The sequence below is a fragment of the Pseudoalteromonas sp. BSi20311 genome, assembly GCF_000239875.1.
In the GTDB taxonomy this organism is placed as follows: Bacteria; Pseudomonadota; Gammaproteobacteria; order Enterobacterales; family Alteromonadaceae; genus Pseudoalteromonas.
This window is the reverse complement of record NZ_BADU01000058.1, coordinates 1-51376: the sequence shown is the minus strand read 5'-3', so window position 1 is coordinate 51376 and position 51376 is coordinate 1. Positions and strand designations below refer to the sequence as shown.

Below are 51376 nucleotides of genomic sequence, written 5' to 3'. Positions count from 1 at the left end.
GTAGCTTACTACTTTTCCATATTCACTTTATTTCAGGCATAAAAAAACCGACTTTCGTCGGTTTCTTTTCTATTAACTTTTGTAGTAATAGAAAGTGGTGGGCGCAGGAGGATTCGAACCTCCGACCGCCTGGTTCGTAGCCAGGTACTCTATCCAGCTGAGCTATGCGCCCACTTTCATTTTTGCTTGTTTTAACTCTAAGCAGAGTGTGTAAAGAGTGGTGGGCGCAGGAGGATTCGAACCTCCGACCGCCTGGTTCGTAGCCAGGTACTCTATCCAGCTGAGCTATGCGCCCATCTTTACGTTTACAAGATTTCGCCATTTAAAAAATGGTGGAGAGGGAGGGATTCGAACCCTCGATAGAGCTACAAACTCTATACTCCCTTAGCAGGGGAGCTCCTTCGGCCACTCGGACACCTCTCCGTCTTGTGGGGCGTATAATAAAGATTTCAGAAAATATGTCAAACACTTTTCTGACAAAAGTGACTATATGGCTATAGATTGCACATATGTCTGGTTTTAAAGTGTAATTAGTTTGAAAATTAATCAGGTTAGGTATTTGGAGTGCTTGAGTTTACGCCCATCACTGGCACTAGTTCGTCAGTAAGTTCAGCAAGATATTGCTCTTGGTAGCCTAACTTCTGAAACTCAGCAATACACGCGCGGTAATAAGCTTGTCGCTCTTGCTCTGTGGTGCTCTCATCGGGTAAAGATTCTACTCGTTTAACTTTCATATTATTTCTCTAAGTCCTTTAGAAATTTTTATTTTTTACGACTAAGAATGACCGTGTACAAATTCCGGCCATATTTTAGCTAAAAAATTCACATAAATACAACATAATGTTTAAAAAACAATCATACCAAAAAGTTATAGTACTGCTTTTATGTTACTAAGCAGTCGGCCAACTTTATGATAATGAAACTGAATTAAGGGTTAACACCCCTTTATACTTACACTTCATTATCAGTGTAGTACTTATTAATTAAAAGCCCTAATGGAAAGTTTAAGCAATGTCTCACAAACAATAGGGCAAAAAAAACGCCACTAATTAGCGGCGTTAATAATTTTTTAGTTTATTCCTTCAAACTTAGTCAGCTTGTGGGCGCATGTGCGGGAATAAAATAACATCTTTGATAGTTGATGAGTCAGTAAATAGCATCACTAAACGGTCAATACCAATGCCCTCACCTGCCGTTGGTGGTAAACCATACTCAAGTGCGCGAATGTAATCTTCATCGTAATGCATTGCTTCATCATCACCGGCGTCTTTCTCTTCAACTTGGCGAGTAAAGCGCTCAGCTTGATCTTGTGCATCGTTAAGCTCTGAGAAACCATTTGCAAGCTCACGTCCGCCAACAAAAAACTCAAAACGGTCAGTTACAAATGGGTTTTCGTCGTTACGACGTGCCAATGGCGATACTTCCCACGGGTAACCAGTAATAAATGTCGGTTGGATAAGCATATGCTCAGCCGTTTCTTCAAATATTTCACATAAGAACTTACCTGGGCCCCATACGCAGTTTTCAGGAATTTTAACGTGTACTTGTTTAGCGTACGCTTTTAATTCTTCAAAGTGGTTTTCTGGGTCGTTAAATACCGCAGCATCAAACTCAGGGTTATATTTTAAGATAGCATCTGCCATGCTTAAACGTGTGAACGGTTGACCAAAGTCATACTCTACTGAATCAACAACGTCGCCGTTTTCATCTTTAGTGGTGTTAACCACAATTGGGCTACCTAATACGTTAGTTGCTACTGTACGTAACATATCTTCGGTGATGTTCATTAAATCAATGTAGTCAGCGTACGCTTGGTAGAACTCAATCATAGTGAATTCTGGGTTGTGACGCGTTGATAACCCTTCGTTACGGAAGTTACGGTTAATTTCGAATACACGGTCAAAACCACCAACGACTAAACGCTTTAAGTAAAGCTCAGGCGCGATACGTAAGTACATGTCGATATCAAGCGCATTATGATGAGTTACAAACGGACGTGCCGATGCGCCACCAGGGATAACCTGTAGCATTGGCGTTTCTACTTCCATAAAGTCGCGGTCTGCTAAAAAGCGACGAATACCTTCAACCACTTGTGAGCGAATACGGAATGTTTCACGCGTTGCTTCGTTAGTAATTAAATCAACATAACGTTGACGGTATTTAGTTTCTTGATCTGATAAGCCATGGAATTTTTCAGGAAGTGGACGAAGTGACTTAGTCAGTAGTTCGTACTCAGCCATATCTACGTATAAATCGCCTTTACCCGATTTATTAAGCGGACCTTTAACACCAATAATATCGCCAATATCGAGTTGGCCATATTTTGCTTTTAAATCTTTTTGTACGTCTTTTGATGCGTAAACTTGTACACGGCCTTTCATATCTTGAATAGACATAAATGGACCACGCTTAGCAAGAATACGACCCGCAATCGATACTACATGCTGTAATTCGATTAACTCTTCTTTACTCTTATCACCAAACTCAGCCTGCAAATCTGCCGTGTAATGCTCACGACGGAATTGGTTTGGATGACCGTTGGCTGGGCAATTTTCGCGAATAGCGTCTAATTTGCCGCGACGCTCAGCGATTAACTTATTTTCGTCTTGGATTTGATCAGTCATTTTTTAGCTCTTTTTTAGCTTGGTGGTTATAAACCAGATTTTAAGCTGGCTTCAATAAATTTATCTAGGTCGCCATCGAGTACCGCTTGAGTGTTACGGTTTTCAACGCCGGTACGTAAATCTTTAATACGTGAGTCATCAAGTACGTATGAACGAATTTGACTTCCCCAGCCAATATCAGACTTGTTGTCTTCTTGGCTTTGCTTTTCAGCATTTTGCTGCTGTAGCTCAAGCTCAAATAATTTCGCTTTTAATTGCTTCATTGCTTGGGCTTTATTTTTATGTTGTGAACGCTCGTTTTGACATTGCACCACGGTGTTGGTTGGTACGTGAGTAATACGTACCGCCGATTCAGTGGTATTTACGTGCTGACCACCCGCGCCTGATGCACGGTAAACGTCTATACGTAAGTCAGACGGATTAATATCAATCTCAATGTTGTCATCAACTTCTGGGTAAACAAACGCAGAAGCAAACGAGGTATGACGGCGGCCACTTGAATCAAATGGGCTTTTACGAACTAGGCGGTGTACGCCTGTTTCAGTGCGTAACCAGCCATAAGCGTATTCGCCAGAAAAACGTACCGTTGCGCCTTTAATACCAGCAACATCACCATCGGTCGCTTCAACTAGCTCCACTTTAAAGCCTTTTGCTTCACCCCAGCGTAAGTACATACGCAGTAAAATATTACACCAGTCTTGCGCTTCAGTACCGCCAGAACCTGACTGTAAATCAAGGTAGGCATCGTTTGAATCGTGAGAACCTGAAAACATACGACGAAACTCAAGCCCTTCAAGCTGCTGATTTAAATCAGCCAGTTCGCTTTGTGCTTCATCAAAGGTGTCTTGATCTTCAGCTTCCACAGCAAGCTCTACTAAACCTTCAACGTCGTCAGTACCGGCTACTAATGTGTCTATGGTTTCAACCACGGCTTCTAGTGCAGACTTTTCACGACCAAGGGCTTGTGCGCGCTCAGGCTCATTCCATACGGCTGAATCTTCAAGTTCGGCGTTAACTTCTTCTAAACGTTCTTGTTTAAGAGCGTAGTCAAAGGTACCCCCGAAGCAGTTCAGTACGTTCGCGAATTTCCTTGATTTGATTAATCACAGGATTCACTTCAAACATGTACATTACTCCAAAATGGCTAGGTTATTGCGCACTTAAAAAAGAGACCGAGCGCAATTAAAAATCATCAAATAATAAAAACGCCCGATTTTAACAAAAAACCGCGCGTTTTATTAGCCTTTTATGCATGGTTTGAAGATATTTTTTAAGCCACTTTTTCAAGCTCTCTAACTATAAGTTGTAAGCTACACTTACCTCTAAACTCGTTAATATCGAGTTGGTACGCTACTTTAACAAACTGCGCCTCGGTATCTGGCCACGCTTTAACATCAATGCCAAAGGCAATGGCATCCACTAAGCGTGCAGACTGATGCTTTAATACCAGCTTTAAGTGTTTTTCACCCACAATACGCTGCTGGATTACTTCAAAGGTGTGTTCAAATATCGGCTCAGGAAACTGCTGCCCCCACGGCCCCGATTGTTTTAAAAGCTGCGCAAAATCCATGCTAAAGCAATCATTAGGTAGCTCACCATCGGTAAACACAATGCAGCGTTTACTTTCTTCGCTGAGTTGCTCGCTAACCGCACTATCAAACGCGCGTTTAAACTCAGTAAATTGCTGCTCGTTAATACTTAAACCTGCAGCCATTGCGTGGCCGCCAAATTTATTAATTAAACCGGGTTGCGCAGTGTTTAATCCCTCTAGTAGGTCGCGCATATGCAAGCCTTCAATAGAGCGACATGAGCCTTTAATTTCACCATTTTCGCCACCGGCAAATATCACGGTTGGGCGGTGGTATTTTTCTTTTAAGCGCCCCGCTAAAATACCAATAACGCCTTGGTGCCAATCGTCTTGATATAAACAAATAGCATCAGGCACACTGTCTTCTTTAAATGCCAGCCTATCAAGCACAGCTTGCGCCTCTACTTGCATACCTTGCTCTATTTCACGTCTGGCAAAGTTTAAACTATCAAGCTCGCCAGCTATGCGCCTAGCTTGATTTATGTCGGTACTGAGTAAGCAGGCTATACCTAAACTCATGTCATCTAAACGCCCTGCGGCATTTAAACGTGGTGCCAATGAAAAGCCAAAATCGCTGGCACTTAAACGAGCTGCATTGCGATTAGCTACTTCAATCAGTGCGGTAATGCCTGGGCGAGTTTTTCCACTGCGAATACGTGCCAAGCCTTGATGTACTAACGTACGGTTATTTGCATCCAGTGCCACCACATCGGCCACCGTACCTAGCGCTACAATATCAAGCAAATCAGCAATATTCGGCATAGGATGTTGGTTAAAGTAGCCTTGTTCACGCAGCGCACTTCTCAGTGCGATAAGTAAATAAAACGCCACACCAACACCGGCTACCGACTTAGAGGGAAAATCACAGTCATGGCGGTTAGGATTAACAATAGCATCGGCATTAGGCAGTTGCTCGCCTTGTAAGTGGTGATCTGTAACCAGTACTTTTATACCTGCGGCTTTAACAATATCAATCCCTGCAACACACGAAATCCCGTTATCTACGGTGATCACTAAATCAGGCTGCATAGTCACTATTTGCTCAGCCAATGCTGGGCTTAAGCCATAACCTAAACTAAAGCGGTCTGGCACTAAGTAATCTAAATGGGTAAAGCCAAACATGGCTAGCCCTTGCATTAAGGTGGCAGTGCTGGTTGCGCCGTCGGCGTCAAAGTCGCCAACAATAAGTATTTTGCTTTGTGCATGCAGTGCATCAATTAACAGCTGGCTAGCTTTGTCTATATCTTTAAATAACTTAAAGTCGAGTAAAGTGGCCGCACTATTATTTAATTCATCAGCATGACAGACGTTACGCGTGGCATAAATTTGCTTAATAACAGGGTGTAGATGACTTGGTAGGTGAGAGTCGTCAACGGGTTCTCGCGCGATGATCATTTTTTTCATGCTGGTTTTTAACTTATGATGTTCATAACAAAAAGACAAAAAAAGGCCATAAAGGCCTTTTTAAACAGTTACTCAGGTTTTTAATTAACCTGCTTTGTTGGCCTCAAGCGCAGCGCTTAATGCGGCTGCTGGTTGGTAGCCTGGGATCATGGTGCCATCTTCTAAAATAATAGCCGGTGTACCACTAATACCAAAACTTTGGCCTAATTGGTAATGCTCTGCTACAGGGGCGCTACAGCCTTTTACAATTTGTGTATCTGCACCCGATTTAGCTTCAGTAAGTGCTCCTTGCTGATCTTTAGCACACCATACATTCATTAAATCAGCATAACCTGACCCTTGTAGGCCACCACGTGGAAACGCTAGGTATTTAACCGTAATGCCCGATTCAAGTAGGTCATCAAGCTCACGGTGTAATTTACGACAGTAACCACAGCTAATATCGGTAAACACGGTAATGCTGTGTTTTTCTTCTGGCGCTTTATACACGATCATTGAATCTTCGTATTCTTTTAACCCTGATTGGCGCACACCGTTAAGTGCTTGCTCGGTCAAATTACTACGGTTGTTTAAATCGATGAGTGTACCTTGCATTAAAAATTGACCGTCTGGGCTTGCATATAGTACCCCTTTATTAGTGATCAATTCTTTTAAGCCTGCAACTGGGCTTGGGTTAATTTGTTTAACAGTTACCCCTAGCGCGGCAAATTTTATCACGATAGGATCTGTAGCATCCGGAGTGACTGCAACGCTATTAGCAAAAGCGCTCAAACTAGTGCACAACATGGCACCTGCTAACATTAATTTTTTCATAACGGGTTCTCTATCCTAAAAATACTTATCTTATCGTGTCTATATGACCGGCTTAGTGACAAAAAAATTCGCTTAAGCACGAGGATGATGCTCAGCATGCACCGATTTTAATCGCTCATTCGCTACATGCGTATAAATTTGGGTAGTTGATAGGTCGCTGTGGCCAAGCATCATCTGCACCACACGCAAGTCAGCCCCATGATTTAATAAATGCGTTGCAAATGCATGTCGCAAGGTATGGGGTGATAACGGCGACTCAACGGATGCCAAAATAGCATAGTGTTTAATCCGATGCCAAAAAGTTTGTCGTGTCATGCCTACCCCTCGTTTAGAAGGAAATACAAAATCGGTGGCGTGTTTTATCATTTGTGCGCGCCCGAGCTTTAAAAACTGCTCGAGCCAATACATAGCTTCTTCACCTAAAGGCACTAGCCGCTCTTTGTTTCCCTTACCTTTTACAAACACCACAGCTTGGCGCAAATTTATTTGCTCCATTCTAAGCCCCACCAGCTCAGTTACCCGCAGGCCTGTTGCATACAGTAACTCCAGCATGGCTTTATCGCGCAGCCCCATTGGCTCTTCAATGTTGGGCGCACTTAATAGCGCCTCTACTTCAGCCTCAGATAGCGTTTTTGGTAACGACTGCCCTGCCTTTGGCTGAGCAATATTGACCATAGGTGAGTCGCTAATTATTTTTTCGCGTACAAAGTACTGATAAAAACGTTTTAATGCACTAATACTTCGCGCAGTACTGCGTGGTTTTAGCCCTAAATCAACGCGGTGTGCTAGGTAACTTTCAACATCTAAGCTGGTTACCGTCATTAAGTTTTCGCCTTTTAAAAATTGGCAAAACTTATCTAAGTCACTGCGATAAGCGCTCAGTGTGTTTTCACTTACGCCTTGCTCTAAATAGAGGCTATCTAAAAAGGTTTCTAAAAAGTCGCTATTGCTGCTTAGCTCAGTATTTTGTTCAGGTAAATCGTCAGATAGCGTTGTCACGTTGTGATCTCATGTTGGTAATACCACGGGAGAAGGTATCAATTAAAAAAGCCTTACGGTAAACTTGAGCCTATCATAACAGGCAATTACACAGTGATAAATACGATGCAGATTGGTTTATTTTTTGGTTCTACTACCTGCTATACCGAAATGGCGGCAGAAAAAATACGCGACATTATAGGCGCCGATATCGTCAGTTTACACAATATTAAAGACGAACCGCTTAAAAACGCTGAGCAATACGACTTTATCATTTTTGGTATCTCAACGTGGGACTTTGGCGAAATTCAAGAAGATTGGGAATCAAAGTGGGACGATATAAAAGATGTCGACTTAAATGGTAAAACCATTGCTTTATTTGGTATGGGCGATCAGCAAGGGTATGGCCAGTGGTTTCAAGACGCGTTAGGCATGCTTCACGATGAAATAAATGCCCAAGCCATTACTCAATTAGGCTTTTGGCCGAACGACAGCAATTACGAATTTGAAGCATCAAAAGCACTTACCGAAGACGGTAAACAGTTTGTAGGTTTAGCATTAGACGAAGACAGTCAGTACGAGCTAAGCGACGAGCGTATTGCCACGTGGGTAGAACAAGTGATGACAGAGTACGCTAAAACCCTATAACTCAGCGTGCAAAGAGCGCTGCTATGCAGCGCTTTTTAATCCTAAATTATTCTACTTTTAACCAATATTGATTACGGTAAAAAAAGCCTACATAACCGCGCACTTCAAGTTTTTCGCCATTTTGCTGCGGTGTTAAACGCACGCTGTAGGTTTTACCATTATTTGGGTCGAGTATTTCACCGTCTTCCCAACTACCGTCACCCGCATAGGTCACATCTTCAATAATGGTCATCCCCAACATAGGCTGATTCTTTTTATCACCGTTGCACTCGCTGCAAAGTGCATCTTGCTTATTTTTATTGAGTATTGTTTCAATTTTGCCAGTCAGTACGCCATCTTGTTCAGTAATGCGTACGTACGACTTTGCTTCTTTGGTGTCTTCATTAATGGTTTTCCAAAGCCCAACCGGTGTGGGGTTAGCTAATAACTTAAATGAGGCAAAAATACTGCCGACCAAAAATCCCATCAACAGCGAGTTAGCTCTTTTTTTATTCAATAAATTCATTGCGTTACTATATTAGCGATTAATTAAGCCATAGTAACAATAAACAACCAGATGCAAAACTGTTTAAACACCCAGAACGCGCTACATTTTTAAATAAAATTCGCGGCATAACGCCTGATACTGTGAGGTATAGCTATTATCATCGGCTCTTATACATAACTGAGTTGTGCTTACTTCGCTTTGCTCATAGCTAAAGGTCATTAAGCTGCGAGTAAAAGATTTATGCGCCGTTGCTTGTACTTGGCAATGCGCGTTTAAATACAGCCCTTGCTGCTGCGCCAGGGTTATGAATAACTGCGCCTCTTCACTAGGCAAAATTAAATTAAAACGTGCTTGTTTATGCGTTAAGCGTATAAACGCAGCAATGAGTTCTGCAAAGCTTAAACCATCAGTATGGCGAGCGGCATTTCGCGCTGCATTATCACTTTTTAAACTGTGATTAAAATAAGGCGGATTAGCTATAACGCAATCAAACTTAGTCTCAGGCGCAAACTGCTGAACGCACTGGTGATAAATATTAATGTCTGGCCAAGGGCTTTGCTGGCAGTTTTGTAAAGCTTGCTGGTAGGCGGCTTCATCAACCTCAACTGCGCTCACTTTTAAATGTGGCGCTCGTTGCTTACACATTAACGCCAGTAACCCCGTGCCTGTGCCAATATCTAATAACGAACTTGCACCGTTTAAATCAGCCCATGCCCCGAGTAAAATACCATCGGTAGAGACCTTCATGGCGCACTGGTCGTGCTCAACCTTAAATTGTTTAAATGCAAAACCAGACATTTTTTCACCTTTTCATTCACCAAGTAGGTTTAAGTGCGTATAATTAACGGCAATTGTCCCCTATTTTTGACACTCTATGCAATTTTCTGAATTTGATCTTGATGATAAGCTACTTAATGCTATTAATAAAATGGGTTTTGAAACCCCCACTAGCATTCAACAACAAGCCATTCCTGAGGCGTTGCAAGGGCGCGATATTTTAGCGTCTGCACCAACAGGTACGGGTAAAACGGCGGCATTTTTAATTCCAGCAATTCAATATTTAATGGATTTCCCGCGTCGTGATCCGGGCTTTGCACGGGTATTAATTATGACCCCAACTCGCGAGCTTGCTTATCAAATTCATGAACAATGTGAGTTACTTGCAAAGCAAACCCACTTAAAAATTGGGGTGGTTACCGGTGGTATAAACTACGGTACACATAAAGAAATTTTTGAAAATAATAACGACATTTTAATCGCCACACCTGGGCGTTTAATGGAGTATTTGGAAACTGAAAACTTCCACGCAGAAAACGTAGAAATGCTTATTCTTGATGAAGCCGACCGCATGCTCGACATGGGCTTTCGTAAAGAAATGCTGCGTATTTGTAATGAAGCTAAAAATCGTCGTCAGTGCTTTTTATTCTCAGCCACCCTTGAAGGTGACAGCGTAGAGTTGTTTGCAGAGCGTATTTTAAACGACCCTGCTCTACTTGAAGCCGAATCATCACGCAAAGAAAAAGCTAAAATACACCAATGGGTTCATTTAGCCGACGATTACCATCATAAACTTGAGCTGTTAGTTAACACCTTAAATGGCCCTGATGTTAGTAAAGCGATTGTGTTTGTAAAAACCCGTGAGCGTCTTGAAACCCTTATTGGTGAACTAACCAATAACGGCGTTAAAGCTGCGTGGCTGCGTGGTGAAATGCCACAAGATAAACGCATGAAAGCGATGGAAAATTTCCACAGTGGCAAAACTCGCATTTTGGTAGCAACCGATGTCGCTGCGCGCGGTATTGATGTAGCGGACATAAGCCATGTAATTAACTTTGATATGCCGCGCACTGCAGATGTTTACGTACACCGTATTGGCCGTACAGGTCGTGCAGGTAAAAAAGGCATAGCGATTTCACTAATTGAAGCGCACGACATTGGTATTCTTTACAAAGTAGAACGTTACATAGAGCAGAAGCTTAAACGCCGTGTATTTAAAGGATTAGAGCCGAAGCATAAAGAAGCTAAGCCACCGGTTAAAAAGCGTAAAGATCCAGTAAAAATGAAAGCAAAGAAAAAAGCCAAAGCTAAAAAGAAAAAATAGCTTTAACACATTTAATTGAGCCGACGTTTGTCGGCTTTTTTGTGACTTAAAAACAGTGAGTAAGCTATTCATAGTAATATGTAAAAAATACTTAGCTGAATAACCAATTAATAAAATAGTAAGTTATTTCATATAGTTAATCTTGGAATGAAACTTGTACCCTATTGAATATACGAGTATTAAAACGCCGAGTAATGGCGTTGTTTTTTAGTAACACACTAAGGATATAGTTATGAGTCGCATTAAATTTACTATCGGTTTTATTTCGTTTTGTTGTTTATTTTTATTAGTCTCTGCTTTTAAAGTCAGTGCAGCAACGCATTTAGCTGTAGTTAGCAGTGTGGCTACACAACCTAACTTACAACAATCTATTACTCATGAATTGCGCACTAACCCAAATTTAAAGTTAGAAAAACTAAACGTACACGTTAATGACGGTGACGTTGAACTTAAAGGCGAAGCCAATAACGGTTTTGAACGCGCTCTTGCACAAAAGTTTTTAGAAAATATGGATGGGGTTAAAATCATTCATAACAAAATTAGTGTCATTTAATACAACTTTTTCTTAACTAATACACTTAACTTATCCCTCAGCGCTGCTTGTTTCTCCAACACAAGCGGCGCTTTTTTATGGTTTGCACAATATAATTCACTGCAGAGCATATTCCCAAGCCAGTTTAAATACTTAATTAAATGCCTTTTAGTTTACGCACCAATCGCGACGCTCATTGCAGCTGCTTATACTTTTGAAACCTTTGTTTATAGACACTTATTATAAAGAGCTTACATCAAGCTTGGGCTCTAGTTCGGCTGATTAAATAATCTATTTTGAGATGAGAAACCTTATCGATATAGTTTTATAATTGAGGCGTTTTTAAGACAGTTAGCGCAAGGCTTTAATTACTTCAGATTATCAATTGGGTCTGTTGTTCTTTCAAGGTTGAATTTGCAGTAGTCTGTTTGGTATTTAGCCAAGGGTTTTGCCCAGGGACATTTACTCTTTGTTGGCTACATGGATGGTGGTAAGGAGCGTGAGCTGGACGCGGAAGCTTTGCTCGGTTTTTACTTATTATTACATGGATGTAAGCCAGTAGAATAACACAGGAGCAGTTATCGAGCCCACTAGGCAACAAACCTCGCGTCGCGATTAAATAGCTCTTAGTTTGAACTAATTTTAATCCGCAAAGGTCAACAGACCCTTATATTATTTATTATAAAAAGCGCGTTTTAATTTGTAAAAACGCGCTGATAGTCAGTAACTATTTCCCAATGCTTTTACCTTCGGGGTTTTAAATTATTTACTCACCTTGGCTTGCATCAGTATTATTGTCACCCTCTTTATTTGCTGACTGCTGATTTATTTTATCGCTTATCATGGCATCGAGTTTTTCACCGCCCTTAATACCAAAATCAAGGGTACGAATAGGAAACGGAATACTTATATCAGCGGCATCAAGTGCTTGCTTTACGGCCACAACTCCTTTGTGACGCACTGTCATAAAATCAGGCTCTCCGGGGTATTTGATCCAAAACCACACTAACAAGTTTATACTGCTATCACCAAAGCCTTCGGCATAAACAGCGGTTTCATTTTTGCGGATCACAAAGTCAAATTGGTTAATTTTGTCGACGATGACCTCACCGGCTTTTTCTATGTCGTCAGCGTAAGAAATACCCACCGGCACTTCTATTCGTCTTACCCCTAAGGTGCTGTAATTACGCAGTACATTTCTAAATAGTATTTTATTAGGTACCAGTATCAATTGCCCGTAAAAGCTCTCTATTAGTGTGTTGCGCAAGTTTATTGAATGCACTGAACCAAATACGTTATCGGTCTCGATAACATCACCCGCTTTGAACGGTTTACGAATACCCATAGCAATACCCGCAATTAGGTTTTCGGTCATATCTTGAAAAGCAAAACCAATGGCAAGACCAACAATACCTGCACCCGCAAGCAGTGACGTAACGGTACTTTTTAAGCCCATAAAATCAAGGGCAATAAAGACCCCCACACTCAGTACAATAACTTTAAAAATGGAGGCCATTAAGTCAGCAATTTGAGTAGAATCGAGCGAGCGACGCAATACTTTTTTCATTCCTTTGCCTGCAAGGCGGGCAATAAATGAAAATATAATCGCAATAATCACCGCGACTATAAAGTTAGGGATATGACTTATAACAACATCAAACCAACCGCCGAGCTTCTCTTCTATTAGTTTTTCGGCTTCTGTAATTGAGGGAATTGAGAGCATTTATTTTATACCTTAGTTAGGGTTAGTAATCTAAGGTTTGCAAAAATAGCGCCAGTATAAAAAAAGCCATGCAATGCATAGCTTTTTGGGTATGTGTTTAGCTGCAAATAGCGCTAAATTTAGCTTTGCTCTTCGCGCAAAAATACCGGTTCAAGTTCTTTAGTGGTTGCTTCTGAGCTAAAGTAATAGCCGGCCACAGTAAACTCTTTGAGTTGGCTTAATTGAGTCACTTGATTTTCAATGATGTAGCGTGCCATCATGCCGCGCGCTTTTTTAGCGTAAAAGCTAATCACTTTATATTGGCCGTTTTTACAGTCTTTAAAGTGTGGTGTAATAATGTGTGCGTTAAGCGTTTTTTTATCTACTGCTTTAAAGTATTCGTTAGAGGCTAGATTTACTAAGTATTGTGCATCTTGTGCCGCTAATACGTCGTTAAGTTTATTAGCAATAACACTGCCCCAAAACTCATATAAGTTTTTACCCCGACTATTTTCAAGTTTTGTACCCATTTCTAAGCGATAAGCCTGCATTAAATCAAGCGGCTTTAATACTCCGTATAATCCCGAAAGTATACGTAAATGGTCTTGAGCGTAATCAAGCTGCTTAGTAGTGAGGGTATTAGCATCTAACCCGCCGTATACATCGCCGTTAAAGGCAAGCACGGCCTGTTTAGCATTATCGGTAGTGAATGGTTGTGCCCACTCACTGAAACGCGCTGCGTTGAGGCCTGCGAGTTTATCGCTAATTTTCATTAAACTGCCAATTTGCGCAGGAGTTAGTTCACGGCATACTTTCATGAGCGCTTCGCTGTGCTCAAGTAATTCAGGTTGAGTGAACTTATCTGTTGCGGGTGGCGTGTCGTAATCAAGATTCTTTGCTGGTGAAATAACAGTGATCATAGTTAGCTATTGACTTGTAAATTATTTAATGTCAATTTCAACATTAAATGAAACGAAAAGCACGTTTTGTTTAAAATTATCCTACCTAAAACTCAACCGTTACCGTTTTTTTATTGATAAGGACATAAGACCTATCAAGCATTGTCACACTGTTGCAGTATAGCTATATTAAGGTAGTTTAGATTTTCTTTTAACTTGCTTGGAATGAGGAAAAGCAAATGACTAGCGCTCTACAAAGGCTTAAACAACACTCTTCTATCGTGGCCGACACGGGCGATATAGAAGCCATAAAAAAACATCAACCTGAAGATGCGACTACCAATCCATCGCTGCTTTTAAAAGCGAGCGAGATTGAAGCTTACAAACCTTATCTAGATAAAGCATGGCAATACGCTAAAGAAACCGAGCAACAGCCTGCAAAACAACTAGAGCTGGCTTGTGACTATTTTGCAGTATTACTCGGTAAAGAAATTAGCGAAATTGTTCCGGGTTATATTTCTACTGAAGTTGATGCACGTTTATCATTTGATACCCAAGCAACAATTAATAAAGCACATACTTTACTAAGCCTTTACGAGAAAGAAGGTGTAAGCAAAGACAAGATTTTAATTAAAGTTGCCTCTACTTGGGAAGGCATTAAAGCCGCAGAACAGTTAGAAAAAGAAGGCACTAAATGTAACTTAACGCTTTTATTTAGTGATGCTCAAGCCCGTGCCTGTGCTGATGCAAACGTATTTTTAATTTCGCCATTTGTTGGCAGAATTTTAGATTGGCACGTAGCAAACGGTATGGAAAAACCAACCGACCCGCTACAAGATCCTGGCGTACAATCGGTGCGTAGTATTTTTGAGTTTTACAAACGTCACGATTACAAAACGGTTGTTATGGGCGCAAGCTTTCGTAACACCGGTGAAATTATTGCCCTTACAGGCTGCGATAAGCTAACAATTAGTCCTAATCTTTTAGAAGAGCTAGGTAATTTAGAAGACGCACAAGAGTACTTACTAGAGAGCGACATTGCTAAAGAGCCAAAACCTGAGCCACTTAGCGAAGCACAGTTCCGTTGGTTACATAACCAAGACGCTATGGCCACTGAGAAACTAGCTGAAGGTATTCGCTCATTTGCAGATGCGCAAGAGCAACTAGAGGCACGCTTTAAAGCGATGTAACTAACAGCTGTTTAATGAGTTAAAAAACGTCGCTTTTAGCGGCGTTTTTTATGTCTGCGATTTACTTTAAATACTCGATTTGTCCCCATTTACGTTCTTTTTGTATTGATCTTCATCAAAATACCACCCATCAGTAACAGTTTCGTCACATTTATATTCTATTTTATTAATAGCTGTGGTATAGATACTGCCGAGGTTCAAAAAGTGGTCAATAGGAGATAATCAATGGATAGCCTAAACGAAATAATAGAGATATTAGAAGGTTCTGATACATCGAAAAAAACCTCTCAAAAAAATAAAAAAAGAAAATGGCGCGAAATAGAAGCAATAAAAGATAAGCAACGTTTGCGCAAAGAACTACAGGAGCTCGACTATTTTGCTGATAGTATTGCTATTGATGAATTAGAGTTTTAATCAACAACAGCATCTAAAAAGGCTTTCATTTATGAAAGCCTTTTTTAATACCAATTACCCTATACTTGCCAATTAATGGGCTGTGCTCCTTGCGCTATTAACAGTTCATTGGTTTTTGAAAAGTGCTGACAGCCAAAAAAGCCGCGATGCGCTGAAAGCGGTGAAGGGTGCGGCCCAGACAATACATGATGGCGCTGGCGATCAATGCTTTTACCTTTTTTTTGTGCATGTGCGCCCCACAAAATAAACACCACTCCTTGGCAATGCTCATTTATATGAGTAATTACGTTATCGGTAAATTGCTCCCAACCTAAATGTTTATGGGAATGGGCTTGCCCTTGCTCTACTGTTAGTACGGTATTAAGCAAAAACACACCTTGATCTGCCCAGCTTTGTAAATAGCCATGCTCCGGTGTAATAAAACCATTAATGTCAGTCACTAACTCTTTATAAATATTTTTAAGTGAAGGCGGGAGCTTTTTAACTTCAGGCAATACAGAAAAACACAAGCCATGCGCTTGCCCTTCTCCATGGTAAGGGTCTTGGCCTAATATAACCACTTTAATGTCGCTAAGTGGAGTTGCATCAAATGCGCTAAACACCTGTGGTTTTGGTGGATACACAGCAATACCGTTTGATCGTTTATTCGCAACATATTCAAGGGTTTGCTGCATATATACTTGACTAAGTTCGTGATTTAAAAAAGATGACCAGTTGCTCATAATTGACTCTTAATAAGTTCTCTAGATACCTCAATTTTGTCACACATTTGTGCTAACCCATCAAGCATTCTAGGGGAAAAACGATGTAATAAATCCGCGTTAACGCTAATAAATTGCTCATATTTAACCGCCGGAATTTCAGGCCATTGCTGCCAATTAACTGTAGGTATTACCCGTTTTGATTTTTCATCAGGAATAATAATAACTTGTGGCTTAGTCACTATCACGTTTTCAATGCTGATTTGTGGGTAATCTGTGTCGCTGTCAGCAAATACATTGGTTACTTGGCAGGTTTCGATTAACTGATTTATCCATGTATTTTTTGATACCGTCATCATAGGCTCTGGCCACAGCTGATAAAACCCAGAAAGCGTGGTTTTATTATGCTGCGCGGCTTTAATTGCGTTGAGCTTAGCTGTAAATGCCTCAGCTACTTTTTTACTTTGCTCAATATGACCGGTTAATTGACCTAATTTTAGTATTTCCTTAGCAACGCCTTCAATAGAGCGTGGATTACTTAAATGCAATTCAATCCCTAGTCGCTTAATTTGTGCCAAATCTTCTGCCTGATTACCGCTTTTCCACGCAATCACCATGTCAGGCTTGAGCATGAGTAACTTTTCGATAGAAATACCATTATAGCCGCCGATACGCTCAATTTTAGTCGCCTCTTGTGGGTAATCTGCGTAATCCAGCGTGCCCACTATTAGATCACCCGCCCCAATGGCATATAAATTTTCGACTATGTGTGGCGCTAGAGCCACAATACGAAGCGGCTTGTCGGCTAAGGCTTGGGGTGCACTAACTGCAAACAATAACAGCCCAACAACAATGCGTTTTAACATTAGTAATCAAAGCCCTTTAGTGCTTTTACGCCCGACTCAAATGCATGTTTTACATTTCGTACTTCACTTACCGTATCGGCCAGTTCAATTAAGGTGCGGTGCGCAGCACGACCAGTCACTATCACCGACTGCATTGCAGGTCGGTTGCTAATTGCAGCAACAACCTCATCGAGGTCGACATAGCCATAAGTAACCATATAGGTGAGCTCATCAAGTAATACCACGTCGATACTGCTGTCGCTTAGCATCCTCTTTGACTCTTGCCATGTTGCTTGCGCTGCCGCGGTATCAGCCTCTTTATTTTGCGTATCCCAAGTAAAACCAGTGTTCATAACAGCAAATTCGACCCCTGCACCTTGCAGTAAATTACGTTCACCACATTCCCACGTACCTTTAATAAACTGACACACGGCCGCCTTTTTACCGTGACCAACACAACGTGCAACCACACCAAAACCAGAGGTTGATTTACCTTTGCCATTACCGGTAATAACCTGAAAAATACCTTTTTCTTGCTGTGCTGCTGCTACACGAGCATCAACCTGTTCTTTTACTTTTTGCTGGCGCTGTTGGTGCTTGTCGTTTGTTGATTCAGTCATTGTTATGTCCTTGGTAAATTTTAATAATTTGTTCAATATTTAAATGTGTTTGGCACATATCAGCGAGCCGTTCTAACTGGCGTTCGCGATGCTCATTAATGCTGATGGCATTAATGTCTCTGTCTGGTTTTAGCCACTTTAATAGCAGCTCCGTAGTAGCTGCGTTGTCGAACAAGCCATGTAAATAAGTACCGGCAATGGCATTATCGTCACTAATAAAACCATCCGTAGTAAAGCCATTGGGGTGTTTATTAAAGTGAATAAGTGGTTTATTGAGCGCCTTACCTTTACTGATCCCAGCATGTATTTCATAACCCTGACAAGCAACCTGCTGCTGGTTTAAACTAATAGTGGCGTTTACTTGGCTTAGCACTTTTTGTTCACCTAATGTGGTATCAAAATCACTAAGTGCTAACCCAGCCATTTGCCCTAATGATGATTCCACCGCATTGGGGTCGCTAATAGTATTACCTAACATTTGCATACCGCCGCAAATACCCAGTACTTTGCCACCATAACGTAAGTGGCGTTTAATTTGCTGATCCCAGCCTTCATTTTTTAAAAATACCAAATCACTAAGTACATTTTTACTGCCAGGCATAATGATTAAGTCAACGGATGGAATCGCTTGAGTATGACGCACATAGTTTATATTTATATTTGGGTGCAATCGCAGTGCATCAAAATCAGTGTGGTTACTAATATGAGGCACCAGCAGTACCGCAATATTAATGCTGGCTTCGGTCACATTATTATCTATGGCAACGGCATCTTCGGCATCAAGAGCTAAATCGTGTAGGTAGGGTAACACCCCTAACACAGGTTTACCTGTGTACTCTTCAAGCCAATCTAACCCGCCTTGTAATAGGCTAATGTCACCACGAAAACGATTAATAACAAAGCCTTTTACCCGTGCTTGCTCTGACTCGCTTAATAGCGCCAAAGTTCCTACTAGGTGAGCAAACACGCCCCCTTTATCAATATCGGCAATAATAATAACCGGACAATCGACCTTTTCGGCGTAGCCCATATTGGCAATATCGTTTGCCCTTAGGTTAATTTCAGCTGGGCTACCAGCCCCTTCAACCAGCAATAAATCAAAGCGTTTAGCTAAACGATTATGTGAGGTTAATACCGCATCCATAGCCACTTTTTTATAGTCATGGTAAGAGTCGGCTTCCATATTGCTAATAACTTTGCCATGAATAATTACTTGTGCGCCGGTATCACTATTGGGTTTGAGTAATATGGGATTGAAGTCTATTTCAGGTGCTACTTTTGCTGCAACGGCTTGTAATGCTTGTGCTCTACCAATTTCACCGCCATCATGCGTTACGGCACTATTAAGCGCCATGTTTTGCGGTTTAAATGGCGCAACATTAACGCCTTGATTAGCAAACACTCTGCAAAGCGCTGCAACCAAGGTACTTTTACCCGCATCGGAAGTAGTGCCTTGTACCATTAATGTTTTCATTATTTACCCACCAGCTGGCGCTTACGAAAATACAATATACTTAAAAAGAATAGACTGCCAATAGCCGCCGTGATCACCCCGATTGGCAGCTCTTGGTTGCTTAATAGTGAACGAGCAAGCACATCGACCCATACCATAAATATGCCCCCGACTAATCCGGTCATTAATAACCCAACACGGCTACCTTGAGAGATAAAAAAGCGCACTATGTGCGGCACCATTAAGCCAACAAAGCCAATTCCGCCACAGTTAGCAACCAATACGGCCGTGATCAACGAGCTTAAAATAAGCATTAAAATTCTAAAGCGATGCACCCTAACACCAAGCGTTGTCGCGCTTTCATCGCCTAACAACATCGCATTAAGCTGGCGCCTAAAACCCAACATGATTATTGTACATGCCATAATGACTAAGGCAGGTAACAGCAGCGACTGCCACTGTGCTCTAGCAAAACTACCTAAAGTCCAAAATAAAATAGCCGCGACTGCTTGTGGATCGCTCCAATAAAGTAACAAACTAGTAAAAGCACTAAATAAAAATGATAAGGCCACCCCTGCCAATAACATCGACTCAACTTGAGCGTTGCGCTGGCTACCTGCAATTAAAATTAATAACCCCATCGCAACTAAACTGCCGGTTAATGCCGCCCCAGATAGTGCAATACCCGCCCCAGCTCCTACCAAGGACATTAATATAACCACCCCTAATGAAGCACCAGACGAAATACCAAATAAATAAGGATCAGCTAAGGGATTACGGGTGACTGTTTGTAGTATTAAACCTGCAATCGCTAAGCCACTACCGGCTAAAAAAGCCAGCAAAGTACGTGGCATTCTTAATTCAATAATAATACGGCTGGTAAATGAAGCCTCGTTTGAAAAGGTTAAGCTTTGATATACATCTGCTAGCGACGTAGGTACCGCACCAAAACTCAGTGCAATAAATAAACTTAATAGTGCGCATAGTAGCGCAACGATTAATGCAACGGCGTGGTTAGAAAAGGCCGTCATATTATTGGTATCCATAATAATAAGTAATATGAGGAATAGCCTCACCTTTGATTGTTGCTTGAGGGTGAGTGCTCACTTGAGCACAAACACCAAACACCTCATCCAGCATCTGCTCGGTGACCACTTTATTTGGCTTACCTGCATCAACAATCTCTCCATTTTTAATAACCACTAACTCATCACACATAGCAGCAGCTAAATTTAAGTCATGAAATGACGCAAATACCGTAATACCTAAAGATTTAGCCAGCTCCATCAGTTGAATTTGATATTTCACATCAAGGTGACTAGTTGGTTCATCCATAATAAGAAGTTGCGGTTGCTGCACAATAGCGCGGGCAATAAAGGCTCGTTGCTTTTCACCGCCAGATAGCGAATCAAATAATTGAGTACTATGAGATTCAAGCCCCACATGACTAATAGCCTGAGCTATTTTTTGTTTATCTGCTTGGGTGGTCGAGCTAAATAGCGTTTTATACGGGGTAAGCCCTAGAGCTACAACATCGAATAACGAGAGATTAAATTGCGACGGTGTTTCTTGTAGCACTACCGCAACTTGCTTGGCATAGTCTTCGCTTTTTAGCTGCCAAATATCGGTGTTATTAAATTTAACCTCTCCCGCTGACGGCTGATTAAATCGATACAAGCAACGCAGTAAACTCGATTTTCCCGCACCATTAGGACCAATTAAGCCAACAAACTTGCCACGCTCAATACTCAAATTAATATGCTCAAGGATTAAGGTGTTACCCACTCGCCAAGAGACATTATTAACGGTTAGAAGTGCAGTTTTTTTAGCGGTTTGAGTGTGCAAAAAATTATCCTAGGCAGGGAAAACCCACACTCAGTACCACAAGTACCAAAAAGAAAATGAGTTAACCCGCTCGTTATATGAAGTTTTAAGGCACTTGTATCTGACTTACAGTAAAACTGATTACAGTTACGGGTATAGTTGAGGAGTTTCACCTCATTCCAAATGCTTGGCTATTATGCGCAGATAAGTAAATAATTTAAAGCAAAAAAAACCGCACTCAACTGAGTGCGGTTAAAAGGGAGTGTTTTAACTAAGTATTAGTTAAAACTTATATTCCATACCTAAAGCTAGGTAATCTTGGTCAACGTTGTTGTCCATATCAAAACTTGAGTAAAAGCCAAACACTTTAAGGTTTTTGTTTAGCTTATGATCAACACCCACTGTTACAGCGCTTTTATCATCGCTGTCATCAAAGTCCATTGCTTGGTATTGAACTTTAAAAGTGTTACTACCCATTAGGTAAGCTGCATTCACTAAATAGCCATCAGCTTCTGCGCTGCCGTCTAATTTTTCTTGTGTTTGGTACATAGCGCCAAGTCTAAAATCTTCAATTTTACCTTGTACTGTTGCACGTACTACATCGTAGCCGTTCACTTCGCTATCAGCAGCAATGGCAGCATATACTGCGCTCTTTTTAAGGCCTGCATCACCGTAAGTTAACGCCACTGAGTAGCCATTTTTGGCATCTACATCGTCTTCGGCAATAAATGTAGCAAGTACTTTAAAGCCTTCGTAGCTTTTAGATGTATAAGTGATCGAATCACCTAAGCGGTTTTCACCTTTAAAAACATTTTTAATATCGCCTTCAAGGTCATTAAATAAATCTAACTTACCTTGTGATTGTTTAAGCGCTGTATCGTTACGACCCACAACAACTTGACCATAGGCACCTTTTAAACCTACGTACTGGTTACGTGCAGAAATATTGTCGTCATTATCACCTTTCGAGTCAGCATCAGATACATCAACTTGAAACTCAAACTTATAAACTGCTTCTAATCCATCAGTAATCTTTTCAGATCCTTTTAGGCCAAAGCGAGATGCATTACTTTTAATTTCAGTGAAAGACCCTTCACCATCATCAGATGATTGAACGGTTACATTTGCTTTACCGTAAATATCTACCTCTGCAAGTGCATTAAAAGATAAACCACTAAGTAGGGCTAAGCATAAGCTCGATTTTGCAAATTTCATGTTATTTCCTCGATAATCACAAGAGACTAATTTTTAAAACAGCGGCAGTGTGTCACTACTAAATGACAAAAATATTACAAAGGACACATTTTTGTCTTTTTAAGTTAATAAAACTGCATTAAATCTGAAATCAAAATAACATGTAAAATAAACTGCCTACCGACTACTTACTTTGTTTCAATAAACTCGGTGTCATTCGCGACAGCAAATTAACCAAGGTTTCTATCAAGTCTTTCTGTTCGTTATCTCTATGATAGGCAACAAATACATCTCTTGAAGTATTTTCTACCCCTTTAACATGAAAAAGTTCGCCTTTTTCTAAATGATCTTTAACTAATACCTGTGGAATAAAAGCACTGCCGCCACATTGCAGTATTAAATCAAGCGCAATTCGTCCTGTACTGGTTCTAAAATAAGGCGGTGTTTTACCGGTAAACTGACGCGCATGCCAAAGAGAAAACGTGGTTCCCCAATCAACATACACATATTGATTATCAAAAAAGTTATCACTGGTTGCCGTATCGTAACCACTCACCGGAATAATAGGCAGTTCACAAATACGTTCAACCACAAGTTCATCAACTTTAGGGGGATCAAACAAAATGGCTAAATCAAGTGTACGCTCCAACAATAAGCGAGTACTTTCTTGTTGCGCCTTCACTTCTGCCACCAGTGATACACCAGGCATAGCCGATACAATATTTGTAATACCAAACTGTAAAAATGCATCCCAAATATTAGGCGTACCTGCTAAACTAATTTGCTTATGCATATTATCTGCAAGTGCAACATCCACTTTGGCTCTTTGCATCCCAGTAATAATCATTTGCGCATGCGGTAACAAGCGCTCACCTGGGGCGGTGAGTTGAATATTATTACGCTGACGAATAAATAAATTTACGCCTAAGCCCTGCTCTAATTGGCGAATTCTAAAACTCACCGCAGACTGCGTTATGTATAGGTTTTCTGCCGCTTTACCAAAATGGCGAGTACGCACCACTTCAACAAATGTTTTTAATAAATCTATGTCCAATTTTTTATCCTCACGATAAAAATTTTTTGTTTAAAAAAATAGCGATTATGTCCCATACTCCAGCTAATAATTGGTATGAGGGTACAGCTATGAGCAATGATATTTCACTACTTCGTCAAGCATTCGTAAGTCAACGTCAATTTTATGATGACCAAAACTTTCCACGCGGATTTAGCCGCAGCGGACACTTTACCCTGTTAGAGGCAAGTATTTTAGAACAGCATGGTGTTGTTTTAAAAAGCCTGTATAACAAAACAGTTGAGCCACAAAACGAACATCAGCAACAATTTGTAAATGCTGTCAGTGGCATAATAGAGCCAAGTAACCCAATTGAGCGAGCATGGGTTAAATATTTAAAGTTAACAACCTGCAAAACAAAATTCCATACATTATTTGGACGCTCAAAAATTTCAGGGCCAACACCAATAAGCCAAGATTATTATTCTGAGGCAGACAATCTATAAGTCACTACAATAGTTGCTTTTTGGCGTTTTAGCAGTTACAACTTGTATAAGCAAACATTTTTGCAAAATTTAAACAGGCTGCCACGTGACGCACAGAATACTTATTGTTGAAGACACCCCCACTATTGCGCGAGTGCAAAAGCATATCGCGCAAAAAATTGGCTATGAAGTTGATATTGCCCAGTCGCTGGCTGAGACTAAAGAGCTAATAAGTAAACATGCTTATTTTTGCGCAGTCGTTGATTTTATATTGCCTGATGCCCCGCAAGGGGAAGCGGTTCCCTGCACGGTTGCAGCAGATATCCCTACCATTGTTATGACTGGCAATATCGATAATCAAACTCGCGACACCGTCGAAAAGTACCCTATTATTGATTACATTATCAAAGGCAATAAACAAGCTTACGAATATTTAGAAAAGCAGCTTTATCGCCTACCTCGCAATAAGCAAGTTAAAGTACTGGTTGTTGATGACTCAGCGTCTACACGCCAATATATTTGTAATTTATTAACACGTCATAAATACCAAATATTACAAGCAGCCGATGGCCTAGAGGCACTTAAAGAGCTTGAAAATACCCCTGACATCTCTGTGATTATCATAGATAAAGAAATGCCTAATATGGGCGGTATTGAACTGTGTAATGAAATTAGGCGCATTTATAGTAATGACGAAAAAGCTATTATTGGTATCTCAGGCGCTACATCGTCTAATTTGTCTGCCTTATTTTTAAAAAATGGGGCAAATGACTACTTGTATAAACCTTTTAATAGTGAAGAATTTTACTGCCGGTTAAGCCAAAACGTCGATATGCTAGAGCATATCGAAACTATAAAGCGCCAAGCCAATACTGACTATTTAACTAAACTCCCTAATCGCCGTTACTTTTTTGAAGAGGCCAATAAGTCATTAAAGCAGTTTAAAAAAGCAAAAGCACCAGCCATGTTAGCTATGCTTGATATTGACCATTTTAAAGCTATTAATGATACCTATGGCCATGATGCCGGAGATGAAGTGCTTAAAGGGCTTGCGATATGCTTTAATAAATATTTTGAAAACCAATTGGTTGCCCGTTTAGGCGGAGAAGAATTCGCGGTATTTTTTACTGAGCTAACCGAACAGGAAGCGCTAAAACGACTAGAAAGTTTTCGATTATTTATTGAGCTTAATAGCCATGAGTTTAGCCAAGCACAAATCAAGTTTACGCTGTCGATAGGCTTCAGCTACAGTGAAACCTATCAAATTGACGAGTTATTAAAACAAGCCGACTTAAAGCTCTACAAAGCCAAAGAGTCGGGTCGTAATAAAGTGGTTTAGTTTAACTAAACCACACCTGAGGCGACAATGGCTGCTTTTCTGCGTTTACGCGATTGATGGTATGAGTCCCAACTAAAAATAGCCAGTGCACTCCAAATACAGGCAAAGGTAATTACACGCTCAGCATCAAACACCTCATCGTAAAACACCACTGCTAAAATAAACATTAAGCTAGGCCCTATGTACTGAAAAAAACCAAGCGTAGTGTATTGCAATCGCTTAGCTGCGCCGGTAAAACACAGCAATGGCAGTGTAGTCACTATACCTGCACTTACTAATAGCGCATTAGTTAGCCAATCATTCCCTGGTAAATTAGACGTTTCAGTCGGTACCATTAGCCACCAATAGGTAAGCGCCACGGGTAACAATATTAATGCCTCAATTAAAATCCCAGGCAGAGCATCAACTTGTAGCTTTTTACGTAATAGGCCATATAGTGCGAAAGATGTTGCTAATGAAAACGCTACCACGGGGAATGAGCCAAAACTAATTAGCTGTAATAAAACACCTGTAAAAGCTAAAGCAACAGCAGCACCTTGCAACTTACGTAATCGCTCGTTTAAAAACACCATACCAAGCAACACATTCAATAGAGGATTAATGTAGTAACCTAGGCTGGCATCCAACATGTGATTGTTATTGATGGCCCAAATAAACAATCCCCAGTTAAACCCTAGTAAGGTCGAGGTAACAACTAACATCAAAATAAGTTTTGGTTGGATTAAAATGCGTTTAATTTTATCCCAGTAGCTGAGCACACTCACCACCACAATAAGAAACACCACTGACCAAATAACACGGTGCATTAAAATTTCAAATGCTGACACATGTTGGATCATCTTAAAATAAATGGGTGCGAGGCCCCACATAAAAAAAGCGAGGCAGGCAAAAATAGCGCCCTTTCGCTGCTCGGTATCAATCGACATAGTAACCACTTGGTGATTTAAAAGGCCGTCAGTTTACCCCCCTCTCACTTTTTAGCCAACTAAATACGTGCCCGTTCCAAAAGCAATTTGTACTGACTGCTCATTGTGTAACTCCATTCGGCACACACATACTTTATTTCCTGAGCGAATCAGCTTAGCGCTAGCAATAAAAACCTCGCCTTTGCCTGGGCGTAAATAGTCGGTGCGTAAATCTATAGTCCCCAGTGTGGCTAGCCTTTTATGTACACTGGGTAAATCTGCATCGTCTAGTTTTCCGATCACACTGGCAGCAGCAAGCATTCCACCGACATTATCAAGTACCGCCGAAATAACTCCGCCATGGAGAATTTTTTGCGCGGGGTTGCCTATTAATACATCTTGCCAAGGAAATGATATTTTAGCTTGTTCAGTACTAAGTGACTCCACCGCTATTTTTAAAAATTGGTTAAAAGGCATATTATTAACAAACAACGCCCCTACTTGATCGATCAACATTTCTTTATTCATTATTATTCTCTATGTTTTTAGTGGTACGATGAGTAAAGCACAGCTTGAGGCTATTGTAACCCCCTGCAGATTTTAGTTTATCACTACAGATGTGTGTACCAAGTAATGAAAGCTAAAGACATCCTGATAAAAAACCACTAAAATAGCGCCGATGAATACACTAACTCCTTCTCCTAATACGCTTGTGCGTAAACCCGAAACTGTACTCAAACAAGTGTTTGGTTACAGTGAATTTCGCGACGGTCAAAGTGCAGTAATTGATGCCGCCATAAATGGCCAAGATTCATTAGTATTACTGCCCACCGGTGGTGGTAAATCGGTGTGTTACCAAATACCCGCGTTGGTATTAGAGGGAGTCACCATTGTTATTTCTCCGCTGATCTCTTTAATGCAAGATCAAGTTGCCCAATTACAAGCATTGGGCGTAAAAGCCGCTTATATCAATAACAGTTTAGCCCGTGAAGAACGACAATTAGTATATCAACAGCTACATCAAGGGCTGATAAAGCTACTTTATGTCGCTCCCGAAAAAGTGTTACAGCACGATTTTTTAGAACGACTTTCTCATTTAAATGTGAGCTTGTTTGCTATTGATGAAGCTCATTGTGTTTCTCATTGGGGTCACGATTTTAGACCACATTACTTTAGATTAAATGAGCTTAAGCAGCGCTTTGCACACGTGCCTATGATGGCACTGACGGCCACCGCCGATAAAGCAACTCGCTTTGATATTGTTGAACAACTAAAACTACAGCAGCCTTATATTCATACTGGCAGCTTTGATCGCCCTAACATTCGTTACACCATAGAAGAAAAATTTAAACCTATGGTGCAGTTGCTGCGTTACTTAAAAGAACAAAAAAACCAAAGTGGCATTATTTATTGTACCAGCCGTAAGCGCGTTGATGATATCGCTGAAAAACTCGCCGATGCAGGCCTTAATGCTGCCGCTTACCATGCGGGAATGAGTAACGAGCAACGTCAGTTTGTGCAAACCGGATTTGCCCGTGACGATATTCAAATTGTGGTTGCCACCGTTGCCTTTGGTATGGGAATTAACAAGCCTAACGTACGCTTTGTTCTGCATTACGACATTCCAAAAAGTATTGAAGCTTATTACCAAGAAACAGGCCGTGCTGGACGAGATGGGCTGGCTGCAGAGGCCATCATGTATTTTGACCCTGCCGATATAGGCCGAGTTAGACGCTTTTTTGAAGATATTGACGATGAACAACGCCGCCGCGTAGAAGAGCAGCGCTTTAATGCCATGGCCAGCTTTGCCGAAGCACAAACGTGTCGTCGTCAAATATTATTGAACTACTTCAGTGAGTACCAACGCGAGCCCTGTGGGAACTGTGACATTTGCTTAAATCCACCTAAAAGTTTTGATGGCACATTAGTCGCACAGCAAGCACTTTCGTGTGTGTATCGCGCACAGCAACGATTTGGGTTAGGTTACATTGTAGAATTATTACGCGGCGCGAATACTAGCCGCATTCGTGATAACAACCACCATGAACTCAGCACCTATGGCATAGGTAAAGATAAAAGCAGTGAATTTTGGCTTAGTATTTTACGCCAACTTATTCATCAAGGGCTATTAAGCCAAGATATAACCCAAGGCGCTTCATTGCGTTTAACGGAAGCTGCACGCGCTATTTTAAAAGGTGAATATGCGCTGCAATTGGCCGAGCCTCGCTTACAAGCTAAACACGTTTATCAGGATAAGTTAGCGCAGTTTAATTACGATAAAAAACTATTCGCTCGCCTGCGTGCATTGCGTAAAGAGTTAGCCGATGCCGATGATGTGCCGCCTTATGTAGTATTTAACGATAAAACGCTAGCCGAAATGGCGCAGCTTATGCCCACTAACGACAGTGAATTTTTAAAAGTGTCGGGGGTTGGTTTTACTAAATTAAACAAGTATGGCGGTGAGTTTTTAACCGCAATTCGACATTACCTAGCAACGCAATAAGCCCCTTATGACCGAACTTGAATACGATCACACACATCAATGTATTATTATTAAACCGACAGAGCTGCCGCACGATGAAGACTTTGAATTGTGGGGAACGTTATTTTTGCACAGCGATGAAATTAGCATTAATGAGTATGCCGCTGGGGCAGATCGTCATCAACTGCGTTTTAACTATGCTAACCACACATTTAATTTAAATTTTGAGCATTACAGCCAAAGTGTGTGGATTAATGGTGAAGGGCAAGATGCCGACAACCTATTGGCAGCGTTAACATTTTATTTAACTTAAATGCATAGCTAATACCTTATAATCGCTATAAAAATAAAACTAAATCTGTCTTTTACTTATATATCAATAACAATGATGTAAGCTAAGAGTAAGTGTTTTATTTTGCAAAATAGCGCTAAAGAGGGTCAATGTTAAATAGAAAATGGATTGCACGTAGTTGTTTTAGCCTTTCTATTTCGAGTATGTTTATGCTCAGCGTTTGCGCGCAAGAAACGCCACTAGCCCAAAGCTGCCCTAGTGACGACTCATCACAAACTCATGAAAGTAATTTGCGTCGACAAATCGAGTCTCAACCTCCACCGCTTACGACAAATAGTAACGCTAAAATTGCCTCAATTAATCTTAAACAACTTAATGTTTTTAATACCGAACTCGAAGCTGAAAACAACGCACTGTTTCGCTTTGCTAATCGTGCACATATACAAACTGAGCCTGAGGTTATTAAAAGCATTTTATTGTTTAAAGCGGGTGATACTTTTAATCAAAAAACCTTGGCCGAATCTGAGCGGCTACTGCGTAAACAAAACTATTTATATGATGCACAAATTATTGCTGACGAAAATTGTGATGGAAATATTGATGTAACAGTAATTACTCGAGACTTATGGACTTTACTGCCCGAACTTAGCTTTAGCCGCAGTGGTGGCGAAAATAAATCAAGTATTGGTTTTCGCGAATCTAACTTATTTGGTTGGGGCAAACGGTTATCGTTTGCACGTAAAACAGACAGTGACCGAAATGGTTATTTATTTGTTTACGATGATCCTAATATCTTATCAACTCGCTACCGAGGGCGTTTAGAGTATGCCGACAACAGCGACGGCAAAAGTCATTTAGTTGAACTAACCTACCCGTTTTATGCCATCGATACGCCCTATAGTTATGGCGCCCTGAGTTACTCAACCCAGCGAGAAGAGGCCCTGTACCTTAGGGGCGATAAATTTAGTGAGTTTGAACAGACCACCGATCTAAATCAAGTATTTTTTGGTCACTCTAAAGCCCTTAGCCATAACTGGACACAGCGCTTGAGCCTAGGTTATATCGATGAGCAACAAACATTTAAAAGCATCGATGAAACGACTGTGCCGCTAGCTGAAAATAGGCAGCTTAGTTATCCTTATGTAAGCGGCCACTGGTTTGAAGATAACTTTATAAAAGTACGTAACTTTGACAGTATTTATCGTACTGAGGATTTAAATTTAGGTTGGAATATCAAAGCCACCCTGGGCTACTCCGATGAATCAATGAGTAACGACGATAGCCGCGCTGTGTACTCGTTTAATTTTAACAAAGCCCATTTTAGCACTAACCATACCCTTTGGCGTTTTCATGCAGATATTCAAGGCTATTGGAATAACGAGAAAAAACAGCTCGAAAACTTGCTCACTACTAGCCAAATTCAATATTATTTAAATACCAGTATTGATCAATCTTGGTATGTAAAAGCAAGGCTGCAATACGCAAAAAACCTCACCAATGATAAACAGCTCACCCTAGGGGGCGAAACTGGACTTCGTGGCTATCCTATGGAATTTCAACATGGGGATCGGAGTTTTTTAGTCACTTTAGAAAAGCGCTATTACTGGGAATATGACTTACTACAGCTGTTTAAAGTGGGAGGGGCGGCCTTTTTAGATATCGGTCGAGCTTGGTATAACAACGACTCGAACACTCAGTATCAAGTTGAGAACACCCCAGTGCTAAAAAATGTGGGCTTAGGTTTGCGCCTTGCGCCAAGTCGCGCCAATGCGGGTACCATGATCCACCTTGATATAGCCGCGCCACTAAATAAATATGATGATGTTGACTCGGTACAATGGCTGCTCAGCGTTAAAAATTCTTTTTAAATCACTACTGCGCACAAAGTTAACGCGTTACACTTTGCGCCTATCATTATTGTGAGAATACGTTTTGGAATTAATCTCTCTTTTAGAGCTTGTGGGCACACAATATAAGCTAATCGTAACCGTGATTGCGCTGTTGAGCTTTCCGTTATTGTTAAAGCTCACTAAAAAGTTACTCGAAAAAGCCATTAGAGGTAAAGTCGATTTACACCGAAAATACCGAGCAGAGTTACTATTAAAAATAATACTCGCCTTTGTTATGTTGTGTTTAGTGTTAGTTTTTTGGGGAATAGAGCTGCGTGGTTTACTGGTATTAGGCTCTTCTTTATTTGCCATGTTAGGTGTTGCGCTGTTTGCGGCTTGGTCATTATTGAGCAACTTAACTGCTTTTTTACTGATGTTTATTCAAAATGACTGCCGTGTAGGTTATTGGGTGAGAATTGTGGATGGAGCTAACGCCATTGAAGGGCGTATTATTGAAATGGGGCTGATGAATGTCTTACTCGAACACGTTGATGGTCACAGAGTGATTTACCCTAATAACTTATTTGTTACCCGCCCGGTGTTAGTGCTTAATACGGAGCCTAAACCAACAAAAGCGCCTAAAATTAAACGCATTATTGGCCCTAAACCGCGTAGCTAAACAACACCTATTAAAAAACCGCGTTAGCTTAAAACTAAGGCGGTTTTTTATATCTACAGATAGAGTCATACCAATTCACTTAATTGAGCAAATTGGTATTAATTATTTAGTTCAGCCGTTTTCAGCTCATCATCTAAATCATTTATCTCATCAATAAACGTTTCTAACTGCTGCTCTACCAAGCTATTTGCATGTGCAAAATAAGCAATATGGAATACGGCATCGCCTTCATTTACCAGTGGCATGGTCTGCTGGCCAATAATAATACCGCTTCGAGGAGCAAGGAGTTCAAGTTCTGAATCGCCAAGCGGACTGCTAATATAAGCAAGCACTTGGCCTTTCATTACTCGCTCACCTAACGATACTTGCGCTCTTACTATGCCGTCTACTTCTGCACGCACCCAACTAGTGGAGCTTGCAATCACAGGATCAGGCAGTTTTTTAGGACGTTTACCGCGTATCATTTTTAAATGTCGCATAACATAATCAACCCCTTGCACGCCTGCAGCAATCGCAATAGGGTCAAAGCGCAGTGCTTCACCCGCCTCATAAGTAATAACAGGTATACCTAAATTAGCGGCTTCACTACGCAGCGAGCCATTACGTAATGACGCATCTATAACCGCAGGCGTACCAAAGGCTTTAGCCATTTGCGCTGTTGCTTCATCGGCTAAATTAGCGCGAATTTGCGGTAAGTTAGTACGGTGAATCGCCCCCGTATGCAAATCAATAATATGCGTACAATGCACAGCTACTTGGTTAAAAAACATATACGCCATGCGACCTGCTAATGAACCACGCTCAGACCCCGGAAAACTTCGGTTCATATCACGGCGATCGGGCAGATAACGCGATTTATGAATAAAACCAAATACATTCACAATCGGAACCGCAATTAATGTACCACGCAGCTGATTAGGGTCGATTTTAGCCAGTAACTGGCGCACAACCTCAACCCCATTTAGTTCGTCGCCGTGTATAGCCGCACACACCATCAATACAGGGCCTTCCATTACACCGTTAACCACTTCAATAGGAATATTAAGCGGTGAATGGGTGTAAAGCTTTGCAGCTTCTAGCGCGAGTGTTTTACGTTCACCTACACCAATACTTTCACCTAATAGGGTGAAAGGTCGGTTAATTTTAACCTTTGCCACGAGTTGCCGTTCCTTTACTTGCAGCATTTTTCTCGATGAAATCAATCACCATGCCCGCAATGTCTTTACCTGTTGCCACTTCAATCCCTTCAAGACCTGGCGATGAATTTACTTCCATAACCAAAGGACCACGAGATGAACGGAGTAAATCAACGCCAGCAACGTTTAAACCCATTGCTTTTGCTGCAGCAACCGCTGTTTTACGTTCTTCTGGGGTAATACGTACCAGTGTAGCGCTACCACCACGATGAAGATTAGAGCGGAACTCACCTTCTTGTGCTTGACGTTTCATTGCAGCAATCACTTTATCTCCGAGTACAAAGCAACGAATATCCGCACCACCCGCTTCTTTAATATATTCTTGTACCATGATATTGGCTTTTAAACCCATAAACGCTTCAATAACACTTTCAGCCGCTTTACGTGTTTCAGCAAGTACCACACCAATACCTTGAGTGCCCTCAAGTAGCTTAATAACGACCGGTGCGCCACCTACCATTTCGAGTAAGTCTTTTACGTCATCTGGCTTGCTAGCAAAGCCTGTTACTGGCATGCCTACGCCTTTGCGTGATAATAATTGTAGAGAACGTAATTTATCGCGCGAACGAGAAATAGCCACAGATTCATTAACCGGATAAACACCCATCATTTCAAACTGGCGTAATACAGAACAGCCATAAAAAGTAACTGATGCGCCAATACGCGGAACAATGGCATCAAAATCTTTTAGGTTTTCGCCGCGGTAATGGATTTCAGGTTGATCTGAGTTTATATTCATATAACAACGTAGCGCGTTAATCACTTTTACTTCATGACCACGTTGCTCAGCCGCTTCAATTAAACGACGCGTTGAATATAAATTTTTGTTGCGAGATAAAATACCAATTTTCATAGTTAAAACCTTAACTAAATTATGTTGAGCAAGCCCATATAAGTATGTTTGCTACTCAACGAATTCTTATAATAAATGTGATAAAGCCGGATCAACGACTATACGATTTTCCATAGCTGTGCGTCCTAATAACATTCTAAACTTCATTGACGCACGACTTGTTAATGTAATTTCTATTGGCCAACTAAATTCGCCAGCATGTAATGTAGTTTCAATAAAGTAACGCAGTTCTTTTTGGCCACTAGAGCTGGTAACGTACTTCATTTTTTTAACTTTGGCATTGCAGGTGATTTGCGTTTGCTCGTCTTCTTGCAATGGTTGGGCTATAAATTTAACCCATTTTTCGCCTTCCACTTCATATTCTTCAATATTAATTGCATGAATACAGGAAGTACGTGCACCGGTATCTATTTTTGCTTTAATTTGCTCGATGCCCAGCTCGGGTAAACTCAACCACTCACGCCAACCAACTGTTATTTTTGTCGTCATAAATGTGCCCTTAGTAAAAAAAGTGTTTTATACGCTACAGCCAACAAAACACCAACAAAATAAATTCATCTACTCGATAAGCCGATTTGATTGACCTTTTAAGTTAACTCGTTTAACAATGCACCCCTAACGTATGCACTTAACCATAGGCTAAAAAACAATTTTTTGTTGATTAACTCTACAAAGTAAAGCTAAGTTAAATACACTACAGTCAACTGTATTAAAAATATACTATCTATGAGAAATTATTATGATCAATGGTTTACTTCATGCGCTTATTCTTGATGAACAAGGCGGGGCTCGCCCAATAGAAAACAGTAAACAGTTACACCAATGGCAACCTACTGATGGAAAGCTGTGGGTGCATATGGATTACAGTCAAAAAGAAGCCGTTGATTGGTTAAAAAACTGCGGCCAATTAAACGACTACGAACTTGAATCACTCACCGCAGATGAAACACGTCCTCGCATTACTCCTACAATGAATGGCCATATGCTGTTTTTACGTGGAATCAATTTAAACCCAGCGCAAAGCCCTGAAGACATGGTGTCTATTCGCCTATTTATTAATAAAGACGTGGTGATCACTACCCGTAAGCGCCGATTATTATCAGTGCAAGATATTCTAACCTCGTTAAATAATAATGAGGGGCCAAGCAGTATTTCTGAACTAGTGTGTAGCTTAGCGCAAAAGCTCACTTCACGTATGCAAACGGTAATAGATGAACTAGATGAAAGCTTAGATGATTTTGAAGAAGAAATTGATGAGCCTAGTAAAAAGTTTGATAACCAAGGCTTGTCGCAACTTCGCCGCCAAACAATCGCGCTAAAACGTTACTTAAAACCGCAAAAAGAAGCGCTCAGCAACATGGTTAATAATCATTACCCATGGCTGTTTGACGATGATAAAGCCAAGCTAAATGAAACCACCAATTTACTTATTCGCTATTTAGAAGAGCTCGATAGTTCAATAGAACGTGCACTCGTTATTCAGCAAACCATTACTAACCAAGTGTCTGAGCAATTAAATCAGCGTATGTATGTGATGTCGGTGGTGGCTGCTTTATTTTTACCGCTGGGCTTTTTAACTGGATTATTGGGGGTCAATGTCGGCGGTATACCTGGAACAGAAAGCCCCTATGCATTTACTGCATTTGTGGTCTTTTTGGTTGTTTTGACTGGTGGGATTGGTATTTACTTTAAAAATAAAAAGTGGCTGTAATTACAATACAGATCCAACAAGGCACAAAAAAGGCGAACATCATTGTTCGCCTTTTGCATTGGACACCCTTACTCTTGAAAGTAAGTGCCCCAACCGTCGTATTCTACGTCGCATTCAACCGCAAGCTGTGCAAGCTTATCAACGTCTTCCATTATCACGTCAACATCCAATTCGGCTTCAACAACAATGTCAAAACTCCAAATCTTTTCGCCGTCTTCAAGCTCAAGTTCTGCTGGCTCTTCTACATCGTAACCTAGTTTAAACGCAGCCAATGCCGCTTGTTCTAACTTAGTAAAGTCTTCACATACAAAGTGGTGTTCTACTTCATAAAGAATTTCTGGATCGGAACCATCTTCAAGTAGTGAAGTTACGATGTCTTCACTTATTTCACGCCAGTTTTCCATTATTTCTCTCTCACTTGAGCATCTAATTCTGTTATTTTAGCAGCCATAATACTGTGCACACTTTTAGCATGTTCACGGGCACTGATACTGTTATCAAGTGCTATGGGGGCTAACATTTCAATGTAAATTGTACCATTATCCCAGCGATTTAGTTTAATGGTTTTATCGGTTGTGTTCATACATACTGGCACAACAGGCGCCTCTGCACTCATTGCGGTATGAAATGCACCGGTTTTAAAGGGGAGTAAACCACGACCATAACTACGCGTCCCCTCAGGGAACATCCACACCGATAAGCCTTTTTGTTTTATTTTAGCCGCTGCTTTTGAGATTGTGCCAGCAGCTTTTGAACGATTTGCTCTGTCGATTAAAATATTACCCGATAACCAATAAAGCTGACCAAAAAATGGGATCCATTTAAGACTTTTTTTGCCAACGCTCACACAATTTTTTGGTACCATGGCTGGAATAGTAAATAAATCGTAGCTATTTTGATGATTCGCTACATACACAGCAGGCCCTACCTTAAGCGCATCGGGATGATATTTTAGTTCTAATTTAACCCCAAGCATTTTAGTCATTGAGCCAAACCAACTTGCAATAACATGCACATTATTAGGATGAAATGGTCTAAATATTGATAACAACAAACCAAAAAAACAACTTAATAATATAAACAACAGCATTATTAAAATACGTATAACAGCTAGCAAGTGCGCCTCTCCAATATAACCACAATCATGTATTGTTTTATTATAACGTTATTTTGTTACGCAGACGAGAAAATAGCGCACAAGCGTGCGCTGAAATAAAACAGTCATAAAAAAACGGCTTACCTGAGTAAGCCGTTTTCTAATTTGATCTCAAGATTAACTTGGCTCTGCGTCTGAATTTGGCTCATCAACTTGTTGCGGTGTTAACTCTACCACAGCTTCATCAACGCGCTGTAAACCACGAGGTAACTTGTTCCCTCTGCGGCCTCGCTCGCCATGGTAATGCTCAAGGTCGCTTGGTTTAAGGGTCAGCTTACGCTTACCTGCATGCAGCGTTACACTGCTGCCTTGCGGCACAACAGCTAATACTTTTACAAACTCTTCGCGGGCTTGTACTTTCGCACCCGGAATAGAAATAATTTTATTACCCTTACCTTTACCTAACTTAGGTAGGTCACGCAGTGGGAATAACAACATCCGCCCTTCGTTAGAAATCGCCATACAGTAGTCAGTAGCCACGTCGTTAACGCGAATTGGCGAAAGTAACACACCACCTTTTGGCACACTCACTAACGCTTTACCGTTTTTGTTTTTGCTGACTAAATCTTTAAAGTCAGTAATAAAGCCATAACCGGCATCAGAAGCCATTAGCAATACTTGAGCGTCTTCACCCATAACTACGTGCTCAAAGCTTGCGCCTGAGGTTAGATTAAAGCGCCCTGTCATTGGCTCGCCTTGGCTTCTTGCAGAAGGAAGGCTGTGGGCATCGGTCGCAAATGCACGCCCAGCTGAATCTAAAAATACCGCAGGCTGATTACTTTTACCTCGCGCTGATGCTCTATAACCATCACCAGCTCGGTAATTTAATCCTTCTACATCTAAGTCATGACCCTTACCAACCCGTGCCCAACCTTTATCAGATAAAACAACAGTCACAGACTCTGAAGGGATTAAATCTTTTTCGCTCAGAGCTTTGGCTTCCACACGCTCAATAACAGGTGAGCGACGATCGTCGCCATACATTTCTGCGGCTTCTTGAATTTCTTTTTTAAGCAACGTCGACATGCGACGGTCTGAGCCCAATGTTTGCTCTAATTTGTCACGCTCTTTGGCTAATTCGTCTTGCTCACCACGAATTTTAAACTCTTCAAGTTTTGCCAAATGGCGAAGTTTTAATTCTAAAATGGCTTCCGCTTGAATATCAGTTAAATCAAAGCGCTCCATCAATATTGGTTTGGGCTTATCTTCAGAGCGGATAATTTCTATAACTTCATCAATATTTAAAAAGGCAGCCAGTAAACCTTCTAAAATATGTAATCGAGCCAGTACTTTATCAAGTCGATATTGCAAGCGACGACGTACTGTTTCGCGTCTAAAGGTTAACCATTCAGTTAAAATACTACGTAAATCTTTAACCTGTGGACGGCCATCTAAGCCCAGCATGTTTAAGTTTACGCGGTAATTTTTTTCAAGATCGGTGGTGGCAAATAAGTGCGCCATTAATGGCTCAGCTTTAATTCGGTTTGAACGCGGCACAATCACAATACGGGTTGGATTTTCGTGATCAGACTCATCACGTAAGTCAGCCACCATTGGTAACTTTTTAGCGTTCATTTGCGCTGCAATTTGCTCAAGTACTTTTGCACCCGAACATTGGTGCGGCAAAGCGGTAATGACGATATCGCCCTGCTCTTCACAATACACTGCACGCATTTTAATTGAGCCACGGCCGGTTTTATAAATTTTGTGAATATCAGCTTTAGGCGTAATTATTTCAGCATCGGTTGGGTAATCTGGCGCATGCACTAAACCCAGTAACTCTTCGAGCTCTGTTTTTGGCTTATCAAGTAATAAACAACAGGCACTGGCCACTTCACGCACATTATGCGGTGGTATATCGGTTGCCATACCCACAGCAATACCAGTTACCCCATTAAGTAATATATGCGGTAAGCGCGATGGCAACACTAAAGGCTCATCCATGGTGCCATCGAAGTTTGGCGTCCAATCAACGGTCCCTTGGCCTAATTCTTTGAGTAATACCTCAGAGAATTTAGATAAACGCGCTTCGGTATAACGCATTGCCGCAAATGACTTAGGATCATCAGCTGCACCCCAGTTACCTTGACCATCAACCAAGGGATAGCGATAAGAGAACGGCTGCGCCATAAGTACCATGGCTTCATAACAGGCACTATCACCGTGAGGATGGTATTTACCTAATACATCACCCACGGTACGGGCTGATTTTTTGTATTTAGCACTTGCCGATAACCCCAGTTCACTCATCGCATAAATAATACGACGCTGAACGGGTTTTAGGCCGTCACCAACGTGCGGTAAGGCACGATCCATGATCACGTACATTGAATAATTTAAATAGGCGTCTTCGGTAAAACGCCCCATTGTTTGCTGTTCAATTCCTTGCATTAGCAAGGTATCTGTATCACTCATTAAAGCTTACCTAGTTTTTCTTATAGCTTACGCGGTAAATTACGTTTGCGTAATCATCGCTTACCAATAGACTGCCATCATTTAATTGTGCAAATGCAACAGGGCGTCCAAATGTCGTTTCGTCTTGCATAAAGCCGGTGATCAGTGGCGTATACTTTGTTACCTTGGCATTTTCTATAGTTGCCACAGCCACTTTATAACCAACCTTTTTAGAGCGGTTCCATGAACCATGCTCAGCTACAAATAACTGTTGTTTATAGCTATCAGGGAACTGCTTGCCGGTATAAAAATGAATACCTAATGGCGCAACATGCGCACCTAATGCCAATGCAGGTTGAGTGTAGTCAGCAATCTTTTTGCCTTCACCAAACTCCGGATCAACAATAACGCCACCATGCACGTATGGAAAACCAAAATGTTCTTCTTCTTTAGTGATGCGGTTTAGCTCATCGGGTGGAATATCATCCCCCATCATGTCGCGGCCATTATCGCTAAACCATAGCATTTGCGTGCTAGGGTGAAAGTCAAAGCCTACAGTATTGCGCACACCTTTGGCTAAAGTGGTTATTTCTTTGGTGTCGGTGTTTAACGAAAAAATACGACCAAACCGAGGATCTTCTTCGCAAATATTACAGGGAACACCCACCGGAATAATCAGCTCGCCGTTTGGCGCAAAGCGTAAAAACTTCCAGCCATGGTGGCGCTCTGACGGTAAATCGCTATAAAACACTTCATACTCAGGGTTTTTGAGGTGCTTATCGATATTTTTAAAACGAATAATACGGTGCACTTCACCAACATATAAGTCACCGCCTTTAATTGCTAAACCCGAGGGCATATTCAGTCCCTCTGCAATCACTATTTTTTTATCTGCCACACCATCGCTGTTATGATCAATCAATGCATACACATTACCCGCATTACGCGACCCTGCATACACTATACCTCGGCTTGATACTGCAATTTGCCGAGCATTTTCAACATCATCAGCAAATAAGCTTATTTCAAACCCTGGGGCAGCCGTCAGCTTGTCGAGAATATTTTTCGCCATCACTGGCGATGACATAAAGCAGAGTAACAACAGTGTGCTAAATAGTCTTTTCATTTGCCTCTCCTGTAGCCCAAAGGCTTATCAAACTTGTGCTTTGTTACCGTGATCTTCAAGCCATTGGCGGCGATCTGATGATCGCTTTTTAGCAAGTAACATATCCATCATTTCCATTGTTTGTTCTTCTTCATCAAGTGTTAGCTGCACTAAACGACGGGTATTTGGATCCATGGTTGTTTCACGCAATTGTAGCGGGTTCATTTCACCCAAGCCTTTAAAGCGTTGCACGTTTACCTTACCGCGTTTTTTCTCTGCTTCTATACGCGCTAAAATGCCCGTTTTTTCATCTTCATCAAGCGCGTAATAAACATCTTTACCAATATCAATTCTAAACAGCGGTGGCATAGCAACATACACATGCCCAGTTTTTACCAATTGTGGGAAGTGGCGCACAAATAAGGCACACAATAAAGTGGCAATGTGCAGTCCATCCGAGTCAGCATCCGCTAATATACATATTTTATTGTAACGCAGCCCTGATAAATCACTTGAATCGGGGTCAATACCCAATGCCACTGAAATATCATGCACTTCTTGAGAGGCCAAAATTTGCCCTGATTCTACTTCCCAAGTATTTAAAATTTTACCTCTTAGTGGCATGATTGCTTGGAACTCACGATCTCGCGCTTGTTTAGCTGAGCCACCCGCTGAATCACCCTCTACTAAAAACAATTCTGTGCGGTCATTATCAGCAGCACTACAATCGGTCAGTTTGCCTGGTAATGCAGGGCCTGAAGTAACACGTTTACGAACTACTTTTTTAGCCGCGCGTAAGCGACGCTGTGCATTTGAAATACATAGTTCAGAAAGTAGCTCTGCGGTGTCAGTGTGCTCATTTAGCCATAAGCTAAAGGCATCTTTTACTACACCCGATACAAACGCAGCACATGAACGTGATGAGAGTTTTTCTTTGGTTTGCCCTGCAAATTGTGGGTCTTGCATTTTTACCGACAATACATAACTACAACGTTCCCAAATATCATCTGGGGTGAGCTTTACACCACGTGGTAATAAGTTTCTAAATTCACAAAATTCACGCATCGCCTCTAAAAGCCCTTGGCGCAGGCCATTTACGTGGGTGCCACCTTGTGCGGTAGGAATTAAGTTTACATAACTTTCGGCTGTTGACTCACCGCCTTCAGGCATCCATACAACGGCCCAATCAGCGCCTTCAATAGAACTTGAAAATTCACCTACAAATGGGTCTTTAGGCAGTATCTCATAGCCTTTAACTGCTTCTACTAAGTAATCTTTTAAGCCGGTTTCATAAAACCACTCTTGGGTTTCTTTCGTTTGTTTATTTACAAACTTAATACGCAAACCTGGGCATAGTACCGCTTTGGCTTTTAATAAATGATTAAGCTTAGTCAGTGAAAAGTTAGCAGAATCAAAATAGCTGGTATCTGGCCAAAAGCGCACGGTAGTACCGGTATTGCGTTTACCCACTGAGCCAATAATATTTAAATCTTCAACTTTATCGCCATGCTCAAAAGCCATTCTAAATTGCTGTGCGTCACGGCGAACCGTTACTTCCACGCGGGTAGATAGCGCATTAACGACCGAGATACCTACCCCATGCAAACCACCAGAGAACTGGTAATTTTTATTTGAAAATTTACCACCTGCGTGTAATTTGGTGAATATTAGTTCAACCCCAGGAATACCTTCTTCAGGGTGAATATCTATCGGCATCCCCCGACCATCATCGCTCACTTCAAGTGAGTTATCTTCATGCAAAATGACATCAATACGCGTCGCATGCCCGGCCATTGCTTCATCAACACTGTTATCAATAACCTCTTGGCCTAAATGATTGGGGCGCGATGTGTCTGTATACATGCCTGGGCGGCGTTTTACCGGCTCTAATCCATTAAGTACTTCAATAGCTTCGGCGTTATAATTTTGTTGAGTCATAGTTTTTATCTTTATATACGCTAATATCTGATTTTAAGAAAATCGACAATGCTTGAAAAAGCTCGCTCAAAGCCATTAAAGCTATGATCGCCGCCAAATTCAATTAACTGTTTACATTGTGAGTAATACTTTATTGCGTGCTGAAAATTTAACACTTCATCCCCTGTTTGCTGTAATAAATACAACAGTTCAGGGTGTTTTAACTCTGTCACCGTTAATGCTTTTAACGCATCTATATGACGAGATTGTAATTGGTAATTATAATCTTGATACGGATTATAATTAGGCCCAAGTATAGGCTCTAATAATGTATATGGGGCAACGGCAGGATTAATTACCACCGCAGGAATTTGATAACGCTGCGATAAATACGTGGCAAAAAAACCACCTAACGAGCTGCCCAATAATACGGTATTCGGTGTTAATAGTTGTTCAAGCGCTATAATCGCCTCTATAGGTTCATGATTTAAGCGTGGCACACAATAATCAACATCATAGTGTGCCATAAGCTCACCAAAGCGCACAGCTTTATATGATTTTTCAGAGCTATTAAAACCGTGAATATAGATTACTCGTTTAACCATACCACGTCCGTGCGTATATGCACCTTTTGTTGCTCAGCATTTAAGTGCAGCATACGATAAGCCGCCCCTTTATCTTCTTGCTGCCAAGTAGCACTGTGCTTTGTAAACTGCACGGAACTGGCCGGTGTCGCGTAAATATCAAGCTCTCTAAATTGCTGTTGGTAGTCATTGTGAACATGCCCATGAAACAGCGCATCAACGCAGCCATTATTAACTAATAAATTTAATAGCTGCGGCCCATTTTCTAGTATGTGTTTATCTAGGTAGCCATTAATAGGCAATGGGTTATGATGGCAAAATACAATATGACGATTATCTGAATCGACTAAACACGCCATAATTTCCTCTAAATGCGAGGGCGTCACCCACCCAGCAGGGGTATTTCCTTTAGAATTAAGTAATAAAAGCTCAAACCCTTGGGCCACAATATGTTTAGCGCGTTGTATTTGCCCGCCACTAATTAAATTGAGCTGATCAATTTCATCATGATTGCCGGGAACCCAAAATACGGGGCAATCAAGGTCACTATTATGAATCAGTTCAGCAAATAATAAATAGGAATTAAAGCTGTGATCTTGGGTTAAATCGCCACCAAATATCAAGGCATCAGGCTGCTGTTTTGCTATATCTGTAAGTGCCCTAGTAAAATGTTCTGCGGTGTTAACCCCAAAATACTCGCCCTGCTTATCGCTAAAAAGGTGACAATCCGTTATATGGGCTATACGAAGCTGGGCTTGCTCAAAATAATACGTATCATCAAACCAAGCCATTATTTACATCCCAATTAAGTGTTGATTGACCTCGCTCTACACAGGCAACCAACCAATCATATAAAAAAGCATTCAACTGATACTTTTCATCTTTTTGATGCATCTTAGGATTAGGGTAGCCATAGGAAGGTTTGATTCGTTGGTGGTAATCATGATGGACAATTTCGGCTACTTTAGCATCATTATATAAGCGCACTGTTAAATACAAAGGCGAAATACCACGTACCATTCCTGATAACTGTTTAATAGATACATCAAGGGTGTACTTGGCATTGTCATCTATGTTGATGGCAAATTCACTGTGGCCCAGTTTGATTTCTCTAACACTGCCAATCGCTCGTTCAGCCGGTAACAATTTTAAAAGTCGTAAGTAGTTGTGCTCACAAAGCGTTAAATACTTTGGGAGGCTTTGGATATATCTATTTGTTGCTAATTGTACTGTCAAAATACCACCATTATACTGTGAGCCAATTTGTGGCTATGAAGAAGAATCTGTCCACTTGTGTTTCATTTTTTCATGGTTAAGCGCAAGCCACTGCATGCAAATAACGGTTGCAGCATTATCCATTTCACCATTGTTGAGGCGAGTTAGCGCATCATCAACGCTGAGTACGTGAGTTTTTATATCTTCACCTTCGGTTTCAAGGCCATACACACCAGACTCAACGTCACTTAAATCGGCTCGTGCAAGATATAAATGTAACCGCTCTGTTGTACCACCAGGGCTTGAAAGGTACGAAAGCATAAATTCAAGCTCTGTTAAATTAAGCCCAGCTTCTTCGTACGCTTCTTTCTTTACGACCGATTCATAATCGTCACTGCCGTCAGTCATTCCAGCAATACATTCTAGTAGCCAAGGTGAATGTTTGCTTTTAATAGCCCCTATACGTATTTGTTCTATTAAAAGCACAGTGTCTGATATGGGGTCGTAAGGCAACACAGCAATGGCGTCTCCACGCTCTAAAATCTCGCGACTAATAAGTTCTGATTTACCGCCCGCAAACAAGGCATGTTCAAACTGATACAAATCAACCTGAAAAAAGCCTTTATACAAATTTTTGACCGGCTTTACGCTGACATCTTTATGCGTAAACTGAACAAGTTTTTTATCTGGCACGTAAGCATCCTCTACTTATTAAAAACTTTGAAGTACGTTAATATATTCTGTTACATTTCGACGCACTGTTTTACTCTTTTTATTTTTAGTTATTACGTAAAACAGGTTACCATGGTTTTAGTATAAAAATTGTCTAAGGACCGAACAACATATGAAAAAGAACATTCTTGCGGCGCTAGTTAGTTTATCATGCGCATTAGGCACAACAGCAGCAAGCGCTGAAGATTTACTACAAGTTTTTGAAATTGCAACGGCCAACGATCCTACCGTTTTAAAAGCAAAAGCCCAAGCAGACGCACAATCTTACCAAGCAGATACTGCAATGGCTGCATTATTGCCGCAAATTGGTTTAACAATGGGTTATACAAAAAGTGACTCAACCTCTTTTCAAAGTGTGACGGACCTGACAAGCCAAGTTAAAGTCGAAAGCGACTCTGATCAGTTCACCCGTGGTCTTAGCTTAAGCCAAACTTTATTTGATTTAGGCGCATGGAACTCATTAGACATTGCAGACAAACAAGCGTTGCAAGCAAATGCTCAATACGACTCGGCGAAACAAAACTTAATTGTTCGTGTTGCGGAAGGCTACTTTAACGTTTTAAGTGCGATTGATAACCTTGAATTTATTAAAACGGAAAAACGCGCCATCGAACGCCAGCTTGAACAAACTAAACAACGTTACGCTGTTGGTTTAACGGCAATTACCGATGTACACGAAGCACAAGCACAGTTCGACAACTCTGTTGCACAAGAAATTATTGCTAATAACTCAGTAGAAACAGCGCGTGAGCAACTACGAGAAATTACGGGTAAATATCACGCTAAGTTAGACTTTTTAAATACAGAGACATTTTCTACAACTAAGCCAGCTCGAGACTCTAGCGACTTTTTAAATATTGCTAAAGATAAAAATATTAGCTTGCAAGTTGCTAAAGTAACCGTAGATATAGCGCAAGATCAAATTAAACTGGCAAGAGCGGGTCACTATCCAAAGCTAACCCTAAGTGCAAGTTATGGCGACTCTTTAACAGATACAGATATAAATGGTACAAGCCTAACTAGACAACCTCGTGCAGACTCAACCTCAGTAGGCCTTAACTTTAGCCTGCCTTTATACTCTGGAGGTGCAACAGTTGCAGCTACTGATCAAGCACGTGCATTTTACGTTGCAGCTAGCCAAGATTACGAAGCCAATTACCGCGCAATTACCCGCACGGTTATTACGTCTTACAATCAAGTAGTGTCTGACATTGCAACTTACAAAGCGTTAGAGCAAGCTGTTGTATCTGCCCAAAGTGCTTTAAAAGCAACAGAGGCAGGCTTTGAGGTCGGTACGCGTACAATTGTTGATGTACTTGTAAGCACACAAAACCTATACAATGCTAAACGTAACCTTGCTGATGTACGTTATCGTTATGTGCTGTCTACTCTGCGCTTAAAGCAAGCAGCGGGTACACTAACAAGCAAAGACCTAGTAGCTATAAACCAGGGTTTAAAAGCAGTCTAAGCAGTCAAAAAACACATACAAAGCCAGCTACATGCTGGCTTTTTGTATTTTACAGCGCTTAGCGTTAAACTAGCGTTTTTAATTTTAGAGCAATTTTTGTGGTCACCTCATCTCCTTTTAAAGCATCTTTTTTAGGCCCTCGATACTGGCTAACGTGGATTGGCGTTTTTTTCTTATACCTAATTTCTTGGCTTCCGCAAAAACTTCAATTAGCCCTGGGCAAACTACTTGGCCGTTTAGTTCATAAATTTATGAAACGCCGCCGACACATTGCCGAAGTAAATATTAAACGCTGCTTTCCTGATATGAGCGACGAAGATCAAAAAGCATTGGTGCTAAAAAATATGGAAAACACTGGCATTGCGATGGTTGAAACCGGAATGGCATGGTGGTGGCCACAGTGGCGGGTAGAAAAGGTACTCGGGTCACTAAAAGGGCTTGAGCATTTTGAACGCGTGCAACAATCAAGAAAAGGCGTTTTATTACTCGTTCCTCATGTGCTTCACCTTGAAATGGCTGGCCGTTTAATGGGGACTGGGTGTAAAGGTATAGGTTTTTATCGCCCACACAATAATCCGCTGATGGAATACTTTACCACTAACGGACGCCTGCGCTCGAATGAATATTTAATTGGTAAAAAAGACGTCAAAGGTCTATTAAAAGCATTAAAGAACAAAAAAGTTTGTTATTACTTACCTGATCAAGATTATGGCCGTAACCGTTGTGAATTTGTGCCTTTTTACGCAGTTCCCGACACAGCAACGACCACTGGCACACTGATGTTTGCGGGTAGTAAAAACTGCGAAACAATGAGCCTAATTACTCGTCGTGATGAGAAAGGCCAATATCATTTAGAAATCGTGCCTGAGCTTGAGCACTTTCCAAGCGGTGATGATAAAGCCGATGTAACACGTGTTAATCAGCGCATGGAACAATCAATAAATGCTGCCCCTGAACAATATATGTGGTTGCATCGACGTTTTAAAACACGCCCCGATAAAGACGCCCCGTCTTTTTATTAAAGACGGGTTATTAAAATAACAAAGATGAGTGACAGCCATGTGGTTTTGGATTAGATATATACTTTTAGCTTTATTGTTAATTGGTGCAGCCATTTACTTTTTACTAAATGGTTCGTCGTCACTTAATTATCAACAAACCACTAACGCTGCGGCTGAAGGGTTATCGCGGTTTTATGCATCAATTAGAGATAGGATTACTACTGATAAAGACAATGACAAATTTGTAATTGAACTCGAAAAACCCGATCTTAGTCTCGACAGAGCGCTAAACCAACGCTCTTTTGTAGTAGAGCCTATGCCTTTAAATTGGAGTGGAGAAGTAGGGCCTCGTCGATTTCAACGTGACTCAACCTTACGTACTGTACTGACCCAATATGCTAATAACGAAGGTATTACTTTAATGTGGTACTTAGACAAAGATTACGTAATAAAAGATCACTTTCGTATAGATAGCAGTTTTAACTCCGCTTTATACCGCGTTAGCCGCTCTATTAATGATGACTTTTCAAATGAAGTGTATGCGTTTTTCTGCCCTAAACAACGTGCAGCGGTGATTACCGAGCTACCGTCTGAATTTGTACGCTCAAACTGTTTAAAGCTAAGCAATTAACTACATTCGGTTTAATTTTGTTGATATGCGCTCAAATATTGCTGAGCGCATAACATTAAATTGCTCAATCTAGCCCAAATATTGCCTTCCAAACCGTGCTAACATTATTGATATTTTCACTAAACTCTTCGCGTTTAACGCAGCGACCTTGCTGGTCTAAGCTCAACACATGATAGCGTGAGCGATAGTCTATATACGCTTGAATAAGCTGCTTTTTTTGAATATCGCTGATACAGCCAATTTTAGCCGCGTCCGTTAAAATTCTCACATTGTCAGAATTATCGCATAAGTGGGTAAACTCATGGGCATGTTTTAATACCAAGTATTGCGTTATAAACTCAATATCGGTCATGGCACCCACATCTTGTTTTAAGTCAAATTGCTGCGCATTGCCTTTAGCCAAATGGCCACGCATTTTTTCGCGCATTTTAATCACGTCTGCTTTTAAAGTATCTTCATCACGTTGTTGGCACAATATCTCGGCGCGAATTTGTGCAAATCGTGTTACTAATTCAGCTTGACCTAAAATCAGCCTCGCTCTAACCAGCGCTTGGTGCTCCCATGTCCATGCTTGCGTTTGCTGATAATGATTAAAGCTTTCTAGATTAATAGCTAATAGCCCTGATGCACCTTCTGGACGCAGACGAGTATCTAACTCATATAAAATACCTGAGGCGGTACGGGTATTAAATAAATGCATTAATCGTTGTGCGAGTTTTAAATAAAACTGTCTTGAGTCAATCGCTTTATCACCATTAGTGTAGCTTGTACCATCATGGTTATGCACAAAGACTAAATCGAGATCAGAGTCATAACCCACCTCAAAACCGCCAGTTTTACCATACGCAATAACCGCAAACCCCTTGTTTTCATCATCGGTATTAGGTGGCATACCAAAGCGTTTTACGCAGTGGTACCACGCAATATTTACAGCCTGATCGACTATCGCTTCAGCCAATGCTGTTAAGTGATCGCTTACTTTCATTACATCAATAACGCCCGTCGCATCAGCTGCGGCAATGCGTAATTGATGGGTTTGCTTAAACTGACGCAGCGCTTCCATTTGCTGCTCTAAATCGTCATGTTCAATGCGTAAAAAATACTGTCTTATTTCATCTTTGTACGCTGTTAATGGGGTCGGTTTATATAGTACTGCAGGGTCAATAAGTTCATCGAGCAAAATGGGGTACAATGAAATATGCTCACCAATCCACTTGCTATGGCAGCAGAGTAAAACTAACTGTTTTAACGTTCCAGGATTTTCATACAGCAACTCTAGATAAGCGGTGCGCGAAATAATTTTATTTAATATTTGGCATACCGTTGCAAAGGCGCTAGCACTGGCATTAAAGTCGTTTAACTGTTTAAGTAATGCCGGCATTAATTTATCAAGAATATCGCGCCCACGATTGCCTACTTTAGCTTTAGAAAGTCGTTGTTTAAAGTCGTATAATGGTGTTTGCCACTCATCTCTGGGCTCATTTAAAAAGCTAACATCGCCGTGATCCCAAGCACTAATAAACGCCCCTTCACAGGTATCAAGTGGTTCAGTTTCTTCGCCTATAACCTGTGTAAATTCGTTATGTATTTGGCTCATCACATGATCTATTTTAACAAGCGTTGCCGCAAAATCTGCCTGAGCGAGCAACACATTGAGTCGCTGTTGATTGAGCTCATCCTCGGGCAGTGTTTGTGTTTGTTGATCATCAAATATTTGTAGGTATTGCTCTACTTTGCGTAAATATAAGTAATTGCTTTTTAAATCTTTAGCTTCAAGCTCATCAATAACTTGGCTAACTGTTAGCTCTTTTAATGCAATTAGTAAAGATTGCGTTTGTAAGTTGGCCTCTCTGCCGCCTCGCACCATTTGCAAAGCCTGAACAATAAACTCCACTTCGCGAATGCCACCACCACCTAACTTAATATTATTGGTTAAGCGCTTACGACGCACCTCTTGGGCAATCATAAGCTTCATTTTTCTTAGTGACTCAATAACCGAAAAATCAATATAACGGCGATATACAAAAGGCCTCAGCAAGGTATTAAACTCCTGCCAATAAATGTTAGGCGTGCCAATTAAGCGCCCTTTTAACATCGCGTAGCGTTCCCAATCACGCCCTTGTTCTTGGTAATAATCTTCAATCGCGTTAAAGCTCATCACCAATGGGCCACTTTCACCAAATGGTCGCAAACGCATATCTACGCGAAAAACTTGGCCATCGACCGTACATTGATTAAGCGCTGTGATCAGCTTTTGCGCGACCTTGGTATAAAAAACGGATGCCTCTAGTGAGCGACGCCCTCCTTGGGTTTTAACATTGCGAGGATATGCAAAAATAAGGTCAATATCTGACGAGTAATTGAGTTCTTGCCCGCCTAACTTCCCCATTCCTAATACCATTAATGGTAATGGGTTATTGTGCTCATCTAATGGCTCACCATTGGTTTTCGCGACATTTTTATAGGCCCATTGATTAGCACTGTCGATCAGTTTATTAGCAAGTTCACTAATGTATTTAATACTATTTTCAATTGGGTTTTTGCAGCATAAATCTAAAAAAGCCACTTTTAACCAGTATTTTTCTCGGTATTGGCGCAGTAACTTATGGCATTCACTCTCTTCTATTTTAGTTATATCAAGCTGTGCAAAAGGGTCTAAAATTTCTCTATTTTTAATTTCGTGCTCACACAGCAACCAAGACAGTAGCGTAGGTTGAGAGCTTAAACTGCGCCAAGCAAAATCACTTAACGCTAATAACCGCACTATCTGCTGCTGGTTTTTCTGCTCTGGGTACAGCGCTGCAAAGCGTGTTTCACCGAGTTTTTGTAATTCAATAGGAAGCTGCGTGTCGTTACTCATCAATACCCTCTTTTATCTCACCAATAACCATACTAGAATGGTTAAAAACCTATCAAGGTAAATCTATTTAGGAACACCATGTCATATTTGTCATTATCTAACACTAGTTTAGTTGCGATTGCTATTAGTTTTGTGGTTATTTGTATCATCATCATCAGTTTAAGAATTGTTACTCAAATAAAAGCAAAACAAGCACTTAAAGAAGAATTGGCGCAGCATGATAACTTTGCAATGGGGATTAGTTTTGCCTCTGAAATATCAGTAGTGATCGCCACGATGGCGTTTTTATTTGATGAAATAAGTATTAGCACCGCACAATCAAATCCATTAAAAGTGATTTTGTTAATTGTGCTGCTATTTTCATTTATTAAAATGGGGCATTTAATCCACCGTAAATGGATATTGCGCCGCTTTAATGAAGAAGCCGCAATACTAAAGCAAAATGTCTGCGCAGCGCTGGTTGATTCAGGGATGCTGATTGCTAACTGTATTTTAGTACTGGGTTTGTATACGTGGACACACACTCAGGGCTTTAGTAATTTATTAATAGCCTCAGTAAGCTTTTTTGTTTTACAAGGACTGTTTGCCCTAGATAGTAAAATACGCGAAAACCGCTTTGCTAAAGCCAATCAAGGGGCTTCGTTGCAAAGTAACTTTGGTTTAGAAAATACCTCAATTGGTATTCGCTATGCGGGTAAGTCAATAGGCTTGGCACTTGCCGCGTATGCTGGTTTATCAAGTGCGGCGTTTCAAAACGGTAAAATGGTAGAAAACTTATTTACTTTGGTAATGCATTGCGGTGTGATGTGGCTATTACTATACTGTTTAACGTATATAATAAAAATTATCTCAATGCCAAATATCGATACCGCACTTGAAGTCGATCATCAGGATAATATTGGCATTGCCTGTATTGAATTTGCTGTATTTTGTGCTATTGGTTACTTATTGATAAGTATGTTTTCAATTTAGTACCAAACACGTTAAATTTAGCCGTTGCTAAACGTCCCTATTTAATTGTTTGGTAAAATTAACAGGGACTTTAGGCATATGGCAATTAAAACAGGAAGTTATCTATTAATTGATATAGATAACGAGTTCAGCCGATCATTTGTAAAACAGTATATTAATACCAATGATGCTGCTAAAAAAGACATTGTAATAGCCGGTGCGAATACGCAAAAGCTAGTTAAAATGATGTTTGATGAACTCGTTAAAGATTATTGCTATTGCGATATTGAGAACGAAATCAGTATTTCAGAGCTCGCCAGCTACCTCCACGAACACCACAATGTTCAAGGCGTGTTATTTAATCAAACAGATTATTTGCTCGCCGATGATAAACAACGCTTTATTTATAATTCATTACATGAAAAACGCTATATTATCAGTCAAACCAATCATGGTTATGACATTAAGCCTATAAATGAAGAGTGTCATTCAAATCATTTGTCCTGTCATACCGATATAGCTCAAACCGCACAAGAGCTAGCTGAGCTTGCTGCCCCCACGG

General features: G+C 40.9%; 50 protein-coding genes, 3 tRNA genes and 1 riboswitch. Of the genes, 17 read left to right on the top strand and 36 right to left on the bottom strand.

Going from position 1 to position 51376, the window contains the following annotated elements:
• Positions 1 to 95: 95 nt before the first annotated feature.
• From P20311_RS05800 to xerD, 9 genes are all read right to left on the bottom strand, one after another.
• Positions 96 to 172 (bottom strand) — tRNA-Arg (locus P20311_RS05800).
• Between the two features lie 46 nt (positions 173 to 218).
• A tRNA-Arg gene (locus P20311_RS05795) sits at positions 219 to 295 on the bottom strand.
• A 35-nt stretch (positions 296 to 330) separates the two neighbouring features.
• Positions 331 to 423 (bottom strand) — tRNA-Ser (locus tag P20311_RS05790).
• 128 nt (positions 424 to 551) lie between these two features.
• Positions 552 to 734, bottom strand: coding sequence for a hypothetical protein (locus tag P20311_RS05785; protein ID WP_008110673.1), 183 nt, complete (start codon positions 732 to 734; stop codon positions 552 to 554).
• A gap of 354 nt (positions 735 to 1088) precedes the next feature.
• A complete protein-coding gene (lysS, locus tag P20311_RS05780; protein ID WP_008110670.1) occupies positions 1089 to 2624 on the bottom strand; it encodes a lysine--tRNA ligase in 1536 nt (511 codons plus the stop codon).
• A 26-nt stretch (positions 2625 to 2650) separates the two neighbouring features.
• A protein-coding gene (prfB, locus tag P20311_RS05775; protein WP_096038752.1) for a peptide chain release factor 2 occupies positions 2651 to 3749 on the bottom strand; the annotation gives its coding sequence in 2 pieces (ribosomal slippage) (positions 2651 to 3673 and positions 3675 to 3749; 1098 coding nt in all).
• 145 nt (positions 3750 to 3894) lie between these two features.
• Positions 3895 to 5616 (bottom strand): single-stranded-DNA-specific exonuclease RecJ, encoded by a 1722-nt coding sequence (recJ, locus tag P20311_RS05770; RefSeq protein WP_008110667.1) that lies wholly within the window; start codon positions 5614 to 5616, stop codon positions 3895 to 3897.
• Between the two features lie 84 nt (positions 5617 to 5700).
• Positions 5701 to 6429: a bifunctional protein-disulfide isomerase/oxidoreductase DsbC gene (dsbC, locus tag P20311_RS05765; protein WP_008110665.1), complete on the bottom strand. Its 729-nt coding sequence runs from the start codon at positions 6427 to 6429 to the stop codon at positions 5701 to 5703.
• Between the two features lie 72 nt (positions 6430 to 6501).
• Positions 6502 to 7428 (bottom strand): site-specific tyrosine recombinase XerD, encoded by a 927-nt coding sequence (xerD, locus tag P20311_RS05760; RefSeq protein WP_008110662.1) that lies wholly within the window; start codon positions 7426 to 7428, stop codon positions 6502 to 6504.
• Positions 7429 to 7533: 105 nt separating this feature from the next.
• Between xerD and fldB the strand changes: the two genes are divergently transcribed.
• Positions 7534 to 8055, top strand: a complete 522-nt coding sequence (gene fldB, locus P20311_RS05755; RefSeq protein ID WP_008110660.1) for a flavodoxin FldB — start codon at positions 7534 to 7536, stop codon at positions 8053 to 8055.
• 46 nt (positions 8056 to 8101) lie between these two features.
• Here the strand turns inward: fldB and P20311_RS05750 are convergent, their stop codons facing one another.
• Together P20311_RS05750 and P20311_RS05745 are read right to left on the bottom strand one after the other, a co-directional pair.
• Complete coding sequence (locus P20311_RS05750; RefSeq protein ID WP_008110658.1) at positions 8102 to 8560, bottom strand: DUF2147 domain-containing protein; 459 nt, start codon at positions 8558 to 8560, stop codon at positions 8102 to 8104.
• Between the two features lie 81 nt (positions 8561 to 8641).
• Positions 8642 to 9340 (bottom strand): tRNA1(Val) (adenine(37)-N6)-methyltransferase, encoded by a 699-nt coding sequence (locus P20311_RS05745; protein ID WP_008110657.1) that lies wholly within the window; start codon positions 9338 to 9340, stop codon positions 8642 to 8644.
• 76 nt (positions 9341 to 9416) lie between these two features.
• Between P20311_RS05745 and srmB the strand changes: the two genes are divergently transcribed.
• Positions 9417 to 10643, top strand: a complete 1227-nt coding sequence (gene srmB, locus P20311_RS05740; RefSeq protein ID WP_008110655.1) for an ATP-dependent RNA helicase SrmB — start codon at positions 9417 to 9419, stop codon at positions 10641 to 10643.
• A gap of 232 nt (positions 10644 to 10875) precedes the next feature.
• Positions 10876 to 11196, top strand: a complete 321-nt coding sequence (locus tag P20311_RS05735) for a BON domain-containing protein (protein ID WP_008110653.1) — start codon at positions 10876 to 10878, stop codon at positions 11194 to 11196.
• A 745-nt stretch (positions 11197 to 11941) separates the two neighbouring features.
• On the opposite strand, the gene P20311_RS05730 is transcribed toward P20311_RS05735, so the two are convergent.
• On the bottom strand, positions 11942 to 12898 hold the full coding sequence (locus P20311_RS05730) for a mechanosensitive ion channel family protein (protein ID WP_008110651.1): 957 nt from the start codon (positions 12896 to 12898) through the stop codon (positions 11942 to 11944).
• 119 nt (positions 12899 to 13017) lie between these two features.
• Positions 13018 to 13797, bottom strand: coding sequence for a peroxide stress protein YaaA (gene yaaA, locus P20311_RS05725; protein ID WP_008110649.1), 780 nt, complete (start codon positions 13795 to 13797; stop codon positions 13018 to 13020).
• Between the two features lie 218 nt (positions 13798 to 14015).
• On the opposite strand from yaaA, the gene tal reads away from it, so the two are divergent.
• Both tal and P20311_RS05715 read left to right on the top strand, forming a co-directional pair.
• Positions 14016 to 14966 carry a transaldolase gene (gene tal, locus P20311_RS05720; protein WP_008110647.1) on the top strand — a complete coding sequence of 317 codons (951 nt, stop codon included), beginning with the start codon at positions 14016 to 14018 and terminating at the stop codon, positions 14964 to 14966.
• 225 nt (positions 14967 to 15191) lie between these two features.
• Positions 15192 to 15380: a DUF3545 family protein gene (locus P20311_RS05715; protein WP_008110646.1), complete on the top strand. Its 189-nt coding sequence runs from the start codon at positions 15192 to 15194 to the stop codon at positions 15378 to 15380.
• 59 nt (positions 15381 to 15439) lie between these two features.
• Here P20311_RS05715 and ung read toward each other — a convergent pair whose 3' ends face one another.
• From ung to P20311_RS05675, 8 genes are all read right to left on the bottom strand, one after another.
• On the bottom strand, positions 15440 to 16102 hold the full coding sequence (gene ung, locus P20311_RS05710) for a uracil-DNA glycosylase (protein ID WP_036984896.1): 663 nt from the start codon (positions 16100 to 16102) through the stop codon (positions 15440 to 15442).
• Complete coding sequence (locus P20311_RS05705) at positions 16099 to 16947, bottom strand: cobalamin-binding protein (RefSeq protein ID WP_008110642.1); 849 nt, start codon at positions 16945 to 16947, stop codon at positions 16099 to 16101. Before P20311_RS05705 ends, ung begins: the two co-directional genes overlap by 4 nt.
• Entirely contained in the window at positions 16947 to 17546 is a 600-nt protein-coding gene (gene cobO, locus P20311_RS05700) for a cob(I)yrinic acid a,c-diamide adenosyltransferase (protein ID WP_008110641.1), read from the bottom strand. The genes P20311_RS05705 and cobO overlap by 1 nt, the downstream gene beginning before the upstream one ends.
• Positions 17539 to 19020 carry a cobyric acid synthase gene (locus P20311_RS05695; RefSeq protein ID WP_008110639.1) on the bottom strand — a complete coding sequence of 494 codons (1482 nt, stop codon included), beginning with the start codon at positions 19018 to 19020 and terminating at the stop codon, positions 17539 to 17541. Before P20311_RS05695 ends, cobO begins: the two co-directional genes overlap by 8 nt.
• A complete protein-coding gene (locus P20311_RS05690; RefSeq protein ID WP_008110636.1) occupies positions 19020 to 20030 on the bottom strand; it encodes an iron ABC transporter permease in 1011 nt (336 codons plus the stop codon). The genes P20311_RS05695 and P20311_RS05690 overlap by 1 nt, the downstream gene beginning before the upstream one ends.
• Before the next feature lies 1 nt (position 20031).
• A complete protein-coding gene (locus tag P20311_RS05685) occupies positions 20032 to 20844 on the bottom strand; it encodes an ABC transporter ATP-binding protein (RefSeq protein WP_008110635.1) in 813 nt (270 codons plus the stop codon).
• Positions 20845 to 20917: 73 nt separating this feature from the next.
• Positions 20918 to 21048: riboswitch (cobalamin riboswitch) on the bottom strand.
• Between the two features lie 57 nt (positions 21049 to 21105).
• Entirely contained in the window at positions 21106 to 22038 is a 933-nt protein-coding gene (locus P20311_RS05680; RefSeq protein ID WP_008110633.1) for a porin, read from the bottom strand.
• 163 nt (positions 22039 to 22201) lie between these two features.
• The gene (locus P20311_RS05675; protein WP_008110630.1) at positions 22202 to 23071 is read right to left on the bottom strand and encodes a LysR family transcriptional regulator; all 870 of its coding nucleotides are present in this window, start codon (positions 23069 to 23071) and stop codon (positions 22202 to 22204) included.
• A gap of 89 nt (positions 23072 to 23160) precedes the next feature.
• Here P20311_RS05675 and P20311_RS05670 point away from each other — a divergent pair, with 89 nt between their 5' ends.
• On the top strand, positions 23161 to 23535 hold the full coding sequence (locus tag P20311_RS05670) for a DUF413 domain-containing protein (RefSeq protein ID WP_008110628.1): 375 nt from the start codon (positions 23161 to 23163) through the stop codon (positions 23533 to 23535).
• A gap of 85 nt (positions 23536 to 23620) precedes the next feature.
• Complete coding sequence (locus P20311_RS05665; RefSeq protein ID WP_008110627.1) at positions 23621 to 24853, top strand: response regulator; 1233 nt, start codon at positions 23621 to 23623, stop codon at positions 24851 to 24853.
• Between the two features lie 5 nt (positions 24854 to 24858).
• Here the strand turns inward: P20311_RS05665 and rarD are convergent, their stop codons facing one another.
• Positions 24859 to 25779, bottom strand: a complete 921-nt coding sequence (rarD, locus tag P20311_RS05660) for an EamA family transporter RarD (protein ID WP_008110625.1) — start codon at positions 25777 to 25779, stop codon at positions 24859 to 24861.
• Between the two features lie 51 nt (positions 25780 to 25830).
• Positions 25831 to 26286 carry a thioesterase family protein gene (locus P20311_RS05655; protein ID WP_008110623.1) on the bottom strand — a complete coding sequence of 152 codons (456 nt, stop codon included), beginning with the start codon at positions 26284 to 26286 and terminating at the stop codon, positions 25831 to 25833.
• 151 nt (positions 26287 to 26437) lie between these two features.
• On the opposite strand from P20311_RS05655, the gene recQ reads away from it, so the two are divergent.
• The 4 genes from recQ (at position 26438) to P20311_RS05635 (ending at position 31040) form a co-directional block, all read left to right on the top strand.
• The gene (gene recQ / locus P20311_RS05650; RefSeq protein ID WP_008110620.1) at positions 26438 to 28261 is read left to right on the top strand and encodes a DNA helicase RecQ; all 1824 of its coding nucleotides are present in this window, start codon (positions 26438 to 26440) and stop codon (positions 28259 to 28261) included.
• 7 nt (positions 28262 to 28268) lie between these two features.
• Positions 28269 to 28553 carry a DUF3630 family protein gene (locus P20311_RS05645; protein WP_008110618.1) on the top strand — a complete coding sequence of 95 codons (285 nt, stop codon included), beginning with the start codon at positions 28269 to 28271 and terminating at the stop codon, positions 28551 to 28553.
• A 128-nt stretch (positions 28554 to 28681) separates the two neighbouring features.
• Positions 28682 to 30400, top strand: a complete 1719-nt coding sequence (locus P20311_RS05640; RefSeq protein ID WP_008110616.1) for a POTRA domain-containing protein — start codon at positions 28682 to 28684, stop codon at positions 30398 to 30400.
• A gap of 64 nt (positions 30401 to 30464) precedes the next feature.
• Positions 30465 to 31040, top strand: coding sequence for a mechanosensitive ion channel domain-containing protein (locus tag P20311_RS05635; RefSeq protein ID WP_008110614.1), 576 nt, complete (start codon positions 30465 to 30467; stop codon positions 31038 to 31040).
• Positions 31041 to 31138: 98 nt separating this feature from the next.
• On the opposite strand, the gene P20311_RS05630 is transcribed toward P20311_RS05635, so the two are convergent.
• The 3 genes from P20311_RS05630 to P20311_RS05620 all read right to left on the bottom strand — a co-directional run bounded on the left by P20311_RS05630 (position 31139) and on the right by P20311_RS05620 (position 33578).
• Positions 31139 to 32197, bottom strand: coding sequence for a succinylglutamate desuccinylase/aspartoacylase family protein (locus P20311_RS05630; protein ID WP_008110612.1), 1059 nt, complete (start codon positions 32195 to 32197; stop codon positions 31139 to 31141).
• Positions 32184 to 33089, bottom strand: a complete 906-nt coding sequence (rimK, locus tag P20311_RS05625) for a 30S ribosomal protein S6--L-glutamate ligase (RefSeq protein ID WP_008110610.1) — start codon at positions 33087 to 33089, stop codon at positions 32184 to 32186. Before rimK ends, P20311_RS05630 begins: the two co-directional genes overlap by 14 nt.
• Positions 33090 to 33155: 66 nt before the next feature.
• Complete coding sequence (locus tag P20311_RS05620) at positions 33156 to 33578, bottom strand: ATP-dependent zinc protease (RefSeq protein ID WP_008110607.1); 423 nt, start codon at positions 33576 to 33578, stop codon at positions 33156 to 33158.
• A gap of 250 nt (positions 33579 to 33828) precedes the next feature.
• Between P20311_RS05620 and P20311_RS05615 the strand changes: the two genes are divergently transcribed.
• Positions 33829 to 34800 (top strand): zinc transporter ZntB, encoded by a 972-nt coding sequence (locus P20311_RS05615; RefSeq protein WP_008110605.1) that lies wholly within the window; start codon positions 33829 to 33831, stop codon positions 34798 to 34800.
• Between the two features lie 68 nt (positions 34801 to 34868).
• Here P20311_RS05615 and rraB read toward each other — a convergent pair whose 3' ends face one another.
• The 9 genes from rraB to P20311_RS05570 form a co-directional block, all read right to left on the bottom strand.
• Positions 34869 to 35204, bottom strand: coding sequence for a ribonuclease E inhibitor RraB (gene rraB, locus P20311_RS05610; protein ID WP_008110603.1), 336 nt, complete (start codon positions 35202 to 35204; stop codon positions 34869 to 34871).
• A complete protein-coding gene (locus P20311_RS05605; RefSeq protein ID WP_008110601.1) occupies positions 35204 to 35917 on the bottom strand; it encodes a 1-acylglycerol-3-phosphate O-acyltransferase in 714 nt (237 codons plus the stop codon). Before P20311_RS05605 ends, rraB begins: the two co-directional genes overlap by 1 nt.
• Positions 35918 to 36073: 156 nt before the next feature.
• Positions 36074 to 38371 (bottom strand): DNA topoisomerase IV subunit A, encoded by a 2298-nt coding sequence (parC, locus tag P20311_RS05600; RefSeq protein ID WP_008110598.1) that lies wholly within the window; start codon positions 38369 to 38371, stop codon positions 36074 to 36076.
• 10 nt (positions 38372 to 38381) lie between these two features.
• The gene (locus P20311_RS05595) at positions 38382 to 39476 is read right to left on the bottom strand and encodes a sorbosone dehydrogenase family protein (RefSeq protein WP_008110596.1); all 1095 of its coding nucleotides are present in this window, start codon (positions 39474 to 39476) and stop codon (positions 38382 to 38384) included.
• A gap of 27 nt (positions 39477 to 39503) precedes the next feature.
• Positions 39504 to 41393, bottom strand: a complete 1890-nt coding sequence (parE, locus tag P20311_RS05590) for a DNA topoisomerase IV subunit B (RefSeq protein ID WP_008110594.1) — start codon at positions 41391 to 41393, stop codon at positions 39504 to 39506.
• 20 nt (positions 41394 to 41413) lie between these two features.
• Positions 41414 to 41977 carry a YqiA/YcfP family alpha/beta fold hydrolase gene (locus P20311_RS05585; protein ID WP_008110593.1) on the bottom strand — a complete coding sequence of 188 codons (564 nt, stop codon included), beginning with the start codon at positions 41975 to 41977 and terminating at the stop codon, positions 41414 to 41416.
• Positions 41962 to 42747, bottom strand: coding sequence for a metallophosphoesterase (locus tag P20311_RS05580; RefSeq protein WP_008110590.1), 786 nt, complete (start codon positions 42745 to 42747; stop codon positions 41962 to 41964). Before P20311_RS05580 ends, P20311_RS05585 begins: the two co-directional genes overlap by 16 nt.
• Positions 42734 to 43192, bottom strand: coding sequence for a DUF1249 domain-containing protein (locus tag P20311_RS05575; RefSeq protein WP_036984894.1), 459 nt, complete (start codon positions 43190 to 43192; stop codon positions 42734 to 42736). The genes P20311_RS05580 and P20311_RS05575 overlap by 14 nt, the downstream gene beginning before the upstream one ends.
• 33 nt (positions 43193 to 43225) lie before the next feature.
• Positions 43226 to 43864, bottom strand: a complete 639-nt coding sequence (locus tag P20311_RS05570; protein WP_008110587.1) for an NUDIX domain-containing protein — start codon at positions 43862 to 43864, stop codon at positions 43226 to 43228.
• Between the two features lie 151 nt (positions 43865 to 44015).
• Between P20311_RS05570 and tolC the strand changes: the two genes are divergently transcribed.
• From tolC to P20311_RS05555, 3 genes are all read left to right on the top strand, one after another.
• Positions 44016 to 45371, top strand: coding sequence for an outer membrane channel protein TolC (tolC, locus tag P20311_RS05565; RefSeq protein ID WP_008110585.1), 1356 nt, complete (start codon positions 44016 to 44018; stop codon positions 45369 to 45371).
• A gap of 98 nt (positions 45372 to 45469) precedes the next feature.
• Positions 45470 to 46393, top strand: a complete 924-nt coding sequence (gene lpxL, locus P20311_RS05560; protein WP_008110583.1) for an LpxL/LpxP family Kdo(2)-lipid IV(A) lauroyl/palmitoleoyl acyltransferase — start codon at positions 45470 to 45472, stop codon at positions 46391 to 46393.
• 37 nt (positions 46394 to 46430) lie between these two features.
• Entirely contained in the window at positions 46431 to 47003 is a 573-nt protein-coding gene (locus P20311_RS05555) for a toxin co-regulated pilus biosynthesis Q family protein (protein WP_036984893.1), read from the top strand.
• A 64-nt stretch (positions 47004 to 47067) separates the two neighbouring features.
• On the opposite strand, the gene glnE is transcribed toward P20311_RS05555, so the two are convergent.
• Positions 47068 to 49863 (bottom strand): bifunctional [glutamate--ammonia ligase]-adenylyl-L-tyrosine phosphorylase/[glutamate--ammonia-ligase] adenylyltransferase, encoded by a 2796-nt coding sequence (gene glnE, locus P20311_RS05550; protein WP_008110579.1) that lies wholly within the window; start codon positions 49861 to 49863, stop codon positions 47068 to 47070.
• 78 nt (positions 49864 to 49941) lie between these two features.
• On the opposite strand from glnE, the gene P20311_RS05545 reads away from it, so the two are divergent.
• Together P20311_RS05545 and P20311_RS05540 are read left to right on the top strand one after the other, a co-directional pair.
• Complete coding sequence (locus P20311_RS05545) at positions 49942 to 50835, top strand: hypothetical protein (protein ID WP_008110578.1); 894 nt, start codon at positions 49942 to 49944, stop codon at positions 50833 to 50835.
• A 78-nt stretch (positions 50836 to 50913) separates the two neighbouring features.
• Positions 50914 to 51376 (top strand): hypothetical protein (locus tag P20311_RS05540; RefSeq protein WP_036984892.1); only part of this gene is annotated, 463 nt, incomplete at its 3' end.

What these genes read in the sequence shown, in the direction of transcription:
- P20311_RS05555 (WP_036984893.1), top strand. Translation starts at nt 46,431, where the DNA reads ATGTGGTTTTGGATTAGATATATACTTTTAGCTTTATTGTTAATTGGT.
- P20311_RS05645 (WP_008110618.1), top strand. Translation starts at nt 28,269, where the DNA reads ATGACCGAACTTGAATACGATCACACACATCAATGTATTATTATTAAA.
- glnE (WP_008110579.1), bottom strand. Translation starts at nt 49,863, where the DNA reads ATGAGTAACGACACGCAGCTTCCTATTGAATTACAAAAACTCGGTGAA.
- P20311_RS05670 (WP_008110628.1), top strand. Translation starts at nt 23,161, where the DNA reads ATGAGCAATGATATTTCACTACTTCGTCAAGCATTCGTAAGTCAACGT.
- P20311_RS05545 (WP_008110578.1), top strand. Translation starts at nt 49,942, where the DNA reads ATGTCATATTTGTCATTATCTAACACTAGTTTAGTTGCGATTGCTATT.
- parE (WP_008110594.1), bottom strand. Translation starts at nt 41,393, where the DNA reads ATGACTCAACAAAATTATAACGCCGAAGCTATTGAAGTACTTAATGGA.
- P20311_RS05750 (WP_008110658.1), bottom strand. Translation starts at nt 8,560, where the DNA reads ATGAATTTATTGAATAAAAAAAGAGCTAACTCGCTGTTGATGGGATTT.
- tal (WP_008110647.1), top strand. Translation starts at nt 14,016, where the DNA reads ATGACTAGCGCTCTACAAAGGCTTAAACAACACTCTTCTATCGTGGCC.
- fldB (WP_008110660.1), top strand. Translation starts at nt 7,534, where the DNA reads ATGCAGATTGGTTTATTTTTTGGTTCTACTACCTGCTATACCGAAATG.
- recJ (WP_008110667.1), bottom strand. Translation starts at nt 5,616, where the DNA reads ATGAAAAAAATGATCATCGCGCGAGAACCCGTTGACGACTCTCACCTA.
- P20311_RS05640 (WP_008110616.1), top strand. Translation starts at nt 28,682, where the DNA reads ATGTTAAATAGAAAATGGATTGCACGTAGTTGTTTTAGCCTTTCTATT.
- P20311_RS05715 (WP_008110646.1), top strand. Translation starts at nt 15,192, where the DNA reads ATGGATAGCCTAAACGAAATAATAGAGATATTAGAAGGTTCTGATACA.
- yaaA (WP_008110649.1), bottom strand. Translation starts at nt 13,797, where the DNA reads ATGATCACTGTTATTTCACCAGCAAAGAATCTTGATTACGACACGCCA.
- P20311_RS05735 (WP_008110653.1), top strand. Translation starts at nt 10,876, where the DNA reads ATGAGTCGCATTAAATTTACTATCGGTTTTATTTCGTTTTGTTGTTTA.
- P20311_RS05695 (WP_008110639.1), bottom strand. Translation starts at nt 19,020, where the DNA reads ATGAAAACATTAATGGTACAAGGCACTACTTCCGATGCGGGTAAAAGT.
- P20311_RS05745 (WP_008110657.1), bottom strand. Translation starts at nt 9,340, where the DNA reads ATGTCTGGTTTTGCATTTAAACAATTTAAGGTTGAGCACGACCAGTGC.
- ung (WP_036984896.1), bottom strand. Translation starts at nt 16,102, where the DNA reads ATGAGCAACTGGTCATCTTTTTTAAATCACGAACTTAGTCAAGTATAT.
- rimK (WP_008110610.1), bottom strand. Translation starts at nt 33,089, where the DNA reads ATGAAAATTGGTATTTTATCTCGCAACAAAAATTTATATTCAACGCGT.
- srmB (WP_008110655.1), top strand. Translation starts at nt 9,417, where the DNA reads ATGCAATTTTCTGAATTTGATCTTGATGATAAGCTACTTAATGCTATT.
- rraB (WP_008110603.1), bottom strand. Translation starts at nt 35,204, where the DNA reads ATGGAAAACTGGCGTGAAATAAGTGAAGACATCGTAACTTCACTACTT.
- rarD (WP_008110625.1), bottom strand. Translation starts at nt 25,779, where the DNA reads ATGTCGATTGATACCGAGCAGCGAAAGGGCGCTATTTTTGCCTGCCTC.
- recQ (WP_008110620.1), top strand. Translation starts at nt 26,438, where the DNA reads ATGAATACACTAACTCCTTCTCCTAATACGCTTGTGCGTAAACCCGAA.
- P20311_RS05620 (WP_008110607.1), bottom strand. Translation starts at nt 33,578, where the DNA reads ATGACGACAAAAATAACAGTTGGTTGGCGTGAGTGGTTGAGTTTACCC.
- tolC (WP_008110585.1), top strand. Translation starts at nt 44,016, where the DNA reads ATGAAAAAGAACATTCTTGCGGCGCTAGTTAGTTTATCATGCGCATTA.
- P20311_RS05585 (WP_008110593.1), bottom strand. Translation starts at nt 41,977, where the DNA reads ATGGTTAAACGAGTAATCTATATTCACGGTTTTAATAGCTCTGAAAAA.
- P20311_RS05730 (WP_008110651.1), bottom strand. Translation starts at nt 12,898, where the DNA reads ATGCTCTCAATTCCCTCAATTACAGAAGCCGAAAAACTAATAGAAGAG.
- P20311_RS05655 (WP_008110623.1), bottom strand. Translation starts at nt 26,286, where the DNA reads ATGAATAAAGAAATGTTGATCGATCAAGTAGGGGCGTTGTTTGTTAAT.
- P20311_RS05595 (WP_008110596.1), bottom strand. Translation starts at nt 39,476, where the DNA reads ATGAAAAGACTATTTAGCACACTGTTGTTACTCTGCTTTATGTCATCG.
- dsbC (WP_008110665.1), bottom strand. Translation starts at nt 6,429, where the DNA reads ATGAAAAAATTAATGTTAGCAGGTGCCATGTTGTGCACTAGTTTGAGC.
- parC (WP_008110598.1), bottom strand. Translation starts at nt 38,371, where the DNA reads ATGAGTGATACAGATACCTTGCTAATGCAAGGAATTGAACAGCAAACA.
- P20311_RS05580 (WP_008110590.1), bottom strand. Translation starts at nt 42,747, where the DNA reads ATGGCTTGGTTTGATGATACGTATTATTTTGAGCAAGCCCAGCTTCGT.
- lysS (WP_008110670.1), bottom strand. Translation starts at nt 2,624, where the DNA reads ATGACTGATCAAATCCAAGACGAAAATAAGTTAATCGCTGAGCGTCGC.
- P20311_RS05785 (WP_008110673.1), bottom strand. Translation starts at nt 734, where the DNA reads ATGAAAGTTAAACGAGTAGAATCTTTACCCGATGAGAGCACCACAGAG.
- P20311_RS05690 (WP_008110636.1), bottom strand. Translation starts at nt 20,030, where the DNA reads ATGACGGCCTTTTCTAACCACGCCGTTGCATTAATCGTTGCGCTACTA.
- P20311_RS05705 (WP_008110642.1), bottom strand. Translation starts at nt 16,947, where the DNA reads ATGTTAAAACGCATTGTTGTTGGGCTGTTATTGTTTGCAGTTAGTGCA.
- P20311_RS05680 (WP_008110633.1), bottom strand. Translation starts at nt 22,038, where the DNA reads ATGAAATTTGCAAAATCGAGCTTATGCTTAGCCCTACTTAGTGGTTTA.
- P20311_RS05615 (WP_008110605.1), top strand. Translation starts at nt 33,829, where the DNA reads ATGATCAATGGTTTACTTCATGCGCTTATTCTTGATGAACAAGGCGGG.
- cobO (WP_008110641.1), bottom strand. Translation starts at nt 17,546, where the DNA reads ATGACTGAATCAACAAACGACAAGCACCAACAGCGCCAGCAAAAAGTA.